This is a genomic window from Mesorhizobium sp. W016, from assembly GCF_054719485.1.
The window spans coordinates 505,433-561,944 of sequence record NZ_JBTTIF010000002.1 but is presented as its reverse complement, the minus strand read 5'-3'; the positions used below and the strand labels follow the sequence as shown (position 1 = coordinate 561,944).

General features: G+C 63.4%; 52 protein-coding genes, 1 tRNA gene and 1 pseudogene (2 of these 54 cut by a window edge). 28 read left to right on the top strand and 26 right to left on the bottom strand.

What is annotated here, in order from left to right; translation table 11 throughout:
• Window positions 1-1,856 carry the 3' portion of an acyltransferase family protein gene (locus ACYG9V_RS03110; RefSeq protein WP_081726890.1) on the top strand. 106 nt of this gene lie to the left of the window's left edge, so the window shows 1,856 of its 1,962 coding nt (coding positions 107-1,962); its start codon lies beyond the left edge, outside the window; its stop codon occupies window positions 1,854-1,856.
• 47 nt (window positions 1,857-1,903) lie between these two features.
• On the opposite strand, the gene ACYG9V_RS03105 is transcribed toward ACYG9V_RS03110, so the two are convergent.
• Window positions 1,904-1,979 (bottom strand) — tRNA-Ala (locus ACYG9V_RS03105).
• A gap of 148 nt (window positions 1,980-2,127) precedes the next feature.
• On the opposite strand from ACYG9V_RS03105, the gene ACYG9V_RS03100 reads away from it, so the two are divergent.
• Together ACYG9V_RS03100 and ACYG9V_RS03095 are read left to right on the top strand one after the other, a co-directional pair.
• The gene (locus ACYG9V_RS03100) at window positions 2,128-2,418 is read left to right on the top strand and encodes a YggT family protein (protein ID WP_023668602.1); all 291 of its coding nucleotides are present in this window, start codon (window positions 2,128-2,130) and stop codon (window positions 2,416-2,418) included.
• Window positions 2,419-2,431: 13 nt separating this feature from the next.
• Entirely contained in the window at window positions 2,432-2,743 is a 312-nt protein-coding gene (locus ACYG9V_RS03095; protein WP_352765177.1) for a DUF167 family protein, read from the top strand.
• A gap of 3 nt (window positions 2,744-2,746) precedes the next feature.
• Here the strand turns inward: ACYG9V_RS03095 and ACYG9V_RS03090 are convergent, their stop codons facing one another.
• The 3 genes from ACYG9V_RS03090 to ACYG9V_RS03080 are packed head-to-tail and all read right to left on the bottom strand — an operon-like array spanning window position 2,747 to window position 5,519.
• Window positions 2,747-3,628: a MurR/RpiR family transcriptional regulator gene (locus ACYG9V_RS03090; protein WP_023668604.1), complete on the bottom strand. Its 882-nt coding sequence runs from the start codon at window positions 3,626-3,628 to the stop codon at window positions 2,747-2,749.
• Window positions 3,629-3,678: 50 nt separating this feature from the next.
• Window positions 3,679-4,746 carry an ABC transporter ATP-binding protein gene (locus tag ACYG9V_RS03085; protein WP_023668605.1) on the bottom strand — a complete coding sequence of 356 codons (1,068 nt, stop codon included), beginning with the start codon at window positions 4,744-4,746 and terminating at the stop codon, window positions 3,679-3,681.
• 2 nt (window positions 4,747-4,748) lie between these two features.
• Entirely contained in the window at window positions 4,749-5,519 is a 771-nt protein-coding gene (locus ACYG9V_RS03080; protein WP_023668606.1) for an SDR family oxidoreductase, read from the bottom strand.
• 178 nt (window positions 5,520-5,697) lie between these two features.
• On the opposite strand from ACYG9V_RS03080, the gene ACYG9V_RS03075 reads away from it, so the two are divergent.
• The 4 genes from ACYG9V_RS03075 to ACYG9V_RS03060 all read left to right on the top strand — a co-directional run bounded on the left by ACYG9V_RS03075 (window position 5,698) and on the right by ACYG9V_RS03060 (window position 10,586).
• The gene (locus tag ACYG9V_RS03075) at window positions 5,698-6,930 is read left to right on the top strand and encodes an ABC transporter substrate-binding protein (RefSeq protein ID WP_023668607.1); all 1,233 of its coding nucleotides are present in this window, start codon (window positions 5,698-5,700) and stop codon (window positions 6,928-6,930) included.
• Window positions 6,931-7,354: 424 nt separating this feature from the next.
• The gene (locus tag ACYG9V_RS03070; RefSeq protein ID WP_023726098.1) at window positions 7,355-8,224 is read left to right on the top strand and encodes a carbohydrate ABC transporter permease; all 870 of its coding nucleotides are present in this window, start codon (window positions 7,355-7,357) and stop codon (window positions 8,222-8,224) included.
• Window positions 8,221-9,045 carry a carbohydrate ABC transporter permease gene (locus tag ACYG9V_RS03065; RefSeq protein WP_023668609.1) on the top strand — a complete coding sequence of 275 codons (825 nt, stop codon included), beginning with the start codon at window positions 8,221-8,223 and terminating at the stop codon, window positions 9,043-9,045. Before ACYG9V_RS03070 ends, ACYG9V_RS03065 begins: the two co-directional genes overlap by 4 nt.
• Window positions 9,046-9,110: 65 nt before the next feature.
• The gene (locus ACYG9V_RS03060; protein ID WP_352765179.1) at window positions 9,111-10,586 is read left to right on the top strand and encodes a M81 family metallopeptidase; all 1,476 of its coding nucleotides are present in this window, start codon (window positions 9,111-9,113) and stop codon (window positions 10,584-10,586) included.
• Between the two features lie 31 nt (window positions 10,587-10,617).
• Here ACYG9V_RS03060 and ACYG9V_RS03055 read toward each other — a convergent pair whose 3' ends face one another.
• From ACYG9V_RS03055 to ACYG9V_RS03030, 6 genes are all read right to left on the bottom strand, one after another.
• The gene (locus ACYG9V_RS03055) at window positions 10,618-12,672 is read right to left on the bottom strand and encodes a M3 family metallopeptidase (RefSeq protein ID WP_023688838.1); all 2,055 of its coding nucleotides are present in this window, start codon (window positions 12,670-12,672) and stop codon (window positions 10,618-10,620) included.
• Between the two features lie 88 nt (window positions 12,673-12,760).
• Window positions 12,761-13,174: a hypothetical protein gene (locus tag ACYG9V_RS03050; RefSeq protein WP_023688839.1), complete on the bottom strand. Its 414-nt coding sequence runs from the start codon at window positions 13,172-13,174 to the stop codon at window positions 12,761-12,763.
• A 67-nt stretch (window positions 13,175-13,241) separates the two neighbouring features.
• Entirely contained in the window at window positions 13,242-13,886 is a 645-nt protein-coding gene (locus ACYG9V_RS03045; protein ID WP_023668613.1) for a carbonic anhydrase, read from the bottom strand.
• Between the two features lie 147 nt (window positions 13,887-14,033).
• A complete protein-coding gene (locus ACYG9V_RS03040) occupies window positions 14,034-14,798 on the bottom strand; it encodes a DUF429 domain-containing protein (RefSeq protein WP_023688840.1) in 765 nt (254 codons plus the stop codon).
• Window positions 14,795-15,679 carry a pyridoxal kinase PdxY gene (gene pdxY / locus ACYG9V_RS03035; RefSeq protein WP_023668615.1) on the bottom strand — a complete coding sequence of 295 codons (885 nt, stop codon included), beginning with the start codon at window positions 15,677-15,679 and terminating at the stop codon, window positions 14,795-14,797. The genes ACYG9V_RS03040 and pdxY overlap by 4 nt, the downstream gene beginning before the upstream one ends.
• A gap of 133 nt (window positions 15,680-15,812) precedes the next feature.
• Window positions 15,813-16,064 (bottom strand): hypothetical protein, encoded by a 252-nt coding sequence (locus ACYG9V_RS03030; RefSeq protein ID WP_023668616.1) that lies wholly within the window; start codon window positions 16,062-16,064, stop codon window positions 15,813-15,815.
• 163 nt (window positions 16,065-16,227) lie between these two features.
• Between ACYG9V_RS03030 and ACYG9V_RS03025 the strand changes: the two genes are divergently transcribed.
• The 7 genes and pseudogenes from ACYG9V_RS03025 (at window position 16,228) to ppa (ending at window position 21,278) form a co-directional block, all read left to right on the top strand.
• Complete coding sequence (locus ACYG9V_RS03025; protein WP_023681434.1) at window positions 16,228-16,860, top strand: LemA family protein; 633 nt, start codon at window positions 16,228-16,230, stop codon at window positions 16,858-16,860.
• A 239-nt stretch (window positions 16,861-17,099) separates the two neighbouring features.
• Complete coding sequence (locus ACYG9V_RS03020; RefSeq protein WP_352765274.1) at window positions 17,100-17,870, top strand: TPM domain-containing protein; 771 nt, start codon at window positions 17,100-17,102, stop codon at window positions 17,868-17,870.
• A 49-nt stretch (window positions 17,871-17,919) separates the two neighbouring features.
• Window positions 17,920-18,375 (top strand): annotated as a pseudogene (locus ACYG9V_RS03015) (TPM domain-containing protein); the annotation flags it as partial.
• Window positions 18,376-18,410: 35 nt separating this feature from the next.
• Window positions 18,411-19,301, top strand: coding sequence for a TPM domain-containing protein (locus ACYG9V_RS03010; RefSeq protein ID WP_352674380.1), 891 nt, complete (start codon window positions 18,411-18,413; stop codon window positions 19,299-19,301).
• 6 nt (window positions 19,302-19,307) lie between these two features.
• Window positions 19,308-19,946 (top strand): TPM domain-containing protein, encoded by a 639-nt coding sequence (locus ACYG9V_RS03005; RefSeq protein ID WP_023755945.1) that lies wholly within the window; start codon window positions 19,308-19,310, stop codon window positions 19,944-19,946.
• A 168-nt stretch (window positions 19,947-20,114) separates the two neighbouring features.
• On the top strand, window positions 20,115-20,621 hold the full coding sequence (locus ACYG9V_RS03000; RefSeq protein ID WP_352765181.1) for a GNAT family N-acetyltransferase: 507 nt from the start codon (window positions 20,115-20,117) through the stop codon (window positions 20,619-20,621).
• A 123-nt stretch (window positions 20,622-20,744) separates the two neighbouring features.
• A complete protein-coding gene (gene ppa, locus ACYG9V_RS02995; RefSeq protein ID WP_023668623.1) occupies window positions 20,745-21,278 on the top strand; it encodes an inorganic diphosphatase in 534 nt (177 codons plus the stop codon).
• A gap of 219 nt (window positions 21,279-21,497) precedes the next feature.
• Here ppa and ACYG9V_RS02990 read toward each other — a convergent pair whose 3' ends face one another.
• A complete protein-coding gene (locus tag ACYG9V_RS02990; protein WP_023700187.1) occupies window positions 21,498-22,094 on the bottom strand; it encodes a hypothetical protein in 597 nt (198 codons plus the stop codon).
• Window positions 22,095-22,349: 255 nt separating this feature from the next.
• Window positions 22,350-22,967 (bottom strand): TetR/AcrR family transcriptional regulator, encoded by a 618-nt coding sequence (locus ACYG9V_RS02985; protein ID WP_023668625.1) that lies wholly within the window; start codon window positions 22,965-22,967, stop codon window positions 22,350-22,352.
• Between the two features lie 73 nt (window positions 22,968-23,040).
• On the opposite strand from ACYG9V_RS02985, the gene ACYG9V_RS02980 reads away from it, so the two are divergent.
• Both ACYG9V_RS02980 and ACYG9V_RS02975 read left to right on the top strand, forming a co-directional pair.
• Window positions 23,041-24,324 (top strand): MFS transporter, encoded by a 1,284-nt coding sequence (locus ACYG9V_RS02980; RefSeq protein ID WP_023835196.1) that lies wholly within the window; start codon window positions 23,041-23,043, stop codon window positions 24,322-24,324.
• 260 nt (window positions 24,325-24,584) lie between these two features.
• Window positions 24,585-26,159 carry an alkaline phosphatase D family protein gene (locus tag ACYG9V_RS02975; protein WP_352765182.1) on the top strand — a complete coding sequence of 525 codons (1,575 nt, stop codon included), beginning with the start codon at window positions 24,585-24,587 and terminating at the stop codon, window positions 26,157-26,159.
• Between the two features lie 47 nt (window positions 26,160-26,206).
• Here the strand turns inward: ACYG9V_RS02975 and ACYG9V_RS02970 are convergent, their stop codons facing one another.
• Window positions 26,207-26,485 (bottom strand): hypothetical protein, encoded by a 279-nt coding sequence (locus ACYG9V_RS02970; RefSeq protein WP_023753187.1) that lies wholly within the window; start codon window positions 26,483-26,485, stop codon window positions 26,207-26,209.
• Window positions 26,486-26,682: 197 nt separating this feature from the next.
• On the opposite strand from ACYG9V_RS02970, the gene typA reads away from it, so the two are divergent.
• The 3 genes from typA (at window position 26,683) to ACYG9V_RS02955 (ending at window position 29,761) form a co-directional block, all read left to right on the top strand.
• Window positions 26,683-28,512 carry a translational GTPase TypA gene (typA, locus tag ACYG9V_RS02965; protein WP_023681424.1) on the top strand — a complete coding sequence of 610 codons (1,830 nt, stop codon included), beginning with the start codon at window positions 26,683-26,685 and terminating at the stop codon, window positions 28,510-28,512.
• A 243-nt stretch (window positions 28,513-28,755) separates the two neighbouring features.
• The gene (locus tag ACYG9V_RS02960) at window positions 28,756-29,502 is read left to right on the top strand and encodes a M48 family metalloprotease (RefSeq protein ID WP_023704967.1); all 747 of its coding nucleotides are present in this window, start codon (window positions 28,756-28,758) and stop codon (window positions 29,500-29,502) included.
• A gap of 52 nt (window positions 29,503-29,554) precedes the next feature.
• The gene (locus ACYG9V_RS02955; RefSeq protein ID WP_023688850.1) at window positions 29,555-29,761 is read left to right on the top strand and encodes a hypothetical protein; all 207 of its coding nucleotides are present in this window, start codon (window positions 29,555-29,557) and stop codon (window positions 29,759-29,761) included.
• A 17-nt stretch (window positions 29,762-29,778) separates the two neighbouring features.
• On the opposite strand, the gene ACYG9V_RS02950 is transcribed toward ACYG9V_RS02955, so the two are convergent.
• Window positions 29,779-30,405 carry a DUF1062 domain-containing protein gene (locus ACYG9V_RS02950; RefSeq protein ID WP_352765183.1) on the bottom strand — a complete coding sequence of 209 codons (627 nt, stop codon included), beginning with the start codon at window positions 30,403-30,405 and terminating at the stop codon, window positions 29,779-29,781.
• 339 nt (window positions 30,406-30,744) lie between these two features.
• A complete protein-coding gene (locus tag ACYG9V_RS02945; RefSeq protein ID WP_352765186.1) occupies window positions 30,745-31,779 on the bottom strand; it encodes an L-idonate 5-dehydrogenase in 1,035 nt (344 codons plus the stop codon).
• Between the two features lie 141 nt (window positions 31,780-31,920).
• Between ACYG9V_RS02945 and ACYG9V_RS02940 the strand changes: the two genes are divergently transcribed.
• Together ACYG9V_RS02940 and ACYG9V_RS02935 are read left to right on the top strand one after the other, a co-directional pair.
• Window positions 31,921-32,535 carry a LysE family translocator gene (locus tag ACYG9V_RS02940; protein ID WP_023668632.1) on the top strand — a complete coding sequence of 205 codons (615 nt, stop codon included), beginning with the start codon at window positions 31,921-31,923 and terminating at the stop codon, window positions 32,533-32,535.
• A gap of 259 nt (window positions 32,536-32,794) precedes the next feature.
• Window positions 32,795-32,986, top strand: coding sequence for a hypothetical protein (locus ACYG9V_RS02935; protein WP_460221908.1), 192 nt, complete (start codon window positions 32,795-32,797; stop codon window positions 32,984-32,986).
• An 18-nt stretch (window positions 32,987-33,004) separates the two neighbouring features.
• On the opposite strand, the gene ACYG9V_RS02930 is transcribed toward ACYG9V_RS02935, so the two are convergent.
• On the bottom strand, window positions 33,005-33,568 hold the full coding sequence (locus tag ACYG9V_RS02930; protein WP_023681420.1) for a peroxidase-related enzyme: 564 nt from the start codon (window positions 33,566-33,568) through the stop codon (window positions 33,005-33,007).
• 131 nt (window positions 33,569-33,699) lie between these two features.
• On the opposite strand from ACYG9V_RS02930, the gene ACYG9V_RS02925 reads away from it, so the two are divergent.
• Both ACYG9V_RS02925 and ACYG9V_RS02920 read left to right on the top strand, forming a co-directional pair.
• Complete coding sequence (locus ACYG9V_RS02925; RefSeq protein ID WP_352765189.1) at window positions 33,700-38,490, top strand: NAD-glutamate dehydrogenase; 4,791 nt, start codon at window positions 33,700-33,702, stop codon at window positions 38,488-38,490.
• Between the two features lie 262 nt (window positions 38,491-38,752).
• Window positions 38,753-40,132 carry an MFS transporter gene (locus tag ACYG9V_RS02920; RefSeq protein ID WP_023824309.1) on the top strand — a complete coding sequence of 460 codons (1,380 nt, stop codon included), beginning with the start codon at window positions 38,753-38,755 and terminating at the stop codon, window positions 40,130-40,132.
• Between the two features lie 44 nt (window positions 40,133-40,176).
• Here ACYG9V_RS02920 and purH read toward each other — a convergent pair whose 3' ends face one another.
• From purH to ACYG9V_RS02905, 3 genes are all read right to left on the bottom strand, one after another.
• Entirely contained in the window at window positions 40,177-41,793 is a 1,617-nt protein-coding gene (gene purH / locus ACYG9V_RS02915; protein ID WP_352765191.1) for a bifunctional phosphoribosylaminoimidazolecarboxamide formyltransferase/IMP cyclohydrolase, read from the bottom strand.
• Window positions 41,794-41,899: 106 nt separating this feature from the next.
• Window positions 41,900-43,624 carry a heparinase II/III family protein gene (locus tag ACYG9V_RS02910; RefSeq protein ID WP_023732954.1) on the bottom strand — a complete coding sequence of 575 codons (1,725 nt, stop codon included), beginning with the start codon at window positions 43,622-43,624 and terminating at the stop codon, window positions 41,900-41,902.
• A 217-nt stretch (window positions 43,625-43,841) separates the two neighbouring features.
• A complete protein-coding gene (locus tag ACYG9V_RS02905; protein ID WP_460221907.1) occupies window positions 43,842-44,699 on the bottom strand; it encodes a helix-turn-helix transcriptional regulator in 858 nt (285 codons plus the stop codon).
• Window positions 44,700-44,777: 78 nt separating this feature from the next.
• Between ACYG9V_RS02905 and ACYG9V_RS02900 the strand changes: the two genes are divergently transcribed.
• On the top strand, window positions 44,778-45,710 hold the full coding sequence (locus tag ACYG9V_RS02900; RefSeq protein WP_352765193.1) for a phytanoyl-CoA dioxygenase family protein: 933 nt from the start codon (window positions 44,778-44,780) through the stop codon (window positions 45,708-45,710).
• Between the two features lie 19 nt (window positions 45,711-45,729).
• Here ACYG9V_RS02900 and ACYG9V_RS02895 read toward each other — a convergent pair whose 3' ends face one another.
• Entirely contained in the window at window positions 45,730-47,115 is a 1,386-nt protein-coding gene (locus ACYG9V_RS02895; protein ID WP_352765195.1) for an RsmB/NOP family class I SAM-dependent RNA methyltransferase, read from the bottom strand.
• Entirely contained in the window at window positions 47,106-48,131 is a 1,026-nt protein-coding gene (gene htpX / locus ACYG9V_RS02890; protein WP_352765197.1) for a zinc metalloprotease HtpX, read from the bottom strand. The genes ACYG9V_RS02895 and htpX overlap by 10 nt, the downstream gene beginning before the upstream one ends.
• A gap of 105 nt (window positions 48,132-48,236) precedes the next feature.
• Between htpX and ACYG9V_RS02885 the strand changes: the two genes are divergently transcribed.
• Window positions 48,237-48,443, top strand: coding sequence for a DUF1674 domain-containing protein (locus ACYG9V_RS02885; RefSeq protein ID WP_023688862.1), 207 nt, complete (start codon window positions 48,237-48,239; stop codon window positions 48,441-48,443).
• Window positions 48,444-48,571: 128 nt separating this feature from the next.
• On the opposite strand, the gene ACYG9V_RS02880 is transcribed toward ACYG9V_RS02885, so the two are convergent.
• A complete protein-coding gene (locus tag ACYG9V_RS02880) occupies window positions 48,572-49,237 on the bottom strand; it encodes an HAD-IA family hydrolase (protein WP_023827105.1) in 666 nt (221 codons plus the stop codon).
• Window positions 49,238-49,417: 180 nt separating this feature from the next.
• Between ACYG9V_RS02880 and ACYG9V_RS02875 the strand changes: the two genes are divergently transcribed.
• Both ACYG9V_RS02875 and ACYG9V_RS02870 read left to right on the top strand, forming a co-directional pair.
• On the top strand, window positions 49,418-50,287 hold the full coding sequence (locus ACYG9V_RS02875) for a transglutaminase-like domain-containing protein (RefSeq protein ID WP_352765199.1): 870 nt from the start codon (window positions 49,418-49,420) through the stop codon (window positions 50,285-50,287).
• A gap of 387 nt (window positions 50,288-50,674) precedes the next feature.
• Entirely contained in the window at window positions 50,675-51,943 is a 1,269-nt protein-coding gene (locus ACYG9V_RS02870; protein WP_352765201.1) for a cyclopropane-fatty-acyl-phospholipid synthase family protein, read from the top strand.
• 66 nt (window positions 51,944-52,009) lie between these two features.
• Here ACYG9V_RS02870 and ACYG9V_RS02865 read toward each other — a convergent pair whose 3' ends face one another.
• Both ACYG9V_RS02865 and acs read right to left on the bottom strand, forming a co-directional pair.
• Window positions 52,010-52,747 carry an MOSC domain-containing protein gene (locus ACYG9V_RS02865; protein ID WP_352765202.1) on the bottom strand — a complete coding sequence of 246 codons (738 nt, stop codon included), beginning with the start codon at window positions 52,745-52,747 and terminating at the stop codon, window positions 52,010-52,012.
• A gap of 9 nt (window positions 52,748-52,756) precedes the next feature.
• The gene (acs, locus tag ACYG9V_RS02860) at window positions 52,757-54,712 is read right to left on the bottom strand and encodes an acetate--CoA ligase (protein WP_023668648.1); all 1,956 of its coding nucleotides are present in this window, start codon (window positions 54,710-54,712) and stop codon (window positions 52,757-52,759) included.
• Window positions 54,713-55,016: 304 nt separating this feature from the next.
• Between acs and ACYG9V_RS02855 the strand changes: the two genes are divergently transcribed.
• Window positions 55,017-55,289, top strand: coding sequence for an usg protein (locus ACYG9V_RS02855; protein WP_023668649.1), 273 nt, complete (start codon window positions 55,017-55,019; stop codon window positions 55,287-55,289).
• Window positions 55,290-55,348: 59 nt separating this feature from the next.
• Here ACYG9V_RS02855 and ACYG9V_RS02850 read toward each other — a convergent pair whose 3' ends face one another.
• Window positions 55,349-56,383, bottom strand: coding sequence for an aldo/keto reductase (locus tag ACYG9V_RS02850; protein WP_023668650.1), 1,035 nt, complete (start codon window positions 56,381-56,383; stop codon window positions 55,349-55,351).
• Window positions 56,384-56,427: 44 nt separating this feature from the next.
• On the bottom strand, window positions 56,428-56,512 hold the end of the coding sequence (locus ACYG9V_RS02845; protein ID WP_352765277.1) for an MFS transporter. 1,097 nt of this gene lie beyond the right edge of the window; only the last 85 of its 1,182 coding nucleotides appear in the window; the start codon falls outside the window, past its right edge; it ends in the stop codon at window positions 56,428-56,430.

Genomic DNA, 56,512 nt, shown 5'->3' with positions numbered 1-56,512 from the left:
GCGGATATGTCGGCGTCGACGTCTTTTTCGTCATCTCTGGCTATCTGATCACGGGCCTGCTGGCGCAGATGGCGCTGCGCGGCGGCCGGATTTCACTGATCGAATTCTACTCGCGACGGGTGCGACGGTTGTTGCCGGCAGCAACCTTGGTGCTGCTGGTGGCATTGCTGGGCACGCTGCTTTTCATCTCAAAGGCGCGCTGGGAGGAAATGGGCAACCAGATCGTGGCGAGCGCTCTTTATGTCGAGAACTGGCGGCTGGCCTCGATTGCGGTCAGCTATCTCGAGGCCGACACCTTGCCGAGCCCGGTGCAACACTACTGGTCGCTTTCCATCGAAGAGCAGTTCTACATCGCCTGGCCGTTGGTGATGATCGGCGTGATCTGGCTGGCGCGCCGCCGTGACCTTCCGCTGAGGGCCTGCTTGATCGGGGCGTTGTCGCTCATTTTCGCGGCATCACTTGTTGCCTCTGTCGTTTTGACGGCGACGGATCCGGCCCAGGCCTATTTCGTCAGCCATACCCGCCTGTGGGAATTGGCGCTGGGTGGTCTGCTGGTGCTGACCGAACACCAGTTTCGACTGGCGGCACTCACTAGACAGTGGCTGGCGATCGCCGGCATCCTGGGCATCGTTGCGTCCGCCTTGCTGTTTTCCGCTGCAACTCCATTTCCCGGCGTCAGTGCGTTGTTGCCGACCTTGGCCACAGTGCTGGTCATCCTGGCTGGCGAGGTTGAAGTCGGCCGGTTTCGTGGGCTCGATTCGTTGCCACTTCGTTTCATCGGCGATCGCTCCTACTCGGTCTATCTATGGCATTGGCCGCTGATCACCATCTCCCAGGCGCAGGGTCATTCGCTGACCCTTGCCGGCGGTTTCGGCCTGATTGCGGCGACCCTGCTTCTATCGGATCTGTCCTATCGATATGTTGAGCAGCGCTACCGGCAAGCTCGGGGCGGCGCCTGGTGGAAGCCGCTGGGATACGGCACCGCGGCGGTTCTCACATGCGTGGCCGCATCCGGCAGCCTGCTGCTCTTTCTGAAGACCGAACGCATCGACACCGCGCTGATCGGCACGCCTTCCTACCCTGGGCCCGCCGCTCTCGTCTCCGGCGCCGTGGTCCCGGACGGTGTGAACCTTCTGCCGCCGCTGGCCCGGCTGAGGCGGGACGTGCCGGTCGTGTATGCAAGGAAGTGCCACCAGGAGGAAAGCTCGGAGCCCAAACGATGCTCTCTAGGCGATCCCACGGGTGCGAAAACAATGGTTCTGGTGGGAGATTCTCATGCAGCCCAGTGGGTGCCGGCACTGGACAAGATCGCAAAGGACCGCAACTTCAAACTGGTTACCTTTACAAAATCCGCCTGCCCATTCACCCGCGTGGCCATCACGGCGGATGGCAAACCCAACGTCTTATGCGCGCAGTGGCACGAAAAGGTGCTGGCCGAGATCCTAAAGCTGAAACCGGATCTGATCTTCACCAGCCAGTCCAATTACGGAGCGGTTCAGCAAGACGTGATGATCGAGGGGCTGCGAAGTCTCTGGGGCGGGCTGACGGACGCCGGCTCGCAAATCGTTGCCATCCGCAACACGCCCTATATGAAATTCGACCCGGGCGAATGCCTGAGTTCGACCCCAACGAAATGCGTCACCAAACTGAGCGATATTGAGCGGAGCAACGTGTTGGCGCTGGCCGCGGAAGGACAGAAAAATGTGCGCGCCATCGATATGCTCGATGCCATTTGCGGGCCGCAACTATGCCCGGCAGTTGTCGGCAACATCATCGTCTGGCGGGACAGTCATCATCTGACCGCCAGCTACTCGCTTGCCCTGGCGCCCTATCTCGCAGCGAAGGCGGGGCTTTGACGAGACGTCTCGGAACTTAGATGTGTCGACAGGCAGGAAAATTCCGCTGGTGGAGCTGAGGAGGATCGAACTCCTGACCTCGTCATTGCGAACGACGCGCTCTCCCAGCTGAGCTACAGCCCCGTCCAGCGGATGGCGCATTTATCGAAGGCTGCGGTTTCCTGTCAAGGCGGGGTTTTGCTGAAATCCCTTGTGCCCGGTGCTTGCAGGCGACCGGCCCTTGCCGGTTTCGCGCGCAATGGCTACATGTCGGCAACAATCGGAGACCGGCATGCTCGCCCTCATTCAAACAATCGTCATGGCGCTGGACCTGTACTGGTGGGTCATCATCGCCTCGGCGATCTTTTCCTGGCTCTATGCCTTCAACGTCGTCAACTCGCGCAATCAGTTCGTCGGCAGCATCGGCAACATGCTCTACCGGCTGACCGAGCCGGCGCTGCGGCCGATCCGTCGGTTCATGCCCGACCTTGGCGGCGTCGACATCTCGCCGATCATCCTGCTTCTGCTCCTGTTCTTCCTCAGGCAGCTCATTCTCACCACGATAGCGCCGCTGGTCCTGTGAGCCTGACGATGGCATGAGCGCGCCATTCCGCTTGCGCGCTGACGGCATCGACCTGTTTATCCGGCTGACGCCGAAGTCTTCGGTGGACAGGCTCGAAGGCGTCGAGACATCGGCCGACGGGCGCAGCCATTTGAAGGCGCGCGTGCGCGCCGTGCCGGAGAATGGCGCGGCCAATCAAGCACTGCAAAGGCTTGTCGCCAAGGCGCTGGGCGTTCCGGCATGGGCGGTGTCGGTTGTTGCGGGCGCTGCCGCTCGCTTGAAGACGCTGCGCGTGAATGGCGACCCGGCGGCGCTGGTAACGAGCATCAAAGCGCTCGCCGGATAAGCCTCAATCTCCCAGCGGCAACTTCGGATCGTCGACCTTCAGCGTGTTTACGCTCTGCTTGATGCGGCGCAGGTTTTCGAGAACCCTGGGTCCGCGCGTCTCGGCCACCGAGGTGACGATCATGTCGACGATCGACAGCAGCGCATAGCGCGACGAGGTCGGCTTGTAGATGTTGCCGTCTTCCAGCGACTGGAACTGGATAACGGTATCGGCGGCCTTGGCGAGCGCTGATTCCGGCGGGGTTACGGCGATGGTGCTGGCGCCATATTGCTGGGCCACCTGCACGGCGTCGATCACCGAGCGCGCATAGCCGGACACCGAGAACGCGATCAGCGTCGTCTCCGATGTGGCGACCGCGGCATACATGCGCTGCAATTGCCCGTCGATCTGCGCCAGCACCGGCACGCCCAGCCGAAACAGCCGGTTCTGCATCTCGGTCGCCATCATCGAGGAAATGCCGCCGGAGCCGATGCACAGCACATTGCCCGAACTGACGATGCGCGCGGCCACGCCCACCAGCGTCTTCATGTCGAGGTTTTCGCTGGCGCGCTGGATGGCGGCGATTGCCGCTTCGGTGATGGCCGACGCAATGCGCTGCTCGCGCGCGTCGCGGTTCAGCGGTTCGGGCGACAGATACTGGCCGCCAATGGCGATCGCCTGCGCCAGGTAGAATTTGAAATCGCGCAGACCCTCGCAGCCGAGATTGCGGCAGAAACGGGTGACCGTCGGCTCGCTGACGCCGACGCGCGCGGCAATTTCCGAGATTGCCGCCTTGGAGGCGAAGTCGAGATCGGTCAGCACGAGGCCGGCCAGGCGGCGGTCCGATTTGGTGCCGTCCTGCGACATCAGCTGCAGGCGCGTGATGATGTCGGCCGGCGTTTTCATTTCTGGGTTGTCGTCTTCATCGTGGTGTTTTCGTTTTCATGCCGGCGCTCTCATAGCGGCAGGCCTGTCGCCGTGTCGAACAGATGGATGTTTGCAGGCGCGACCGAGACCGGCAGCATCTCACCCGGCTTGACCTGTATCCGATCGCGGAACACGGCGCGCACCGTGTCAGCGCCGATGGCGCCATAGACATGGGTTTCCGAGCCGGTCGGCTCGACGACATCGACCTTGATCGCCATCGCGTCGACAGCCTCGCCGATGACGAAGTGTTCGGGCCGTATGCCGGCCTCGACCGTGCTGCCAGCCGGCACCGTCTTGCTGCCGAGCGCCAGTCGCCCTCCGCCGGCCGATTCGAACCAGCTTTTCTCGGGCGTCGTCTTCAGGGCGCCGGAGACAAAACTCATCGACGGCGAGCCGATGAAGGAGGCGACGAATTTGTTGGCGGGACGGTCGTAGAGCTCCAGCGGTGCGCCGACCTGCTGGATCTTGCCGCGGTCCATCACCACGATGCGGTCGGCCATGGTCATGGCCTCGATCTGGTCGTGGGTGACATAGACGATGGTCGATTTCAGCCGCTGGTGCAGCGCCTTGATCTCGGTGCGCATCTGCACGCGCAGTTGCGCGTCGAGATTGCTGAGCGGCTCGTCGAACAGGAACACCGAGGGTTCGCGCACGATGGCGCGGCCCATGGCGACGCGCTGGCGCTGGCCGCCCGACAGCTCCCGGGGATAGCGGTCGAGATAGGAGAACAGGTTGAGGACGCCGGAGGCCTTTTTCACCTTGTCGTCGATTGCCGTGCGGCTTTCGCCGCGGATCTTTGGGCCGAAGCCGATGTTGTCGGCCGCTTTCAGATGCGGAAACAGCGCATAGGACTGAAAGACCATCGCAACATTGCGCTGCTGTGGCGGCAAAGCGTTGGCGCGCACGCCGCCGATCAAGAGGTCGCCTGAGGTGATCGGCTCCAGCCCGGCCAGCATGCGCAGCAAGGTCGACTTGCCGCAGCCGGAAGGGCCGACCAGCACGACGAATTCGCCGCTCTTGATGTCGAGGCTGATGTTTTCGAGAATCTTATGGCGTCCGAAGGATTTCGACAGGTCGCGGAACTCAACGTCGGTCATGGCTACGCTCCCAGTATGTCGTCGATGAAGGGCAGGAAGCCGGCGGTCAGTCCGGCGTCGACCGGCACCACCGCGCCGGTTATCCCCGATGCGCGATCCGAAACAAGGAAGGCCACCGCTTCGGCCACTTCCGTGGCGTCGACGATGCGGCCGAGCGGATAGAGCCGCTTGAGCTTGCCGAGAACATCCGGGTTCTTGGCCAGGCGATGGTCCCAGGCGGCAGTGCGGATCGAGCCGGGGCAGACGACATTCGCGCGCAGCCCGCTGCGGCCGAGTTCCACAGCGATCGCTTTGGCATAGGCATTGATGCCGGCCTTGGCCGCGGCATAGGCCGGGTTGCCGAAATGGGCGATGGCGTTGACGGAAGAGATGAAGACGACGCTGCCCGAACCGCGCGCGGCCATTGCCTTGATCAGCGGATCGGCGAACAGCATCACCCCGGTCAGATTGAGGTCGAGCTCATGCGTGATCTTGTCGGGGGTCAGCGCTGCAAGAGTCTCGGCGCGCGTCCAGCCGGCATTGTTGATCAGGATGTCGGGCACGCCGTCTTTCCCGAGGATCGCCGTGATCGCGGCATCGGTGGAGATCCGGTCGAGAAGGTCGAAGACGTGGCCCGACGCCAGATGCGGACTGCCGAGCTGGTCTTGCGACTGGTCGCAGCCGACGACGCGCGCGCCTCGTTCGGCCAGCAGCGCCACAATAGCCGAGCCGAGCCCGCCGCCGGCGCCGGTCACCAGCACGGTCTTGCCTGCGAATTCGGCCTTTGAAACCACGCTGCGCGCCTCCCTGGGATCTACGATAATCGGAAAACGCTATTTTAAGAAATGTAATTAAGCAACAGGATAATCCGCTTGCACGAGGTCAAATGATGGATAATGTAGGAAAGTCACATTAAGCCTTGGTCGCCTGGAAGCCGCAAGAGCGCAGGCGCAATCAACTGGGAGAGATCGAATGAAGCTTGCAAAATGGACTGTCGGCCTGATGGCCGGAATGAGCCTGCTCGCCCTGGCCGCGCAGGCAGATGCCGGCGAGGTGCGCGTAACCGTCGCCGAATACAGCGCCAAGACCGGCCCGTATTTCGAAGCGGTGAAAAAGGAATTCGAGGCAGCCAACCCGGGTATCACCGTCAAGTTCGAAGTTGTGCCGTGGGACGTGCTGCTGCAGAAGCTGACCACCGACATCACGGCCGGTACCAATGCCGACCTGTCGATCATCGGCACCCGCTGGCTGATCGATTTCGTCCAGCAGGATGTCGCCGAGCCGCTCGACGCCTACATCAAGCCAGACTTCAAGGACCGCTTCATCGACACCTTCCTGTCGCCGTCGATCATGGAGGGCAAGACCTATGGCCTGCCGATCGCGGCTTCGGCGCGCGCCATGTACTACAACAAGGAATTGTTCGAGAAGGCCGGAATCGCCAACCCGCCGGCAACCTGGACCGAGTTGCAGGAGGATGCGCGCAAGATCAAGGCGCTGGGCACCGGCACGTTCGGCTTCGGCCTGCAGGGCAAGGAGATCGAGACCGACGTCTATTACTACTATGCGATGTGGTCGCAAGGCACCGAGATTCTCAACAAGGATGGCACGTCGGGCCTCGGCACGCCGGGCGCGCTCGAAGCCGCCAAGCTCTACAAGTCGATGATCGACGAAGGCCTGACGGAACCCGGCGTCACCTCCAACAACCGCGAGGACGTCCAGAACCTGTTCAAGCAGGGCAAGGTCGGCATGATGATCACCGCACCCTTCCTGTCCAACCAGATCAAGGACGAGGCGCCGAACCTGAAATATGGCGTGGCCGCTATCCCCGCCGGACCGACCGGCGCGCGCGGCACGTACGGCGTCACCGATTCCATCATCATGTTCAAGAATTCCAAGAACAAGGATGAGGCCTGGAAGCTGCTCGACTTCCTGTTCACCACCGAACAGCGCGCCAAGTTCACGCAAGGGGAAGGCTTCCTGCCGGTGAACAAGGAAGAGGCCAAGATGGACTATTACGTCAACAATGCCGACCTCGCCGCGTTCACCGCACTGCTGCCCGACGCTCGCTTTGCACCGGTCATCCCCGGCTGGGAAGAAGTCGCCCAGATCACCTCGGATGCCATGCAGAAAATCTATCTCGGCGGCGACCCCGAGGCAGGCTTGAAGGAAGCGGCTGCCAAGGCCAACGCCGTGATTAAGAAATAGGGCGTATCTCCCTGCGCCCGGCGCGGCCCAGAGATCGGGGCGCGCCACACTTTCCTCTCCCTCCGGAGGGGGGAGAGGTGGCTCGGCGAAGCCGAGACGGAGTGGGGGAACCACCTGGCAACCGCCGCGACGGACATAGGAAGGGCAATAGGGGCAAACATCACCTCGCCTTGCGCCCCAAGGGTCGACATCCACTCCGTCGACCCCCACTCCGTCGAGCTCCGCTCGACACCTCTCCCCCGATCGACGGGGGAGAGGAAAGGCCCCTTCCGCAACCGTTGCGGAGGATGGGCAGGCAGGTGAGGGGCAGCGCAAACGTCGCAGGAAATTCAAACCCTGAAGCGCTGCCTTAGACCGATATGCGAGATTGATCCGAGCTGGCGCGCCAGCGCCACTTATGTCCAACACGGTACGAATCCGGCCGATGCAAAATCGTTACCTGCCCTATTTATTGACCTTGCCCAGCCTGTTTCTGGCCGCAGTCGTCATCTTCTGGCCGGTCTGGGACCTGATCCAGATATCAACGCATGATGTCAGCCGTTTTGGGCAGCTGCGGGACTTCAACGATTTCGCCAATTATTCCGCCTTCCTCGCCGATCCCGATTTTCTGGCGGCACTCTGGCGCACCGGCCTGTGGACCGTGCTGGTGGTCGGCGGCGCGCTGCTGTTGTCCGTCCCCGTGGCGATGATCCTCAACACCGATTTCTACGGCCGCGGCATTGCCCGCGTCATCATCATGCTGCCCTGGGCGGTGTCGCTGACGATGACGGCAGTGGTCTGGCGCTGGGCGCTCAACGGCGAAAGCGGGATGCTGAACTCGGCGCTGATCGGGCTTGGCCTGATCCATGAAAACATCCAGTGGCTGGCGCGCGCCGAGACGGCATTCCCGATGCAGGTGCTGATCGGCATATTGGTGACGGTACCGTTCACCACGACCATCTTCCTCGGCGGCCTGTCGTCGATCCCCGACGACCTCTACGAGGCGGCGGCCCTGGAGGGGGCGACGCCGCTGCAGCAGTTCCGCGAGATCACCTTTCCGCTGCTGAAGCCGTTCATCAACATCGCCATCGTGCTCAACACCATCTACGTCTTCAATTCCTTCCCGATCATCTGGGTGATGACGCAGGGCGGGCCGGCCAACTCGACCGACATATTGGTCACCCATCTCTACAAGCTGGCCTTCCGCATCGGCAAACTGGGGGAAGCATCGGCAGTGTCGCTGCTGATGTTCGCCATCCTTTTGATCTTCACCATGATCTATGTGCGCCTCGCCATGCGGGAGCAACGCGCATGACGCCCAAGCTGAAGCGCACGATCATTGCCTGGCTGCTGCTTTCGCCGCTGCTCGTGGTGACCATCTTCCCCTTCGCGGTAATGTTTTTGACCGCGGTCAAACCGCGGCAGGAGGTGCTGTCGCCGACCTGGTGGCCAAGCGAATTCCACTGGTCGAATTTTGCCGACATGTGGGTGGCGACCGGCTTTGGCCAGGCGCTAGCCAATTCGCTCTATGTCTCTGTTATCGCCACCGTCGGCGCCATCCTGATCTCGGTGCCGGCCGCCTATGCCATGTCGCGGTTTCGCTTTGCCGGCTATGGCGCCTTCCGCCAGTTCCTGCTGATCTCGCAGATGATCTCGCCGATCGTGCTGGTGCTCGGCCTGTTCCGGCTGATGGCGGCCTGGGGTCTGATCGAATCCACGACGGCGCTCGGCGTCATCTACATGGCTTTCAACGTCGCCTTCACCGTGTGGATGCTGCAAAGCTATTTCGACACCATCCCGCGCGATCTCGAGGAAGCAGCGTGGATGGAGGGCGCCGGCCGCTGGCTGACCTTGCGAAAAGTGTTTCTGCCGCTTTGCCTGCCGGCAATCGCGGTGACCGCCATCTTCACCTTCATCAACGCATGGAATGAGTTCGTCGTTGCGCTCACAATGCTGCGCAGCCAGGAAAGTTACACGCTGCCGATCCAGGTGTTCTCGCTGGTCGCCGGCCGCTACACGATCGAATGGCACCATGTAATGGCGGCGACGCTGCTGGCGACGCTGCCGGTGGCGATCCTGTTCATCTGGCTGCAGCGCTATCTCGTCCGCGGGCTGGCGCTCGGGGCCGTAAAATAGCAATTCCAGTGTGGAGCGGTTTTCCGTCCGGGATTGCGAAAAACAAATAGCCGTACGGAGTTTTCATGCGCATCTTCACCGCCTCGCTGGCGACCGAAACCAACACCTTCTCGCCGGTGCCGACCGACCGGGCGTCGTTCGAGATGGCGTTCTATGCCGGGCCGGGCAAGCATCCTGATACACCGACCTTGTGCTCCTCGCCGATGGTCGCGCTGCGCCGGCGCGCGGCTGCCGAAGGGCTGACCGTCATCGAAGGCACCGCCACCTGGGCGGAGCCGGGCGGGCTGGTGCAGCGGCAGACCTATGAGGCGTTGCGTGACGAGATTCTCGGCCAGTTGAAGGCAGCCTTGCCGGTCGACGCCGTCATCCTCGGCCTGCACGGCGCCATGGTGGCGCAAGGCTATGACGATTGCGAAGGCGATCTGCTGGAACGGGTTCGCGCAATCGTCGGGCCCGACGTGGTGATCGCGGTGGAGCTCGACCCGCACAGCCACCTGACGCCGAAGCGCGTCGCGGCATGCAATGTCATGGCCTATTTCCTCGAATTCCCGCACACCGACTTCTATGAGCGCGGCGAACATGTCGTCGAGCTTGCATTGGCGGCGGCGCGCAGCGAGATCAAGCCGGTGATCTCGACCTTCGACTGCCGCATGATCCAGGTGCTGCCGACCAGCCGCGAGCCGATGCGCTCCTTCGTCGACCGCATCAAGGCGCTGCACGGCAAGGACGGCGTGCTGTCGGTCTCGGTCATCCACGGCTTCATGGCCGCGGACGTGCCGGAAATGGGCACGCGCATCCTGGTCGTCACTGACAATGACAAGGCCAAGGGCGATGCGCTGGCGGAGAGGCTAGGGCACGAGCTTTACGCCATCCGCGAAAGGACGGCGATGACGATGCTGAACACCGAGGACGGCATCGCGCGGGCACTGGCCGTGCGCAAGGAAAATCCCGGCAAGCCGGTTGTGATTGCCGACATCTGGGACAATCCCGGCGGTGGCGTCGCCGGCGACGGTACGGTCGTGCTGCGCGCCATGCTGGAACAGGGCGTGGACAATTTTGGCGTGGCGACGATCTGGGACCCGATCGCTGTCACCTTTTGCCAGGCGGCAGGCGAAGGCGCCGTCATCGACCTGCGCTTCGGCGGCAAGGCCGGGCCGCTGGCCGGCGAACCGATCGATGCGCGCGTCAAGGTGTTGAAAGCCGTCCCCGAGGGCTGGCAGAGCTTCGGGCCGAGCCGGGTGACGCTCGGACCGACGGCGCTGGTGCGGCTCGAAGGCACCGAAATCGACATCATCCTCAACACCAACCGCACGCAGACCTTCGAGCCGGATGTCTTCTCCAACATCGGTGTCGATCCGTTGTCGAAGGACATATTGCTGATCAAGTCAACCAACCATTTCTACGCCGGCTTTGAACCGATCGCGGCGGAGATCATCTATGTCTCGGCGCCGAGCTCGTATCCGAGCAATCCGGCGGTGACGGATTACAGGAAGCTGACGCGGCCGGTGTGGCCACGGGTGGCGGATCCTTGGCGCTGGTGATCTCCCCCTCGAGGGGGGAGATAAGGCGGCGCTATAGCAATCCCCGCTTCACCATCATCGCTTCCGGCGAAGGCATCTTGCCGCGGAACGCCGTGTACAGCTCCTCCGGATCCTTCGACCCGCCAGCGGCATAGATATTCTTCCGAAGCCGTTCCGCCAGCGCCGGGTTGAAGGGATCGCCGGTCTCCTCGAAGGCGGCGAAGGCGTCGGCGTCGAGCACTTCCGACCACATGTAGGAATAGTAGCCGGCTGAATAACCGTCGCCGGAGAAGATATGGCCGAAATGCGGGGTGCGATGACGCATGGCGATGGTGTCGGGCATATCAAGCTTTTCCAGCGTTTCGGCTTCGAAACGCAGCGGTTCCGCCGGCGCATCCGGCCGCGCGTGATACGCCATGTCGATCAGCGCCGACGCTGTGAACTCGACCGTGGCGAAACCGGCGCCGAACGTGCGGGCGGCCAGCATCTTGTCGAGCAGCGACTTCGGCATCGGCTTGCCGGTCTTAACATGCAGCGCATGCTTTTCCAGCACTGCGGGCACCGTCAGCCAGTGCTCGTAGAGCTGCGAAGGCAGTTCGACGAAATCGCGGGAAACCGAGGTGCCCGCCACCGACGGCCAGGTGACGTCGGTCAGCATGCCGTGCAAAGCATGGCCGAACTCGTGGAACAGGGTCTTGGCCTCATCGACCGACAACAGCGCTGCTTCCCCGGCCGGCGGCTTGGCGAAGTTCATGATATTGTAGATCACCGGCTTGGAGCCATCGCCAAGCTTGTAGCCCGACTTCAGCGCGCTCATCCACGCGCCGGAGCGCTTCGAGGACCGGGCGAAATAGTCGGCGAGGAACAGGCCGCGCTCGCTGCCATCGGCGTTCTTCACCACGAAGACGCGCGCGTCGGGATGCCAGGCGGCGATGCCCTTCTTCTCCTCGAAAGTGATGCCGAACAGTTTTGTGGCGACGTCGAAGCAGGCGTCGATGATGCGGTCGAGTTGCAGATAGGGTTTCAGTTCCGCCTCGTCGAAGGCGAATTTTTCGGCGCGCAATTTCTCCTGGTAGAAGCGCCAGTCCCAGGCGGCGAATTTTTCGTTGCTGCCTGCCTTGGTCGCCAGCCGCTCCAGCTCCTTCTGGTCGGCGGCGGCCTTCTCCAGCGCTTTCTCCCAGACCGGGTCGAGGAGGTCGTGCACCGCCTTCGGCGTCTTGGCCATGGTGTCGTCGAGTTTCAGCGCGGCGAACGAGGCATAGCCTAGCAGCCTGGCCTTTTCGGCGCGCAGTTTCAGCATGTCGCGCACCACTGCGGTGTTGTCGCTGGCGCCGCCATTCTGGCCGCGCATGGTGAAAGCGCGGAAGGCGCTCTCGCGCAGGTCGCGGCGTTCGGAGAAGGTCGTGAACGGCTCATAGATAGAGCGCGACAAGGTGACTGCGTAGCGGCCTTTCTGGCCGCGCGTCTCGGCGGCTTCGGCCATCGAACTCTTCACGAAGTCCGGCAGGCCCGCAAGATCAGCCTCGTCGAGGAAAAGCGCCCAGTCGCGCTCGTCGGCCAGCACGTTCTGGCCGAAGGTCGTGCCGAGCGAGGACAGCTCCTCGCTGATGTTGGCCAGCCGCTTCTTGCCGTCGGCGTCGAGTTTTGCGCCCGATCGCACAAAGCCTTTCCAGGTCTTCTCCAGCACCCGCAGCGTCTCGGCGTCGAGTTTGAGCGTCTCACGGCGCTGGTAGAGATCGTCGACGCGGGCAAACAATTTCTCGTTCATCGAGATCGCCGAGAAATGCCTCGACATTTTTGGCGAGATATCCCGCTCCAGCGCCTGGATCGCATCGTTGGTGTGGGCGCCGGCCCGGCACCAGAAGATCGACGAGACATGGTCGAGCGGCTCACCGGCGAGCTCGAGGGCTGCCAGCGTATTCTCGATGGTCGGCGCATCCTTGTTGCCGGCGATCGCATCGATTTCGGCCTCATGTGCCTTCAGCGCCGCGTCGAACACCGAGGAGAAATCGTCGTCGCCGATGCTGGCAAAATCCGGCAGGCCGAGCGGCCCTTGCCATTTGGTCAGCGGATGGGCGGCGAGATCGACGGTTTTCGTGGACGGCATGGGGGATCTTTCGATGATTGGCGGAGCTTGCTGACCGATGTAGGGCGATGACTGGCGCGGCGCAACAGCGCGGCCGTTCAAGCCCGCGTCAGAAGCCGTCGCAATTTTCCGCGATCGCCGCTTGCGAACTGGCGGTGATGCGGTTGCCGGTGACGGCGAACGTCTCCTGCATCAGCATGTCATTGTTGGGGAAATCATAGCAGGCGATGACAGTTGTGACGCCGGCCTCGCTCTTTTCGACGCGATGCCGGATTGCGGCTCCGGCGACCGCGCCCTTCCATTCGTCGATCGACGCGATGAACTCCTGCTTCGACTGTACGACGCCGAGATCGTCGAGCTTGATGCGGACATCGTCGGCGAGCAGGTCCGACAATTCGGTGCGATCGGCGACCAGCAGCGCCGAATACCAGCGGTCGATAATGGCGCCGTCATCGGAGCGGGCAGGGACGAGCGAAATCAGCAGCGCCGCTACGGCGAAAGCGATCGCAGGCCAAACCCGCATTCTTGCCTCCTCTTATTTGACCATGCCCTTATCCGAAAACCGGTTCCCACTTTTCGGGATCATGGGTCTACGTCAAATCCGGCCGCTCGAAGTCGCCGGTGTCCTTGTTCATCACCCAGAGCTCGCCGGTCGAGATGTCGAACCAGGCGCCATGCAGCGACAGCCGCCCCTTGCCTTCGAGGATGGAGACGCAAGGGAAGGTCCTGAGATTGGCGATCGAATAGCGGATGGAAATCCGCTCCAGCGCCGTCTGCCGTTCGGTTGTCGTCATGAACGTGCTGGACGAAACGGTTTCGGCCGCCGGCGCGATCAGGCTCATCCATTTGCCGATGAAGTCGCCGGGCGACAGCGGCGCCGAATTGGTGTCGAGCGCGGCGCGGATGCCGCCGCAGCGGCCATGGCCCATCACCACGATGTTTTTCACCTTCAGGCTCTGCACGGCGAATTCGAGCGCGGCCGAGGTCGAGTGGAACTCGCCGTCCGGCGCATAGGGCGGCACCAGATTGCCGACATTGCGCAGGACGAACAGTTCGCCCGGACCGGCGTCGAAGATCGCCTCGGGGGCAGAGCGGGAATCGCAGCAGGCAACGATCATGGTTTCGGGCGCCTGCCCCTCGCGGGCAAGCTCGCGATAGCGTCCGCTCTCGGTGAGATAGCGGCCATTCATGAAGTTGCGGTAGCCGGTCCAAAGATGTTCGGGGAGATGGGGCATGGGCTAGGGATGAAGCCTTTCGGGGTTAGCGACGGCAGCTCATTTCAAGTTAGAAAGGCTCTAACGGCAAATGCCCGTCGCGGGCAATGCCGAATTGCGGATGGCTTCGTCGCAAATCGCCATGCCGCACGCATGGCGCCGCTTGCCTCACGCCCAGATCGCCAGGGGAATGCCGAAACGGTCGGCAAGCGGCGGGTCGGGAAACGGCGTTGCCTCCCCGCCGGCAATGCGTCCGGCAATCAGCATCATCGCTGCGGCGTCGAGGAAATCGTCGGCGGCAGCACCGCGTTGCGGCGGCTGGTCAAGGAAAGCTCTGGTATAGCCGTGCCGGCAGAGCAGTGCCTTGCGTTCTTCCATCCCGGCCGGATTGACGGCGCCCTTGATCTTCTTCGGCAGTGTCATCGGTTTTTCGCCGTTCAGCCGGCAGAAGGCCACTTCGGGATGCGATTCGAAGACGCGGCGGCGCAGTTGCGGACGTGCGATCAGCAGCGCGTCGATCTCGCGTATCTTGGCAAAGATGCCGAAGGCCTGGATCGAGACGCCGCGTGGCGGATCGGAGGTCGCCTTGGCCACCTCGCTGGCGCGCCGATGTGCCTCATACCAGGCCTCGACCGTGGTGAAGCCGCTGGTGTCGGCGTAGAGGGCCGGGCGGGACGGGATAGAGAAGACGCTGGATTGCCGTGCTCCGAGCATTGGCCGTACCAAGGTCTCCGGCCCGCGCCCGCCTCTTTGCGAGACGTCCGGCAGGCCGATCGGCATGTCGACGACCACTGTCGCATCGGCGGGCAAGGCGTCGAGCAGGGTCGCAAAGCTGGGAAAGACGCGGACTGACGGCGCGGCATCCAGATCGCGGCGGACGGCGATCCAGCCGGCCTTGCAGCCGTCGACGCCGACGACCACGGTCGAGGTCACGCCCGGCGGTCCCGCCCCGGATGCGTGAGGTGGCGCAGTTGCACCATCGCCATCGGATGCGACAGGCTCTGGGCATCGGTTTCAAGCTGCAACTCGTCGCCGCCACGCTTGGCGGTTCGCGCCAGGATTTCGTAGACGGCGGCGGTGGTCGATTGCAGCGCCTTGATCGGCGGCTGCCCCGACAGGATGCGGGCGAGGTAGACGGCCGCAGTCAGGTCACCGAGGCCATTCGGCGGCTTGTCGATGAGGCGGTGTTCGGCCAGCAGCGCCTGGGTGCCGTCAAGCAGCAGATTGCCGGTGCCGCCGGTCATCATCGACTGTGCCGACGTCACCAGCATTGTTGACGGTCCGGCATGGAGGGCGGCCGAGATCACCGATTTCAGATCGGGCAAAGGCGCGCCGGCCATCCACTCCAGCTCATAGCGGTTGGGGGTGGCGATGTCGGCGATCGGCATCAGCCGGTCGCGCATCGCGGCGGCCGTCGGCTCGGGCACATAGAGCCCGCCGGAATCGCCCATCACCGGATCGCATATATAAATCGCGTCCGGCGTCTTGGCCTTGACCGCCGCAACCAGCGAGGCGACGGCCTCGGCCTGGCCGGCCTCGCCAAGATAGCCCGACAGCACCGCGCCGACCTCACCCAGCCAGGGCGCGCGCTCGAGATCGGCCATCAGCGCCTTGAACTGGTCGAGCGGCGGCACGATGCGCGTGGCGCGGCCATGGCCCGGATGCCAGGGCAAGATGACCGTCGGTACCGCCCACACGGGAAAGCCCAGCGTCTCCAGCGCAAACACGGCGGCGCGGTTGCCGACCGAGCCGCGGGCGACATGGCTGGAAATGACGATGACCGCGCGCGGCGCGTCGGCTTTTTCGCTGTTCATGGAAAATCCTAGATACGGATAATTTTTCGTTGAATCGTCATCCTGATCTATCTCTTTGGTTGGAGCATGATCTCCGGACAAAACGGTTCCCGCTTGTCCGAGAAAACCGGTTCCCACTTTTCAGGATCATGCTCTAGCTGCCCCGGGAGACGTGGTACACGAGCCAGATCAAAAGGCCGAGGGCGACGATGAGCCCAAGTGCGCGACCGATGCGGGTGCCCCAGACCTCGATCGGATCGGATCGGTCGGCCTCCGCTGCGGTAACATGATCGCGCGCGCCTTTCGCTGCCCGTGACACCAGCGATGCGCCGCCAAGGCCGCCCTCGTTCGCCACGCGCTCGATAATGCGGCGCGATTCGCTGTCATCGTCGTGGCGTTCCGCCATGATCCTGTCCTGTTTGCCGGCAACCATACCGTGTTCGCGCGATCAATCACAGGGCCTCGCCGGCGCATGAATGCGCGCCAGGAATGCGCGCCAGCGGCAGACATTTTCTTGAGCGCGGATTGTGCTAATGCTTCGCATGCAACTTCTGTCGAGGGACCTCACCATGTTTGCCCAGCGCCTTGCCTTCCCTTTTCGCAGTCTGCCGGCCGTGCTGATGATGGCCGTCGTGCTGCCTCTGCTCGCCGGCTGCGGCTTCAACACCATCCCGACGGCGGAGGAAAACGCTAAGGCGGCATGGAGCGAGGTGCTGAACCAGTATCAGCGTCGGTCCGACCTCATTCCCAATTTGGTCGAGACGGTGAAGGGCTATGCCTCGCATGAAAAGGACACGCTCGATGCGGTGGTCGAGGCGCGCGCCAAGGCGACGCAGATCACGGTGACGCCGGAAACGCTGAAGGACCCCGAAGCGCTCAAGAAGTTCCAGGATGCGCAATCAGGGCTGACCAGCGCGCTATCGCGGCTGATCGCGGTGTCGGAGGCCTATCCCGACCTCAAGGCCAACCAGAATTTCCTGGCGCTGCAGGCGCAACTCGAAGGCACCGAGAACCGTATCGCCGTGGCGCGGCGCGACTACATCCTGGCGGTCAAGGATTACAATCTGACGCTGAGGACCTTTCCGTCGGTGCTATGGGCAACCTTCTGGTTCCGCAGCAACGAGCCCTTCGCCAACTTCACCGTCGAAGAAGACAAGATGCAGCCGCCGAAGGTCGATTTCGGCACGAAGCAGGGCGGGTGATGACGTCTGGGTGAGCTTGGCCTTTGCCAGCCTTGCGTTCCTTCACACCCCCCTCTGTCCTGCCGGACATCTCCCCCTCAAGGGGGGAGATCAGCTGTCTTCTGTCCTTGCGCCAAATATCAGCGTTGCCGGCTGAGCGTCGGCAGCGAGATTGCCAATCTCCCCCCTCGAGGGGGAGATGTCCGGCAGGACAGAGGGGGACGCGAAGGAACGCCAACCTTGGTGTTCTTCTCGCCTTTCTGGCCGTCTTCCTGCCCCTCACCGCCTTCGCCGCCGACCTCCCCGCGCTGACCGGCCGCGTCGTCGATAACGCCGGGATCATCGATGCAGGCACCAAAGCCGCGCTCACCCAGAAACTCGCCGACTTCGAGACAAAAGGCTCCGGCCAGATCGTCGTCGCCACCATCCCCAGCCTCGACGGCGAGGAGATCGAGCCTTACGCCAACCGGCTGTTTCGCTTCTGGAAGCTTGGCCAGGCCAAGGAAAATAACGGCGTGCTGCTGCTGGTGGCGCCGAACGACCGCAAGATGCGCATCGAGGTCGGCTATGGGCTGGAAGGCACGCTGACCGATTTGCACACCAAGCTGATCATCGAAAACGACATGGTGCCGGCGTTCCGCGCCGGCGATTTCTCCGGGGGCATTTCCAAGGCCGTCGGCGACATGGTGATGGTGCTGGAAGGCAATCCGGAGGAATTGGAGGCGCGCGGCGAGCGCAACCAGAAGCCGCCCATCAATACCGACAATCTGTTCTTCGGCGTCTTCATCAGCATCTGGGCAATCATCTTCTTCGGCAGCATGGCCGCCTCCATCCTGCCGCCGATCTTCGGCCAAAAACTCGGTCCCGGCCGCTATCGCTGGCTCGGCATGACATTCGAGCCGGGCCGGCGGTCGTCCAGCGGCGGCTGGTCTTCGGGCGGGGGCGGCTGGTCGTCGGGTTCAAGCGGTGGTGGCGGCTTTTCCGGCGGCGGCGGTTCGTCCGGCGGCGGCGGCTCCTCGGGAAGCTGGTGACGAGATGACAACACGCATCGCCAATCCCTGGCATGGCCGCTTCGCCACGATGACCGGCGCTGCCTTGCTGGTCTTGCTCGTCAGCTTCGCGGCGCTGGCGGCGGAACTGCCCGCCCTCACCGGTCGTGTCGTCGACAATGCAGGCATCATCGATGCCGCGACCGAGGCGGCGCTCACCCAAAGACTGGCCGATTTCGAGACCAAAGGCTCCGACCAGATCGTCGTCGCGACGGTTCCCAGCCTCGACGGCGAGGAGATCGAGCCTTACGCCACCCGGCTGTTCAACGCCTGGAAGCTCGGCCAGAAGGCCAAGAACAATGGCGTGCTTCTGCTGGTGGCCGTGAACGACCGCAAGATGCGCATCGAGGTCGGCTACGGGCTGGAAGCCACGCTCACCAACCAGCACGCCACACGGATCATTGAAGGCATGGTGCCGGCCTTCCGCGCCGGGGATTTCTCCGGCGGTATTTCCAAAGCGGTCGACGACATGATCATGGTGATTGAGGACAGTCATGGTGGTTGAGGGGAACTGGTGACGGCATGACAGTACGCGTCTTCAATCCGCCAAGACCTGGCCGCGCAGCCGCGACGATCGGCATCGCCCTGTTGACGATGCTCACCATGCTGTTTGTAGCCTTGGCGGCAGACCTGCCGGCACTCACCGGGCGGGTGGTCGACAATGCCGGTATTATCGACGCCGCGACCAAGGCGGCACTGACGCAGAAGCTCGCGGATTTCGAGACCAAAGGCTCCGACCAGATCGTCGTCGCCACGATCAACAGCCTCGACGGCGAGGAGATCGAACCCTACGCCAACCGGCTGTTCCGCTTCTGGAAGCTCGGCCAGGCCGGCGAGAACAATGGCGTGCTGCTTCTGGTGGCGCCGAACGACCGCAAGATGCGCATCGAGGTCGGCTACGGGCTGGAAGGCACGCTCACCGACCTGCACACCAAACTGATCATCGAAAACGACATGGTGCCGGCGTTCCGCGCCGGTGATTTCTCCGGCGGCATTTCCAAGGCCGTCGACGACATGGTCATGGTGCTGGAAGGCAACCCGGAAGAGCTGGAGGCGCGCGGCAAGCGCAACCCGGCCGACCGCAGCACGCCCATCGATCCCGTCGTCGCGGTCTTCCTGATCCTGTGGGCGGCGATGTTCTTCGGCGGCCTGGCGATGGCCTTCCTGCCGCCGATCTTCGGCACCAAGCTGTCGCCGGGCGTGTATAAATGGCTGGGCATGACCTTTCGCTACGGCCAGGGGCCGAGCGGATCGTCCTCGGGCTCCAGCAGCTGGACAACAAGTTCGTCGTCGGGCAGCGGATGGTCATCGGGAAGTTCGGGCAGCAGCTGGTCTTCGGGCTCAAGCAGCGGCGGCGGGTTTTCAGGCGGCGGCGGTTCGTCTGGCGGTGGCGGGTCTTCAGGGAGCTGGTGAGAGAAGATGGCAACACGACCGATCAGCCCACAGGACCATGAGCGCATCGCCACCGCGATCCGCGCGGCCGAGGCCAAAACCGACGGCGAGATCTACTGCGTCGTTGCGCATGCCAGCGACGGCTATTTCTTTCCCGCCGCCTTCATGGCGACATCAGGCATGCTGATTGCCAGCCTCGCCGTCGCCTATGGGCTGGAAGCCTGGTGGCTGTCGATCCGGCTGCCGCATTTCGTCATTGTCCAACTGCTGGCACTGGCCTCGGTGTTGGTGCTTTTGTGGGCGCTGCCGGGCTTGCGCATCCATCTGGTGCCGCGCCGGCAGCGTTATCAGGCGGCACATGACAATGCGCTCAGGCAGTTCCTCGCCCGCAATGTCCACCGCACCACGGCGCGCACCGGCGTGTTGGTCTTCGTGTCGATCGCCGAGCGTTATGCCGAAGTGGTCGCCGATTCGGGCATCGACAGCAAGGTCGGCCAGCATGTCTGGGACGGCGTGGTGCGCGATCTCCTGCAGCATGCCGGTCACGACCGGCTCGCCGACGGCTTCGTCAAGGCGATCGGGCAGGTCGGCGCGGTGCTGGCCGAGCATTTCCCGGTGACGTTGGGCGATGCCAATGAACTGGACGATCATCTCGTCGAGATCTGAAAAGCCAGCACGCGCTACCCGGACGGACGCCTGACCGCGCCGGCTGGGTGCGTTTTCCAGGCAGGCTTTGCCCATTGTCAGCAGTGTCGCGATCGGCTGTGAGAAAGCGGTCGGCGGGCTGACCTCGACTCTTGCAAATGGCCGATGCGGGTTTATGGTTAACAAATCATGAATACGCTGAGCATCGACATCAGGAAAGCCGAACCGCGCGACGCTGGCGCCATTGCGGACGTGCACCAGCAGGCTTGGGAGGGCGCCTATTCCGGCATCATCCCGCAGCGCTCGCTGACCTCGATGATCAACCGCCGCGGCGCCGACTGGTGGGCCAACGCCATCCGCCGCGCCGCCACCGTTCTGGTGGTCGAGATCGGCGGCACCATCGCCGGCTATGCCACGATCGGCAAGAACCGCGCCCGCGAGCTGAAGCAACAGGGCGAAATCTACGAACTTTACCTGCGTCCGGAATATCAAGGCATCGGGCTCGGCAGCCGGCTGTTCAAGGCGGCGCGGGCGCGGCTTGCCGACCACGGGCTGAAGGGAATGGTGGTGTGGGCGCTGGAAGACAACCAGAACGCACTTTCCTTCTATGCCGGCGCGGGTGGCCGTGACGTCGCCGAAGGCGTCGAGATTTTCGAGCAGAGGGCGCTCAAGAAGGTCGCCTTCGTCTGGGAATGACCGGCCTCGGTTACAAATCATCATAAACCGTGCGCTTCCGTTAGCGCTTCGCACCAATCGCCGCATTGCACCATGCCGCGCCGCCCGCTATCGATCTTGGACATCGAGAGAGGGATTTAAGCCATGCGAATCGAAGCCATTGCCATCGGAAAGAACCCGCCCGAGGACATCAACGTCATCATCGAGGTGCCGATCGGCGGCGAGCCGATCAAGTACGAGATGGACAAGGAGGCCGGCACGCTGTTCGTCGACCGTTTCCTGCACACCTCGATGCGCTACCCCGGCAATTACGGTTTCGTGCCGCACACGCTCTCGGGCGACGGCGACCCGATTGACGTTCTGGTCTGCAACACCCGCGCGCTGGTGCCGGGCTGCGTCATCAATGTGCGGCCGATCGGCGTGCTGGTGATGGAAGACAATGCCGGCCAGGACGAGAAGGTCATTGCCGTGCCGTCGCCGAAGCTGACGCTGCGCTACGAAAACGTCACCGAATACACGCAGCTGCCCGAGATCACCCGCGACCAGGTCCAGCACTTCTTCGAGCACTACAAGGATCTCGAGCCCGGCAAATGGGTCAAGATCGAAGGCTGGCACGATTCCAAATACGCCAAGAAGATGATCGTCGACGCGATCGCACGGGCGAAGGCGGCAAAGTAGCGCCGAGAGAGGCCTGCGTCTCGTTCAAGTAAGCGGCAAACGCCAGCGCGAGGCACCCCCCTCTGGCCTGCCGGCCATCTCCCCCTCAAGGGGGGAGTCGCAACGGCTTTCGTCAATTTTCAGCGCCGAAAGAAAAGCGCCGCCAGCGAAGCTGCCAATCTCCCCCCTTGAGGGGGAGATGCCCGGCAGGGCAGAGGGGGGTGCCTTGCACCCACGTGACTAGTTATCCACCCGACCAAACGCCGGCACGTTGCCGATGACGGTGTGCTTGTCCTTGCCACAGGCGAAACTCTTCGCCTTTTCGTCGGCCAACTTGCGCGCCTGGTCATTGGCCTGCGGGTTGCCGGTGGCCAGCACGAGGCCGATGGTGCAGCCGTCGCGGGCTTCCATCTGGGCGACCTTGGCGACGAGCAGCACTTCGGTCGGCTTGTTCTCGTCCTCGGGATTGCTGATCGAGCGGCGGTGGATGACGGCAAAGGGAACGGCAACGTCGCCCTTGGTCTCGATGCGCCACTCGACCTTGGCGCCGGACGAGTTGAAGCCGGAAAAGCTCTCCCAGACCGAGGTCATGTCGCCGCCGGGCGGAAATCCGTAGAACAGCGATTCACGGGCGTCGTCATAGGCGATCAGCACGGGATAGCCACGATAGCCGGAGCAGGCGAGTTCGGCCCATTCGCCGTCGCCTTCCTGCGCCTGCGCATAGGTGACGCAGTCCTTTTGCGAGTCGAGGTCGGTGTAGACGCTGGATATTCCGTCGGCATGGGCGGTTTGGGATAGGGCGGCGAGGGCGAATGGAACAAGCAGCAGGGTTCGCATGCGGACGTCTCCCGTGAAGTTCGCCCCAGCCTATCGCCAAATCTGCGGCCGGCCTAGCGTGCCAATCTCAACGTTGGCGCCGCCCAAATCGCCCTGCCGGGCAATTCTCCCCCTGAACGGGAGAAAGTGGCCGGCTGCGCCGCTGGCGACAACCTTGCAACGCTGGCAATTGGCGAAATCGTGATGAGAGCGTTCCTCGCCCCATTTCCGGGAAAGGATGCCGGCAGGTGAGGGGCGGCGCCAACGTTCGAAATGTTATTTCTTCAAGCTCGCCTCGATCAGCAGGTCGGCGTTGTGGGCGACCGCTGCCGCCGGGCCTCCGAGGCCGAAGAGCTGGCCACTGATATAGGCGCCTTCGATCAACAGCAGCAGGCCGTCGCCGAGCGTGTCAGGGTCTTTAGCGCCCATCGCTGCGGCCATCGCGCGCAGGCGGTGGCGCAACTCCTGCTTGTTGGCCTCGCTGACGACGCGCGCCGGATGGCCATGTTCGGGATATTCCACCGCCGCGTTGGTCATGCCGCAGCCGCGATAGTCCGGCCTTTGCGTGCGCTTGCCGACGCGAGTCAGGAAAGCCCTGAGCTGTGCCCGCGGGTCGCCGGGATGGGCAGCCACGGCTTCGTCGAAACGCTCCCAATACTCACGGTCATATTGCCTGAGATAGGAAGCGGCGAGCTCGTCCTTGGAGGGAAAGCTGCGGTAGAGGCTGGGCTTGGTGACGCCGGCGCGCTTGACGATCTCGTCGACGCCGATCGCCCGGATGCCGCGGCGGTAGAACAGGTCGTACGCCACGTCGAGGATTTTCTTGGCAGCCTTGGGCGGTGCGGCTGCATGACCGTCCTTGATGGTCAGTTCAATATTTTTGTCCGTTGGCATGGTATGACTCGATTGACGTGTTACCGATCGGTACGTATACATGTCCTCACCCTGCAACGTACCGGTCAGTAACATGATAGCTCAATCCCGTCCCTTTGGCCAGCGCTACGCTTTCGTCGTGGTTGGCGTCATCTTCCTCTGCTTGTTGATCGCGGCCGGGCTTCGTTCCGCACCCTCGGTGATGATGCTGCCGTTGGATAAAAGCTTCGGCTGGGGGCGCGATACGGTTTCGATTGCCGCCGCGATCGGCATCTTCCTTTACGGCCTGACCGGGCCGTTTGCCGCCGCATTGATGGAGCGTATCGGCTTGCGCCGCACGCTGCTTGCCTCGCTTGTGATCATGTCGGGCTCGACCGCGCTCAGCCTGCTGATGACCGAGCCATGGCATCTGTTCCTCACCTGGGGCGTGTTTTCAGGTATCGGCTCCGGCGCGGTCGCCACCGTGCTCGGCGCCACCATCGTCAACCGCTGGTTCAAGACCAATCGCGGCTTGGTGATGGGGCTGATGTCGGCCTCCAGCGCCACCGGCCTCTTGGTGTTCCTGCCGCTGCTGGCATCGCTCGCCCAGTCGGGCGGCTGGCAGCCCGTCGCTACCGCCGTCTCGATCGCCACCGCCTGTCTTCTGCCGCTGGTCTGGCTGTTGGTTCCGGAGCGTCCCGCTTCGATCGGCATGGTGCGCTATGGCGCCGGGGCGGATGACGTGCCGCCGGTATCGCCGGCATCGCAAGGCAATTTCCTGGCGCATACGCTCAACACGCTGCGCCGCGCCGCCGGCACCCGCGTCTTCTGGTATCTGTTCGCCACGTTCTTCATCTGCGGCTTCACCACCAACGGGCTGGTCGGCACGCATCTGATCTCCTTCTGCGGCGACATGGGCATCCCCGAGGTACAGGCCGCAGGCCTGCTGTCACTGATGGGTATTTTCGACCTGATCGGCACGACGCTCTCGGGCTGGCTCACCGACCGTTTCGACCCGCGCAAGCTGCTCGGCGTCTACTACGGCATTCGCGGCCTGGCGCTGATCTATCTGCCCTATTCCGGCTTCTCGGCGACCAGCCTGATCATCTTCGCCGTGCTCTACGGTCTCGACTGGATCGCCACCGTGCCGCCGACGCTCAGGCTCGCCAACGAGGCCTTCGGTGACCGCAGCGGCCCGATCGTGTTCGGCTGGATCGTAGCCGGCCACCAAGTCGGCGCCGCCACCGCCGCCGCCTTCGGCGGCACCATGCGCGAACTGCAGGGCAATTACGAACTGGCTTTCCTGATCGCCGGCATGACGGCGATCGTGGCTGCGTGTCTGTCGCTGCTGATCAATACGAGCAGGCCGGCTTTCGATCCGGAGCCGCAAGCGGCGTAAGGCGCGGTACTAATCTCCCCCCTCAGGGGGGAGATGGCCGCGAAGCGGCCAGAGGGGGTCCGTGCGACCGGACTCAGCCTCTTGCGCAGAGGTCGGCGCTCCAAGCGAGGCGACCCCCTTCTGTCGCCTTCGGCGACATCTCCCCCCTCAAGGGCGGAGATCACCTGTCGATTGTTATCAAAGTTTCATCTTCCCGAGATGTGGCTGAAACATTGAAGCTGGAGCTTGCTGGCACCGTTCGAAGCCATCAGGAGACAGCCATGAACAAGATCTCGTTGACCCGCCGCGCTTTCGTCACCTCTGCCAGCGCCGCCGGTCTGCTCGGCGCATCGGGGCTCGCTTTGCCCTATTATTCGCGCGCCAGCCAGCGCCCGGCCTTCACCCATGGCGTCCAGTCCGGCGATGTCGATGCCTCGTGCGGCATGGTGTGGACGCGCACCGACCGGCCTTCGCGCGTCATGTTCGAAGTGTCGTCGACGGAAAACTTCGCCAATGCGACGCGGCTGGCGCCGCTCGATACCTCGCCGGCCAGCGACTTCACGGTCAAGCGCCTGCTTACCGACCTCGCCTCCGACCAGGATATCTTCTACCGGATGACTGCCGCCGACCTGTCGGATATCAACGCCGTTTCCGAACCGATCGTCGGCCGTTTCCGCACAGCACCCGCCTCGAAGCGCGACATAAAATTCGCCTGGTCGGGCGACACGGCCGGCCAGGGCTGGGGAATCGATGAGACCGGCATGAAAACCTACGCCACCATCGCCAGGCACACGCCGGATTTCTTCCTGCATTCCGGCGACACCATCTATGCCGATGGCGCCATGAAGGACGAGGTAGACCTGCCTGGCGGCGGCAAGTGGAAAAACGTCGTCCTGATCGACGGCAAGCGCAAGGTGGCCGAGACGCTGGATGAGTACCGCGACCAGTGGAAATACAACATGATGGACAAAAACGTTCTGACCTTGAGCGCCATCTGCCCGACCTTCTACCAGTGGGACGATCACGAGGTGCTGAACAACTGGTCGGATTCGAAGAATCTCGGCGCCGACAGCCGCTACACCGAAAAATCCATCCATGTGCTGGCGGCGCGTGCGGCGCGCGCCTTCCATGAGATGACGACGATCCGCTACGAGCCGTCCGAGCCCGGCCGCGTCTACCGCAAGATCGCGCATGGGCCGCTGCTCGACGTGTTCTTCCTCGACATGCGCTCCTATCGCGGCCCGAACGGCCCCGACATGCAGGAGGACATGACGCCGCAGTCACGCATGCTGGGCGAACAGCAGACGAAATGGCTGAAGCGCGAGCTGACGAATTCCAGGGCGACCTGGAAGATCATTGCCGCCGACATGCCGCTCGGCCTCGTCGTCTGGGACGACGGCGCCAAGAAGGTCGGCGCGGAAGCCATCAGCAATGGCGACAATGGCCTGCCCAAAGGCCGCGAGCTCGAGATCGCCGACCTGTTGCGCTACATCAAGACTGCCGGCATCACCAACACGGTCTGGTTGACCGCCGATGTCCACTACACGGCGGCGCACTATTACAACCCCGACAAGGCGCGGTTCCAGGATTTCAATCCTTTCTGGGAATTCGTCTCGGGCCCGATCCACGCCGGTACCTTCGGTCCCAATGATTTCGACATGACCTTCGGCCCGGAGCTGAAATTCATCAAGGCGCCGACCACCGAACAGGGCCAGAACCTGCCACCCTCGGCCGGCCTGCAGTTCTTTGGCCTGGTGGACATTTCAGGGGCGACAGAGCAGCTGACCGTGCGGCTGATGGATCGCGACGACATCGAGCTTTACAAGGTGACGCTCGATCCGGTGCGGTCGGCGTAAGCCTTTGGGTCGGCGCGAAGGATCGGTACGCTTGGAATGGGCAACCATCAGTCCGGGTAGCAAACCGTCGGAATCTTCGGCCACACCGCGCTGTCGCAGCCGGCAACCTGCTGCCTCTGCTTGAAAGAGGCGCTGACCGGGCCGGTGACCACGGGGTCGACGCCATCAGGGGCGTCGGCAAACATCTGCTCGGCCGTCCGGTCGGACGACGAAGCCGGATTGGCTTCCTTCACCGTGGCGGCCGATTGAGCGGCATTGGCCGCCAGCACGGCAGCGAATGCGACCGAAGCGATGAGGGGCCAAAATCGGTTGAGTTTGTCGGTCATGAATTTCGAACTACCCGGGCCCAGAAAGGTTCCCGCCTTGGTTAACAAAACCATCTCACACCGAGATGCTTAAGATTTGATGAGTATTTGGTGGTGCGCCTCCTCTTTCGCAATTGCGAAAAACCCTGTATGAGCCGCGCAACCGAAAGAGGCGGCGCCTTTTGGCCTGCTGCCTGCAACGCTCCCGAGACCACAAAATGAAAATTCGTAATATCGCGATCATCGCGCACGTCGACCATGGAAAAACCACCCTCGTCGACCAATTGCTGCGGCAATCCGGTTCCTTCCGCGACAATCAGCGCGTCGCCGAGCGCGCCATGGATTCCAACGACCTCGAAAAGGAACGCGGCATCACCATCCTGGCCAAGGCGACCTCGGTCGACTGGAAGGACACCCGCATTAACATCGTCGACACACCCGGCCACGCCGATTTCGGCGGTGAGGTCGAGCGCATCCTGTCGATGGTGGATTCGGCGATCGTGCTGGTCGACGCCGCCGAAGGCCCCATGCCGCAGACCAAGTTCGTCGTCGGCAAGGCGCTCAAGGTCGGCCTGAAGCCGATCGTCGTCATCAACAAGATCGACCGTCCGGACGCCCGCCACGTCGAGGTGGTCAACGAGGTGTTCGACCTGTTTGCAGCGCTTGACGCCACCGACGAGCAGCTCGACTTCCCGATCCTCTACGGTTCTGGCCGCGATGGCTGGGTCTCGGAAAATCCGGAAGGCCCGAAGGACCAGGGCCTGGCGCCGCTGTTCGACCTCGTCATCAAGCATGTGCCGGAGCCGACCGTTCATCCCGGCCCGTTCCGCATGATCGGCACCATCCTGGAAGCCAATCCGTTCCTCGGCCGCATCATTACCGGCCGTATCGAGAGCGGCACGCTGAAGTCCAACCAGGCGGTCAAGGTGCTCCACCATGACGGCACGCAGATCGAAACCGGGCGCATCTCCAAGATCCTCGCGTTCCGTGGCCTCGAGCGCCAGCCGATCGAAGAAGCGCAGGCGGGTGACATCGTGGCAATTGCCGGCCTGTCGAAGGGCACTGTCGCCGACACGTTCTGCGACCTGGCGGTGACCGAGGCGTTGCATGCGCAACCGATCGATCCGCCGACCGTGACCATGTCTTTCCTGGTCAATGATTCGCCGCTCGCCGGCACCGAAGGCGACAAGGTGACCAGCCGCGTCATCCGCGACCGCCTGCTGCGAGAAGCCGAAGGCAATGTCGCGCTCAAGATCGAGGAATCGCCCGACAAGGATTCGTTCTTCGTTTCCGGCCGCGGCGAATTGCAGCTGGCCGTGCTGATCGAGACGATGCGCCGCGAAGGCTTTGAAATCGCCGTGTCGCGTCCGCGCGTCGTCATGCAGAAGGGCGAGAACGGTGAATTGCTGGAGCCGGTCGAGGAAGTCGTCATCGACGTCGACGAGGAGCACGCCGGCATCGTCGTGCAGAAGATGTCGGAGCGCAAGGCCGAGATGGTCGAGCTGCGGCCTTCGGGCGGCAACCGTCAGCGCATCGTCTTCCACGCGCCGACGCGCGGACTGATCGGCTACCAGTCGGAACTGTTGACCGACACGCGCGGCACCGCCGTGATGAACCGGCTGTTCCACGCCTACCAGCCCTACAAGGGCGAACTGCCGGGCCGCACCAACGGCGTGCTGATCTCCAACGAACAGGGCGAGGCAGTGGCCTATGCCATGTGGAACCTCGAAGACCGCGGCCCGATGGTCATCGACCCGGGCGTCAAGGTCTATCAGGGCATGATCATCGGCATCCATAGCCGTGACAACGACCTCGAAGTGAACGTGCTGAAGGGCAAGAAGCTGACCAACATCCGCGCCGCCGGCAAGGACGAGGCGGTGAAGCTGACGCCGCCGATCCGCATGACGCTGGAGCGCGCGCTGGCCTGGATCCAGGACGACGAGCTGGTCGAGGTGACGCCGAAGACCATCCGCCTGCGCAAGCTCTATCTCGACCCGAACGAGCGCAAGCGCTTCGAGAAGTCGGCCAAAGTGGTCGGCGCGGCGTAACGGTTTTTGTTTTGGCGAGATGGGGACGACCCAACCCATCGTCTCGCCGAATGGGACAGGCTTCCCACTGGGAGCAGCCTGGCGCCCAGCCAGCCCAGCGGTGTCTCTTCAAAGGACCACAGCGGAAGCTCATAGTGTCATGATATTCTCGTTCCTCTCACTCCTCCGCACGGTATGCTAGCTGTGGGTGGAGGCGAGGAAACGGGTGTGCGAAATGCCGTTCGGGATTTCGTGCGGAGTCTTATGCAAGACGACACGCGGCGAAGGCTCGCAGCCCACAAAAAGCTTGTTGGATTTGGCAACGCGGCACTGCCGGCGATCGAGTATGAGCTGGCAAAGATCGATCTGGGTAAGGTTTCCCATCGCGAAGTTTCAACGGTTGTGGCGGGCCTCGCTACTGCCCTGCACGATATTAACGAAGATGCATCTCGACGATATATTTCGGATTCGCTTGCAGGACCGATAACTCCCCTTATGCGCGCTGCGCTCCGCAGCATCGTTCGCTTTGCGATGGACGACTGGCTGCGGTCTTCAGTTGGCGACATCACTGTTCTGGAGCATGGCAAGCTCGACAGTGGTTTGGAGGCGGCGCGGCACATTGGCCACTGGCTTGCAAATGTACCTGCAGCCGATCTGATTGGCATTTCGCGAATCTATATAATCCCGGAAATCCCCGAACCCGAGTTCGCCGGCACTTACCTCCAGACAGTATCGGTCATCGAGATTGTCTGGCGACGCCCATCCAAACATTGGATTGGCAACGCATTTCGCAGATTCATGATCGAGAAAACGCTCTATCACGAAATAGGCCACCATGCGCTGCAGCATGTCGAAATGGGACAAGACCCCGATCAGGAAAAGCAGGCAGACCGCTACGCATGGAAAATGATGCGCAGGGCACATCCCAATCTATGGATGCTTACTTTTCCTCTGCGGTTCCTTGGCGCGTCTGAACGACGGAAAAATGCCAAGGAGTTGGAAGCCGTATAGGATGCGTTTCGAAAGGTCGGCCAAGGTGGTCGGTGCAGCTTAAGGGCGCGCAATGAGCGACAAACTGGTCACGGCTGCGGTATTCGACAATCGGCCCGAGGCCGCGGTCTGCATATCGATGCTTCAAGCCTACGGGATTTATGCATTTTCGGCGCATCTCGATACGAGCGGGCAAAGCCTGACCCATGTGCAGGTCGCCGACAGCGATCTCGAAGCGGCCAAGGGTTTGATCGCTTCGACCTCTGAAGAGAGCGATTAACCCCTGGCCGCAGCGGCTCATCCTCCGGCCGCCGAGATGATGACTTCGCGATCCGCTTCGCCGGCTAGGTCGATGCGGATGGTCGTCCCCTCGCGAGCCGGCTTGCGCAAAGCCTTGGCTCCCTCCGGAAAGACGGTCAACACCAGCTTCTCCTCCAGTGCCTGAAGCCGCGACCGCGAGATGCCGAGTTCGCCGGCGAGCAGACGGTCGAGCCGCAGCGATGTCGGCATTTCCAGCCCAAGCCTGATTTCAAGCGCGGCTGCGGGTCGGCCTTCGCCGCCGAGCCGGTGTTTGTGAACGGCGACATCGGGAAACTCCTCGACGCGGCCGACCCGGTTTCGCAAAGCCACGACATCGAAGGCATGGCGGCGGGCGAGGGCCGGATCGTTGCTTTCGAGCGCTGCCAGCAGCGCGGGTTCGATGTCGCGGCGGTTGCAGCGTTCGAAAATGCCGAAATTCCACGAATTGTCGCAGTCGATGCAGCGATAGATCAGCCAGACATCAATGCGTTTGCCATTGGCGTTGACGCGGAATTTGTCGCTGCAGCGATAGGCTTTCACGGCGCCGCAGCGGTTGCAGTGGATCAGGGGTCGAGGTGCGATTTCGGGCGCGATTGCCCAGCGGATAGCGAGATGTTGGGACAAGCCGGAAGACCTTCCAGTGTGGAAGTTCTTCAGGTCGGCAATGGCGAGATGCCCATGCGGGCACGGCGTGGCGAGAGCTAGCTATGTCGGAAATCAGCTGTCACGGGCGGCAAAGCGCGCGACAACGGTTCAGCAGTGCCAAACCGGTCTCGAACCGCCGCCTGAGGAACACGTGAAATGGAGCAGGCACCGCTTAATGCGGCGCCCTGCCAAGTGTGATCAGGGAGTTGGCGAGACCGGCGGTTACTGAGGCAAAATGAAGCTCGAAATGAATGTCGGGACGGTTCTTCTAGCGGCAAGATGCCGAGCGGGCAAGGTTCATAGGGTGTCTCGCCCTGCTCAGGCGAAGGCGATCTGTACCTTCATCGATTTGTTGCGGTCGCCGGCGATCTCGAAAGCCGCAACCGCCTCGTCCATCGGATAGATGCCGGTCAGCAGCGGCTTGACGTCGACGCGACGGTTGTTGATCAGATCGACGGCCAGCGCGAACTCGTCGTGGAAACGGAAGGAGCCGCGCATTTCGATCTCCTTGGCGACGATGAGATTCTGAGGCAGCGACATGTCGCCGCCTAGGCCGAGCTGCACGAGCACCCCGCGCGGCTTCAGCACATCGAGCCCGGCTCGCACCGCGCGCTCATTGCCGGAGCATTCGAACATGACGTCGAAACTGCCCTTCTCGACATTGTAGCCAGCGAGCTTGTCGGCATCTGTGGCGACATTGATGGTGCGGTCGGCGCCGATCTCGTTGGCCTTGGCCAGAACCGCGTCCATGACATCGGTGACGACGATCTCGCGCGCGCCGTGGACGCGCGCGGCCAGGATGCACAGCGCGCCGATCGGCCCGCTGCCGGTGACCAGAACCCGCTTGCCGAGCAGCGAACCGGCGCGGTTCACGGCATGCAGCGTTACCGCGAACGGCTCGGCAAAGGCGGCTTCGTTGATGGAGACATGGTCGGCGATTTTGTGGCACTGCCAGGCCTCCGCGACGAGGCGCTGGCGGAAGGCGCCCTGTATATGCGGCATCGGCATGGCGCTGCCGTAGAAGCGCATGTTGAGGCACTGGTTCTGCACGCCCTGCAGGCAGTACCGGCACGCATTGCAGGGCCGGCTGGGCGAAATCGCAACGCGGTCGCCGACGGCAAGGCTGGAAACGCCGGCGCCAAGTGCCTTCACCGTGCCAGCGACCTCATGTCCGAGGATCATCGGCTCGCGCAGGCGCACCACGCCGAAGCCGCCATGATTGTAGTAGTGCAGGTCCGAGCCGCAGATGCCGCCGGCCTCGACCGATATTTCGACCTGTCCGGCGCCAGGCGCGCCCGAATCGGTCTCTTCGATGCGCAGGTCTTTTGCGGCGTGGATGACGATTGATTTCACGGCCGCGATCCTTTCTCAAACCGCTGGCACGGGCAAGTCCGATCTCCGAAATGTGTCGCGTTCGTTGGCCCATCAGGCCGAGGGGTGCCAAATTGACGCCGATCGGATATTCTTCGCCATCCAACGCTCGAAGGCTCCGCCATGCACCTCACCTCGCTGCTGATCTTCGCCGCCGCTCTCTTCGTTGCCGCCGGCTCGCCCGGCCCATCGATCGCGGCACTGGTTGCCCGCGTCATCTCGAAGGGCTTTCGTGACGTGTTTCCGTTCCTGCTCGCCATGTGGATCGGCGAGGCCATCTGGCTGTCGCTGGCGGTGTTCGGGCTGGCGGTCGTGGCGCAGACCTTCCATTTAGCCTTCGTCGTCGTGAAATGGATCGGCGTCGCTTACCTCGCCTACCTCGCCTTCAAGATGTGGACCGCACCTGTCGACGCAAAAGAAGGCGAGATGCCGCGCGAGGATTCGGCGACAAAGCTGTTCTTTGCCGGCATGGCGGTGACGCTCGGCAATCCCAAGATCATGATGTTCTATCTGGCGCTGCTGCCGACGATCATCGACCTCGCTTCGGTGAGTGTCATCGGCTGGGTCGAACTGACGGCGACGATGGCGGTGGTTCTGATCGCCATCGATCTCGCCTGGGTCGTCGCGGCCTCACAGGCGCGCAAACTGTTGAAGAGCAAGCGTGCGATGAAGATCGCCAACCGCATCAGCGCCACGACGATGGCCGGCGCCGCCGCGGCCATCGCGGCGCGATCCTGACCGCCTTTCTATGGGAACCTCAAAGCTAGACTTTGTCCAATAGACCCATGCTATCAGACGTGCCAACTTTCCAGCCGGCGAAGCATCCCAAAACGCCACAGGCCGCGCATCGTACGCCAACATAAAGCCAGCGAACGCCGTCACGTTCCGGGTAGATGGAAAACCCGACGCCGATGTTTGCAGCTTCGGAGCCGCACTCGGTGCACGCCCATCGTTCCGGCTGGGCTTCGTCCCAAAATTCCGCACTGTCGCAGATAAGATGCTCGGATCCGCAGACCGTGCACGTTCGTCGCGCCACACCCTCGTCATCGTCGGCATCGAGGAGAAACGAGATGGAACCGCACTTGCAGCGGGCGAGCCTGAAGTCATGAACCTCGGCGTTGTCGGCGCCATAGGCTTCCAAGTATTCTCCGATGTCAGTGGGCTCGCTGCCAACCCACCACTTGCCTGACGTATCTATCGTCATTGGTCACCTCGCCATGGCGTGGTATTCGTCGTTCGGGCGCATGTCGATGGCCGCCGCCACGCGGTTCGACATGTTGAAGAAGGCGGCGGTCGAGGCGATGTCCCAGATGTCTCGGTTGGTGAAGCCGGCGTTGCGCAGTGCTTCCCTGTCCGCCTCGACGATCTTTGCCGGCTCTTCCGTCAGCTTGACGGCGAATTCGAGCATCGCCGTCTGTTTCGGTGAAAGATTGGCAGCGCGGAAGTTCATCACCATCATCTCGCCGAGAGCCGGATCGCCGGAGAGCTGGCGCACCGCCGCGCCATGCGCGGTCAGGCAATAATAGCAGTGATTGATCGAGGAAACGACGACCGCGATCATCTCCCGTTCCAGCTTCGACAGGCCGGATTCACCCAGCATCAGATCATTGTAGGTGTCGGTAAAGGCGCGCAGCTTCTTCTCGTCGAAGGCATAGGCAAGAAGCACGTTGGGAACCAGGCCGAGCTTTTCCTCGCATTTGGCGAAATAGGCTTTTGTCGCCTCGCTCAGTTCCGCGATACCGAGGTCAAGTGCGCTGATTTTGCCGGACATGGGGTCTCCCTCTTCGTTCACCGCCGCCTGACCGTCGAATTCCTGTAATTCTTATCGAGCCGTCAAACCTTTGTCGCCAAACAGCGGTCATCTGCTACCATAGTCGTAAAAGCATGTGACGGGAGGACAACATGGCGAGCGTGAAATCCGCAGCTAAGCCGAAGAAAACAGCCAATGCCGGGGTGAAACCCGACGGGAAGCCGGCCAGGCTCGCCGACTATCTGCTGGCCCGCGCGCCGGCCGAAGACATTGCCGCCTATGACGCCGCCGACCTGGAGCGCGCCGCCGACCTGGCAGGACGTGCGGTCGCCGCCCACAAGAAGGGCCAAAGTGTCGTCGCCGTCGATGCCGGGTCGGGCGTCTCCCACGAGGGCCGCCCGATGACGATCATCACCGTCGTCAACGACAACATGCCGTTCCTGTTCGATTCGATCCTCGGCGAGATCACAGAAACTGCCGGCGAACCGACTTTGGTCACCCATCCGGTCATCGTCGTGCGTCACGGCAAGGCCGGCGTCGACGAGATCCTCGGCGACGGCAGCGCCCTCAAGGACGATGGCAATCACGACCGCCTGAGCGTCGTCCATGTCCATATTCCGCGCCTGACGGCGGAGCAGGCCGACGCGCTGGCCGACCGCCTGCGCAAGATGCTCAACCAGGTGCGCGCCGCCGTCAGCGACTGGAAGCCGATGCTCGCCCGTCTCGACCAGGCGATTTCCGAATTCCGCTATTCCGCCGTGCCGCTCGACAAGAAGAGCGTTGCCGAGGCCATCGCCTTCCTTGAATGGCTGCGCGACGACAATTTCACTTTCCTTGGCATGCGCGAGTTCAAATATTCCGGCGGCGCGGAGAGCGGCAATCTGGAGCGCGCCGACAAACCCGGTCTCGGCATCCTCGCCGACCCGGATGTGCTGGTGCTCCGGCGCGGCACCGAGGCGGTGACGACGACGCCCGAAATCCGCGCCTTCCTGCATGGGCCGGAGCCGCTGATCGTCACCAAGGCCAACGCCAAGTCGCTGGTGCACCGCCGCATTTATCTCGATTATATCGGCGTCAAAACCTACACCGCCAAGGGCACGCTTGCCGGCGAGTTGCGCATGGTCGGCCTGTTCACCTCGACTGCCTACACGCGCTCGGTGATGAAAATCCCGTATCTGAGGTCAAAGGCCGAGACCATCATCGCCAAGTCCGGCTTCGACCGGCACGACCATTCCGGCAAGGCGCTGATCAACGTTCTGGAGAGCTATCCGCGCGACGAACTGTTCCAGGTGCCGGTGCCGATCCTGAAGAAGCACGCCTCGGCCATTCTCGGCCTGGTCGAGCGGCCGCGGGTGCGGGCGCTGGTGCGCGCCGACCAGTTCGACCGCTTCGTCTCGATCCTCGTCTTCGTGCCGCGCGACCGCTATGACAGCGTCGTGCGCGAGAAGATCGGCACCTATCTCAAGACCGTCTTCGAGGGCCGTTTGTCGGCTTACTATCCGGCTTTCCCCGAGGGCGGGCTGGCGCGTGTGCATTTCATCATCGGCCGCTCCGGCGGCAAGACGCCGAAGGTCGAGCAGGCTGTGATCGAAGCGGCGATCCGCGACATCGTGCGAACCTGGGACGACGCGCTGGCCGAAGCCGCGGAAGCCGTCGGCGGCGATCCATCGCTGAAGGCGATCGCCGCGCGTCTGCCTGAGAGCTATCGCGATTCCTTCAGCGCGGCCGTCGCGCTGAAGGATGCGGGGCGCATCGCCGGCATCAGCACCGCCAACCCGATCGCCATCGACTATTACCGCCATGCCGAGCAGAAACCGCATCAGGCAGCGCTGAAGATCTACCACCACGGCAGCCCGGTAGCGCTGTCGCGTCGCGTGCCGGTGCTGGAAAACATCGGCTTCCGCGTCATCAGCGAGCGCACCTTCGAAGTTGGCGAGGACGGCGGCGACACCGTCTTCGTCCACGACATGGAACTGGAGAACAGCTACGGCAAGCCGATCGACCTCAGCGATGGCGGCGCGCTGTTCGAGGACGCGTTCCTGTCGGTCTGGCGCGGCGACATCGACAATGACAGCTATAACGGGCTTGCCCAGACCGCCGGCCTGTGGTCGGGCGAAGTCAGCATTCTGCGCGCCTATGGCCGCTACCTGCAGCAAGCCGGTATCCCGCAGAGCCAGGATTTCATCGCGGCCGCGCTCAATCGCTATCCCGACATTGCGCGCGGCCTGCATGCACTGTTCGTCGCTCGTCTCGGCCCGACCGCCGAGACGGAAGGCGTGATCGCCGCCAAGCACCTCAAGGCCAAGATCAAGGACGCGCTGGAGGAAGTCCCTAACATTGATGACGACACGATCATCCGCCGCTATCTCAACCTGATCGAAGCCTCGTTGCGCACCAACCATTTCGTTGCGGGAACGAAGGCGCGGGGCCAGTCGCTGGCGATCAAGCTCGATTCGCAAGCGGTCGAAGGATTGCCAGCGCCGCGGCCGTGGCGCGAGATCTTCGTCTATGGTTCCGAGGTCGAAGGCGTGCATCTGCGCTTCGGCCCGGTTGCGCGCGGCGGCCTGCGCTGGTCGGACCGCGCCCAGGATTACCGCACCGAGGTGCTCGGCCTGGTCAAGGCGCAGCAGGTCAAGAACGCCGTCATCGTGCCGGTCGGCGCCAAGGGCGGCTTCTATCCGAAGAAGCTGCCGATGAGCGCCGGCCGCGACGCCATCTTCGAGGCCGGCACCTCGGCCTACAAGAATTTCGTTTCCAGCCTGCTGTCGATCACCGACAATATCGGCCTCGATGGCGTCATACCCCCAGCCGGCGTCGTCAGGCGCGATCCTGACGATCCCTACTTTGTCGTCGCCGCCGACAAGGGCACGGCAACCTTCTCCGACACCGCCAATGCCATTTCGGAGAAACACGGTTTCTGGCTCGACGATGCCTTCGCCAGCGGCGGCTCGGCCGGTTACGACCACAAGAAGATGGGCATCACCGCCAAAGGCGCCTGGGAAGCGGTCAAGCGGCATTTCCGCGAGATCAACCGCGACATCCAGGCCACCCCCTTCACCGTCGTCGGCGTCGGCGACATGTCGGGCGACGTGTTCGGCAACGGCATGCTGCTGTCGCCGCAGACCAGGCTGATCGCCGCCTTCGACCATCGCGACATCTTCATCGATCCCGATCCAGACAGAGTGGCGTCGATGGCCGAGCGCGAGCGCATGTTCGCGCTGCCGCGTTCGTCTTGGCAGGACTATGACGAGACCAAACTGTCGGAAGGCGGCGTCATCGTCTCGCGCAGCCAGAAGTCGATCACGCTGCCTGCGGCAGCGGCGGCGGCGATTGGCCTCGCCAAGACCACCGCGACACCGGCCGAGATCATGACCGCCATCCTCAAGGCGAACGTCGACCTTCTGTGGTTCGGCGGCATCGGCACGTATTTACGGGCCTCGGGCGAAACCAATGCCGAAGTCGGCGACCGCGCCAATGACGCCATCCGCATCACCGCGCTCGATGTCCGGGCCAAAGTGATCGGCGAGGGCGCCAATCTCGGCGTCACGCAGCGTGCCCGCATCGAATTCGGCATGAATGGCGGTCGCTGCAACTCCGATGCCATCGACAATTCCGGCGGCGTCAACTGCTCCGACGTCGAGGTCAACATCAAGATCGCGCTGGCGTCCGCCATGCGCAAGGGATCGCTGACCCGGCCGGCGCGCAACAAGCTGCTGGCCGAGATGACCGACGAGGTCGCCGGCCTCGTGCTGTCCAACAATTACGAACAGACGCTGGCGCTTTCCATCGCCCGCAAGCGCGGCCTTGCCGACATCGCGCACCAGAGCCGGTTCATGGCGGCGCTGGAGGCTCGGGGCCTGCTCGACCGCGCTGTCGAGACGCTGCCGTCGCCGGCCGCCCTTGCCGAGCGCGAGGCGCGTGGCGAGCCGCTGACCCGGGCGGAGCTTGGCGTGCTGCTCGCCTATGCCAAGATCGTGCTGTTTTCCGACATCGTCGCCAGCGACGTGCCTGACGACGCGCATTTCGACCGCGATCTGATGGGCTATTTCCCTGACCGGATGGCGAAGAAATATGCGGCCGAGATCCATGGCCACCGGCTGCGCCGCGAAATCATCGCCCGCGTCGTCGCCAACGATCTCGTCAATCGCGGCGGACCGTCATTCGTCAACCGGCTGCAGGAAGCCACGGGGCGCAGCGCGGCCGACGTGGTGCGCACCTTCGCCGTGGTGCGCGACGGCTTCGCGTTGCCGGCGCTCTATCGGGAGATCGATGCGCTGGACAGCCACATCGACGGCCAGGCGCAGCTCGATCTCTACCAGTCCGTCAGCCGGCTTATCTTCGTGACCAGCGGCTGGTACCTGAAGAACGATGCCGGCACCGCAGCGCTCGGCCAGCGCATTGCCGAACTGCAAGAGGCGCGCATGGCGCTGGAGCCGAAGCTGCTCTCGCTGCTACCGGCCTTCTCGCGCGAGCGGGTCGAGGAGAGGCGGTATGGCCTGTTCAAGGCCGGCGCCCCGGAAAAGCTCGCCGGGCAGCTGGCAATGGCCGATGTGGCGGGACTGATCCCCGACATCGCACTGACGGCGCGCACGGCCAATGCCGACGTCGTCGCCTCGGCCAAGGCGTTCTTCGCCGTCAGCGATGCCTTCCGCATTCCGCGCGTCGAAGAGGCGGCGCGTTCAATCACGCCGTCGGACTATTACGACCAGCTGGCGCTGTCGCGCGCCACCGACACGATCGGCGCGGCGCGGCGCGGCATTGCGGTGGCGGCTCTCGCCGGCCATGCCGGGACGGCGGATCCTGTGGCGGCCTGGCTGGAAGCCGGAGGCGAGCGCGTGGCGCGCATCCGCGAGCGGCTGCAGGCGCTGACCGAAGGCGGGGATATCACCGTGTCCAGGCTGTCGGTGGCTTCGGGGCTGATGAGCGATCTGACGGGGATGTGAGGCTCGGGACTTTACCCTCCCCCTTGTGGGGAGGGTCGCTGCGAAGCAGCGGGGTGGGGGTGCGGCACCGACCCCCACCCGGACCTTCGGTCCGACCTCCCCACAAGGGGAGGTTGGGGCGCGGCGCCTTTCTTCGCGTCTCTATGCAGGTAGACAGCGGCGACATCCAGGTGAGGGGCAGCGCGAATCTTTGGCGGTTTGCATGAGCATTCGAAACATGCAGACATGGCGTCCGACAAGCGCGGTGTCCGGGGGAATCATCATGGCGGCGGTAGATGCAGTGCAGCGGGCATCCGGGCGTGGCATCTGGGGATGGATGTTCTTCGACTGGGCGGCGCAGCCGTTTTTCACCGTCGTCACCACCTTCATCTTCGGGCCTTATTTCGTCTCGCGCATGGCGAGCGATCCGGTCTCAGGCCAGGCGGCCTGGGGCTACGGCATCGCTGTTGCGGGCCTGGTCATTGCCGTGCTGTCTCCCATCCTCGGCTCGATTGCCGACCAGACCGGGCCGCGCAAGCCGTGGATTGCGTTCTTCGCCTCGATCAAGATCATCAGCCTTTGCCTGCTATGGTTCGCCGCTCCCGGCTCGAACCTTTTCCTGGTGGTGCTGTTCTTTTCTCTCGCTTCGGTCGCGGCGGAATTCTCGACCGTGTTCAACGATTCGATGATGCCGCGCCTGGTGCCGAAGAGCGAGATCGGCCACGTCTCCAACATTGCCTGGGGACTTGGTTATCTCGGCGGCATGATCGCGCTGATCTTTGTCGTCGCCTGTCTGGCGGGTTCGTCGGAGACCGGCAAGACGATCATCGGCATCGACCCGCTCTTTGGGCTCGACCCGAAACTCGGCGAGGACGCGCGCGCCACCGGGCCGCTGTCGGCTGGCTGGTATTTCCTGTTCATCCTGCCGATGTTCTTCTTCACGCCGGACGCCATCAAAGGCATTCCGATCGGACCGGCGGTGCGCGAGGGGCTGTCGGAACTGAAGTCGACGCTGACTGAAGTGCGCCGGCGCAAAGGCATCTTCCGCTTCCTTGTCGCCCGCATGATTTATCAGGACGGCGTCAATGCGCTGCTCGCTTTGGGCGGCACCTTTGCGGCAGCGATGTTCCATTGGTCGATCACCGAGATCGGCATGTTCGGCATTATTCTCAACGTCGTCGCCATCGTCGGCTGCCTGGTTGCCGCATGGCTGGACACCGCGCTTGGCTCCAAGACCATCGTGATGATTTCGCTCGTCCTGCTCAGCATCGCCACCATCGGCATCGTTTCCACCGGGCCAGGCTACACGCTGTTCGGCGCCTGGATGATGCCGGGAGCCGATAGTGGCGGCCTGTTCGGCACGGCGGCGGAAAAGGCCTACATTTTCTATGGCCTGTTGATCGGGCTGGCGTTCGGACCGGTGCAGGCGTCGTCACGCTCCTACATGGCGCGCAGCGTGACCGCGGCCGAATCCGGCCGCTATTTCGGCATCTATGCGCTGGCCGGAAGGGCGACGAGTTTCCTGGCGCCGTTCATGGTGGCGTCGATCACGCTCGCCAGCGGCTCGGCGCGGCTCGGCATGGCGGCCATCGTGCTGTTCCTGGGCGTTGGGATCGCGATATTGATCTGGACGCCGTACCCGGCGGATCAGCCGGTAGAATAGCGCCGCACTTTTCCTTCTCGCCTTGTGGGAAAAGGCAGAGGCGCTCAATGCCTGAAATGCCTCACGCCGGTAAACACCATGGCGATGCCATGCGCGTCGGCAGCGGCGATAACGTCGTCGTCGCGCATCGAGCCGCCGGGCTGGATCACCGCCGTGGCGCCGGCTTCGATCGCGGATATGAGCCCGTCGGCGAAAGGGAAGAAAGCGTCGGAGGCGACCACCGAGCCCTTGGTCAACGGCTCCGCGAGGCCAGCTGCTTCCGCCGCGTCGAGCGCCTTGCGTGCGGCGATGCGCGAGGAATCGACGCGGCTCATCTGGCCGGCGCCGATGCCGACCGTGGCGCCGTCCTTGGCGTAAACGATGGCGTTCGACTTGACGTGCTTGGCGATGCGGAAAGCGAATTTGAGGTCGGCCATCTCGGCCGCCGTCGGCGCGCGCCTGGTCACCACCTTCAGTTCGAAATCGTCGACCACCGCGTTGTCGCGGCCTTGGACGAGCATGCCGCCAGCGACGGATTTCACAGTGATGCCGCCGGCGTGCGGATCGGGCAGACCGCCGGTGACCAGCAGTCGCAAATTCTTTTTGGCGGCGATGATGCGGACAGCGTCCTCCGACGCGTCCGGCGCAATGATCACCTCGGTGAAGGTTTTTACGATCTCCTGAGCCGCTTCGGCATCGAGGATGCGGTTCATGGCGACGATACCGCCAAAGGCCGAAACCGGGTCGCAGGCCAGCGCTCTCGCATAGGCAGCAGCCAGCGAAGCGCCCTCGGCGACGCCGCATGGATTGGCGTGCTTGATGATGGCGACCGCTGCACAGCGGTTGGGATCGAACTCGCCGACCAGCTCGAAGGCGGCATCGGTGTCGTTGATGTTGTTGTAGGACAGCTGCTTGCCCTGCAACTGGCGAGCCGTGGCGACCCCGGGCCGCTTGTCGCCATTGACGTAGAAGCCGGCGCTCTGATGCGGGTTCTCGCCATAGCGCATGACGCTTTCCAGCCTGCCGCCGAAGGCGCGCCAGGTCGGATGCTCGATCTCCAGCGTTTCGGCGAACCAGCCGGAGATCGCCGCATCGTAGCTGGCGGTGCGGGCAAAGGCCTTTGCCGCCAGCTTCTGGCGGAAATCCAGCGACAGCGAGCCGATGTTCATCTCCAGCGCGTTCAGCACCGAGGCATAATCGCCGGGATCGGTGACGATGGCGACATAGGCATGGTTCTTGGCCGAGGCGCGGATCATCGCCGGGCCGCCAATGTCGATGTTCTCGACAACAGCGGCATAGTCGGCGCCGGAGCGGCGGACCTCCTCGAACGGGTAGAGATTGGAGACGAGCAGATCGATCGGCTCGATACCGTGATCGTGCATCGCCTTGGCGTGTTCGGGATCGTCGCGCACGCCGAGCAGCGCGCCGTGCACCGACGGGTGCAGCGTCTTGACGCGGCCGTCCATGATCTCGGGAAAGCCGGTCAGTTCGGAAACGTCGCGCACGGCAAGGCCAGCTTCGGCGATCGCCTTTGCCGTGCCTCCGGTCGACACCAGCTCGACGCCGGCCGCGACCAGCCCTTTGGCGAAGTCGATCAGGCCGGTCTTGTCGAAGACGGAAAGCAGGGCGCGGCGGACCGGAACGAGGTCGGGTGCCGGAATGTTCTTAGCGGCGACGGCCATGGGCTGGCGGCCTTTCAGGGCTGATTGGAGAGCGTTGCCGGGCCGTAGCACATGAGGTCAGGAAATCAAGCCGGAAGCTCGATCAAGCCGGCGCCGGCAACGACGCTCAGCTGTTCTCGGGATAGCCGGCGATGCCGGTGCGCGTGAGCTGCCAATGCACCTCGGCGATCTCCGAGGCCTTGAAGGCGAGCACGATCTGGCGGCTGCGGCGCGGGCCGCCAAGGCCGGCGAAATAGATCGATTCCTCGACCTCCGGCACCACTTCGGTGCAGGTGAACACCCATGTGTCGGCCTGGTCGGCGGTCAGCACCAGGCGGTCATGCTCGTCCTGCAAAAGGTTGATATCAGGGTGGATGTGGAAGCGCACCACGACGAAGTCGCGGCCATTGTTGCGGATCGCCGCACCGCCCGGGCGGAGGAAGCGATCCCTGCCGGCGAGCACATTGCCCTCGCTCGACAGTTTCAGCTCGCGCTCATGCAGGAAGCCAAAGCGCTGCATATAGCCGTCATGGCGGGCGATGAAGCCTTGCGTGCCCTTCTGGTCGATGCGCTTGCAAGGCACATGCTGCGGGCCGCCGAGCAAGGGTGAGCCGAGCAGGTCGTTGACGCGCAGCGAATGGGAAAACCGCGCCGACGAGGTGTCGTTGATGGTGGCGGTCGAATGCGCCGCGGTGGCACGGGCCAGCGGCCGGAACTCGGCAGCGCCATAGGTGTCGATGCCGGCATTGACGATATAATGCTGGCGACCGGACGAGAGTTCGAAGGCCAGGCACCCGGCATGCGCGGCGTTGGACACATCGACGGCCGGCGACGGGCCGGTATCGGCAATCACCGTAACGCCGCCCATACACAGCCGCTCATAGCCGGAATGCGGCGCGTGCAGCAGCGGCGCGCCGGCGGTGTCGTCGTGGCGCAAGATGGTGGCTATACGGTCGTGGATGGTGGCGCCCATGCCGTTGAAGCGGGCCAGGCTGCCATCCTGATGGCGGAAGAAACGGAGCGCCGGCAGCATGCGGTCGATGGCGCCCATCAGGGCTGCCGGTGGCGTTTCGGCCTGATTGGCATAGGTCTGACGCAGCGGCAGGAGATCGGCGAGCAGTTCGAGAACCGCCATCGGGTTGCGCGAAATATGGCCGCCGTCGGGAAGGATCTGGCGGTCGAGTTCTTCCGCCAGGTTGCGGGTGGCGCCGCGCAGTGCCGAGGCCGGCGCCGGCAGCGACAGCGCGGCGAAGGCAAGCGCGATGCGAGCGCGCAGCCTGTCCTTGCCGTCCGGCATTTCGCGCGCCATCGAGCGGAGATAGCGGATCTGCACGGCGAGCGATTTCAGGAAGGCGCGATAGAACGGAAATTCGGCCCCTTGTAGGACAACCGAGGAGTGTTGCAACCAGGCAATGACTCGCTTGGCGGTGGTGCCGGGCTCCCAGGCTATGCCGGAAATCTGGTTGCCATGCATGGCGATCCAGTCGGAGACAAGCGCGCGTGCATTGGCGGCGGCCAGCTCGGTGCCGGCGGCGCGCATATGGCGCAGCCAACGAAAGCCGTGCAGCGTCTTCACCCAGCCGCGATTGGCGACATCGATCTGGAATGGCGATTTGCCGCCGGTCTCGACGAGGTGTCCCGACAGCGGATAGCGGCCATAGTAGATCTCGAGCGCGATCTGCGGATCGGCGAGCCTGAGGTCGGGCGGTGCAATCAGGACGCGTTCGGGCGTGCGCCCGGAATAGCGCCAGCGATAAACTGGCCCCGCGCGAAGGCGCCGGCGCGTCTTGCGCCAAAACTCCTTAGCGACAAGCGTCCACAGACGTGTCGTGCTGCCGGCAGCCAGTGCCAAAACCCCTCCTCGTCGCCTGGAGATAGAGCATGCTGTCGCCCGAAAACCGCGTCACACTTTTCGGCATCATGTTCCGGTACCCCAGCACAAGCTTATATGATTCAAGAACTTATGCGAAGTCGAATTCCGCCGACGTGAAGCGCCTCACGCTGCCGGCCACCGACCCACCCCGAAAAAAGTCAAGCGCTTCGCGGGTTTAAGCCCGGCAATCCTGCACTCACTTGCGGTTGTGGCGAGACCGAAATTCGCTGGGCGAACAGTTTTCGCGGTCGCGAAACAGACGGGAGAAATAGAAGGCGTCGTGGATGCCGACGGCGGCCGCAATGGACTCGATGGGCGAATCGGAGGCGGCCAGCATCTGTTTGGCGCGGTCGAGCCTCGTGCGCAGTTGGAAGGCCTTGGGCGACATGCCGGCTGCCCGCGCAAATCTGCGCCGCAAGGTTGCCGGCGACATCGAGAATTTCGCGGCGAAGGCATCGAGATCGACCGGGTCGCACGCGCAGCGGCGCAATTCGTCGACGATGGGCTGCATGTCGGCGGCATCCTGGAGGCTGGGGTTTCGTTGACGGTTGTTCCAATCCATTGCCTGGCGGGCGGCACGCACGACGATGCGATGCATCGTGGCGGCGGCTTCTGCCTGGCTCAGCATCGTATCGAGCGACAGCTCACCATGCAGCCTGTCGAACAGCCGCTGCATTTTGCCGAGGTCGCGCAAGGGGACGACAGGGGCGTCCTCGGCAATCAGCCGCAGCCGGGTGAAATCGCGTATCAAGGCGCCGTCGAAGAGCGCCCAGCGTTCGAGCCAGCCCGATGCGTCCGGCCCGTAGGAATGCATCCTCCCGGGAAGCAGCCAGAACAGGGCCGGCGCTTGGATCGTCTGCATGCCGGCAGTCCTGGTTTCAAGCCAGCCTTGACCGTTCTCAATCAGCACCACGGCGAATTCCGGCAATTTGCGCGCTTGGATCGCCTGCGTGACGCGATGCCGACCAATCCCTGTAACCGACAGGCCGCCGGCCGCGGCCGGTGCGGATCTGTAGAGCGCGTAAGGGTGATCGTTCATGAGCGAAAAGTCCATGGCTTCGTTCCGTCCATGGGCGAGTGTGCAAACAGTATGGCATTTCCAGCTAAGGATGGAAAATCGCAGGTGGCTGAAATGTCAAGCTCAACAGGTGGCATGCAACGACGGAGTCCTGTTGCGTCAATCGATCTGAACGCCAACGGCAAGACATTATCAACGGCGCCGAACCGGTTGGGTCATCTCGTGCCAACCGACGCCGGGATCGGCATCGATGCCATTCGAGGCCTCCTTGCCGAGCAAGGCTATGTCTGGCTGAAAGGTATGCTGCCGCGCCGCGACGTCATAGATTTTCGCGGCTGGGTGTTTTCGTATCTGGCCGACACCGGCTTGCTGCAGCCCGGGTCCGATCCCGCGCTTGGCCTGGCGGCCGGCACGTTCGACCGTCAGCTCGCCGATCGCCGTTTGATGGCGCTGGTTCGCTCCACCGCCTATGAAGGGTTCTGCGCACAGCCCCGGATGGCCCGGCTGATGGATGCGTTCGTCGGCGGGCTGTCCTATTTGCACAAGCGCAAGATCATGCGCTTCACCCAACCGGGCACCACCGTGGCGACGCCGGCGCATTACGATCTCGTCTATCTTCGCGGCGGCACCAGCCGCATCGTCACGGCCTGGATCCCGATCGGCGACGTTCCCGTCGACATGGGCGGCCTGGTTTATCTCGAGGGATCGCACGCCATCGGCCTCGACATGGAGGCCCGGTTCGCCAGGGACAATGCTGGGCTGAGCCCGCAGGAGCGCATCAGCGCCTACAACAGGAACATGAGCGAGGGCGGCTGGGTGTCGAAGGACCTGCCCGACATGGCGGAGCGGTTCGATACACGCTGGCTGATCGCGGATTTCGAGGCCGGCGATGTCGTCCTCCACTCGCCCTACATGATCCACGCCTCGACGACCAACCAGAGCGCGGAGGGGCGTATCCGGCTCTCCACCGATATCCGCTACCAGAATGTCGATGATGAGATCGATGCAAGGTGGGGGAAGCACTGGTCCTTGGACGACATGCTTTAGGCATGTCGTCGCGTCGGAGTCAGGCCAGTCGTCGCATGCGGGCGGCGAAGAAGCCGTCCAGGCCGGAAACCCCTGGCGAACCAAGGTCAAGATCGGCGGGTGTGGTGCGCAGCGTGCCTTGCGGGGTCAGGAAGGCGTCGATGCCAGCGATTTCGCCGGGCTGCAGCGGATCGTCGGCGACGGTCTTGTTGCCGGCCAGAAAGGCGCGATACAGATCCTCGCCTTCGATCGGGTCCAGCGAACAGTTGGAAAAAACAATCCGGCCGCCCGGTTTGACCAAAGTGACGGCGCGGGCGAGCAGCTTTGCTTGCAGATCGGCTAGCTTTTCGACGTCGGCTACCGTCTTGGTCCATGGCACGTCGGGGTGGCGCCGAACCGTGCCGGTGGAAGAGCAGGGCGCGTCGAGCAGGACGGCGTCGAAAAGCTCCGCCGGCTGGTATTTCAGCAGATCGGCCTGCACGATCTCGGCGGACAGCCCAAGCCGTTCGAGGTTCTGCGTCAGCCGCGCTAGCCGGTTCTTCGAGGTGTCCAAGGCGGTGACTTTGGCGCCGGCAAGGATAAGCTGAGCGGTCTTGCCGCCGGGGGCGGCGCAGAGGTCGGCGACGCGTAATCCTTTGACATCGCCGAACAGCCGCGCCGGAAAACTGGCGGCGGCGTCCTGGACCCACCATGCGCCTTCGCTGAAGCCCGGCAGTTCGGTGACGGAGGCGCTGAGCTTTTCCACTCGCACCGTGCCGGTCGGCAGCACGATGCCGCCGAGCTTTTCGGCCCACAATTCGGGATCGGCCTTGACCGTGAAATCCACCGGCGCCTCAACGCGATGCGCCGCCAGGATCTGTCTGGTCATCTCGGCGCCATAGGCAGCCTTCAGCCGGTCGGAGAACCATTTTGGCGCCTCATCGGTGGCGGCAAGAGCGGCAGGCAGTTCGGTCTCCTTGGCGCGCGCCAAAGTGCGCAGCACGCCGTTGACGAGGCCGGAAAAGCGCTGCGTGCGTGGGTCCGACTTGGCGTGGGTCACAGCCAAATCGACGGCGGCGCTGTCGGGGATGTCGAGGAACAGGATCTGCGCCGCCGCAACATGCAGGATGTGCAACAAAGCTGTGGCGTTGGGCGGCAGCGGCTTTTCAAGGCGGCGGGCGAGGAGCCCGGCAATGGTCATGCGGTAGCGCAGCGCGGTCACCAGTATGGCGCGCACCAGGCCGCGGTCGCGCAGGTCGAGCACTTTGTATTGCGGATGGCCGTTCTCGTGGTCGGTCAGCCCGTCGAGCGGCGTCTTGGCGTCGATAACGGCGGCCAGCAGCCGCGCCGCGGCCTTGCGCGCGGCGAGGCCGGCGACGAATTCGTCCGAGCTGTTTTCGCGATCGCCTGAATGTGCGGGCCGGGATCTGGCGCCGCTCACGACCACGGACCTTTGGGTCCGGTCGGATTGCGGCCCCACGGATTGGCTTTCGGCTTGGCCGGTTTGGTCGGCTGCGTGGGGCGTGCTGCCTTACCCCACGGACCTTGCTCGGCATCGGCCGGCAATTCTTCGATCGGCTCTGGCGTCGGCGCCTGGCGCGGCGCCGGCTGGAGGCCTGCCATGTCGCGCGCCATCGCCTGCAGCGCGGCGATGCGGTTGTCGGTGTTCGGGTGGGTCGAAAACAGGCTGTCCATTCGCTCGCCGTGAAGAGGATTGATGATGAAGAGATGCGCGGTCGCGGGATTGCGTTCGGCATCCGGGTTGCGGATGCGTTCGGCGCCGCGGGCGATCTTGTCAAGCGCTGATGCCAGCCAAAGCGGATTTCCAACGATTTCGGCGCCGCGCCGGTCGGCCTCGTATTCGCGGGTGCGGCTGACCGCCATCTGCACGATCATGGCGGCGAAGGGCGCGACAAGCATCGCCACCAGCACGCCGACAAAGCCGAACGGGTTGTTGTTGTCGCGGCTGCCGCCGAAGAAGAAGGCGAAATTACCGAGCATCGAGATGGCGCCGGCGAGTGTCGCGACAATGGTCATGGTCAGCGTGTCGCGATGCTGGATGTGGGCCAGCTCATGCGCCATGACTGCCGCCACCTCCTCATGCGAAAGGCGCTCCAGCAGCCCGGTCGAGGCCGCGACCGCGGCGTTCTCGGGATTGCGGCCGGTGGCGAAGGCGTTCGGCTGCGGATTGTCGATCAGATAGGTCTTGGGCATCGGCAGGCCGGCCTGCTTGGCCAGCGCCTCGACGATGGCGTGGAATTCGGGCGCGTTCTTCGCGTTGACCTCGACGGCGTGGTTCATCGACAGCACCATCTTGTCGGCATTCCAGTAGCTGAACAGATTGGTGCCCGCGGCGACCAGGAAGGCGATCATCATGCCGCCGGTGCCGCCGATCAGAAAGCCGACGCCCATGAACAGCGCCGTCATCGCGGCCAGAAGCATGGTGGTGCGTAGCGTGCTCATTGTCTGCTCCCTGTGCGGCCGTGGCAAAAAAAGGTCGATCGGGGTGAACTCATGGCTATATGATGGGAAACGCCGCCCTTCGTTTCAATCCGCCCGGAATATCGCATGACCGACCAACCCAGCAAAGCCGATGCCGACCGGGAGAAGGACCTGACGCCGGCGGCCAGCCGGGCGCTGGCTGAAGCCGAGGCGCGCCGTGAAGCGTATCGCCAGAAGGAAGCTGCGCTGCCGAAGGAAATCGGCGGCCGCGGCGGCAAGGAACCCGGCCGCTACGGCGACTGGGAAGTGAAGGGACTGGCTAGCGATTTCTAGGGGTTCAGGAACGGAAGAACTGGGGAACTGGTGAACTGAAGAGTTGAAGAAAAAGGCGCATTGCAGTCCTCCAGTCCTCCAGTCCTCCAGTCCTCCAGTTCCTCCAGTTCCTCCAGTCCTCCAGTTCCTCAGGCCGCGCTGCGCTGTGCTCCCAGCGTCATCCAGCCGCTGTCATCGATGGCGATGGAGACGGTTTCGTAGCCGCTAATCGAGTTGTGCTGAGTCGTCATAGGATGCTGGTGAGTGGCGCTGATCACCATCACCGACGCGCCCGCTGCTTCCGCCGCCGCGATACCGGCCGGTGCGTCCTCGAAGACCAGACAGTCGCCGATATCGACGCCGAGCCGTTTTGCCGCCAGCAGGAAACAGTCGGGCGCCGGCTTGCCGTGCGACACATCCTCGGCCGCGACCACCAAGGCGGGAACCGGGATGCCGGCGGCCCGCATGCGCAGCAGCGCCAACGGGCGCGGCGCCGAGGTGACGATCGCCCAGCGCTCTGGCGGCAAAGCGTTGAGGAACGGCACGGCGCCGGCGATCGGCAGCACGCCTTCGACATCGTCCGACTCGGCCTGCAACAGCACAAACGCCTCATGAACAGGGTCGAGGCCGGGAAGCGCCAGCCTGGTGATGGTCTCGACCGCCCGCACGCCATGGATCGTCGGCAGGAAGGCTTCGACGTCGAGACCGTGCTTAAGCGCCCACGCCGCCCAGACGCGCTCGGCCGAGGCGATCGAATTCAGCACCGTGCCATCCATATCGAACAGGAACGCGGCGAATTTTCTGCCTGCAAACATCAGATTTTCCACGGGGTTAGGGATCGTTTCGGGAGGGTCGAAACATGTCGTGCGACCGTAACGTCGCCACGCCTGCCTGGGAAGCCGCGGGAGAGCCTTTTCGATAGTTCCAGGGAACCATGGTCCCGCCTCTGGCGTTTTGAGCATACTGTTTTCCACGGGATCGAAGGGGCAATCATTGTGCTGATCCGGCTCGGCTACGAAATCGCCATTGAATGCGTCGGCGCCACGCCGGTCATCTCGCTGCTTGATATCCACAGGGATCGTCAGGCCGACATCAAACGGCAGACGCGCGTGCTGACGTCGCCTTCAGTGCCGAGCAAGGTCTATCACGATCTGTTCGGCAATACCTGCCGCCGCTTCACCGCACCCGCCGGCAGTTTCCGCATTCTCTATGACGCAGCCGTCGAGGACAGCGGGGAGCCTGACGAGGTCAACACGCTGGCCAGGGAAGTGCCGGTGGCGGAACTGCCGGACGATGTGCTCGGCTACCTCCTCGGCAGCCGCTATTGCGAGACCGATCATCTGAGCAGTCTGGCCTGGCAGCTTTTCGGCCATGTTCCCTCCGGCTGGGCGCGGGTGCAGGCGATCGTCGACTATGTCCACAACCGGCTGTCCTTCGGCTATGGCTATGCGCGGTCGACGCGCACCGCAGCCCAAGCGCATGAGGAGCAGGTTGGTGTATGCCGCGACTTCGCCCATCTGGCGATCACGCTCTGCCGCTGCATGAACATCCCGGCCCGCTATGTGAACGGTTATCTCGGCGACATCGGCGTACCGGCCGACCCGGCGCCGATGGATTTTTCGGCCTGGATGGAAGTGTTCCTCGACGGCAAATGGTACACGTTCGACCCGCGTCATAATCGTCCGAGGATAGGCCGCGTCATCATCGCGCGCGGTCGTGATGCCACGGATGTCCCGCTGCTGCACAGCTTCGGCCCGCACCAACTTTCGCTGTTCAAGGTCTGGACCTACGAGCAGGAAGGCAATCTGTTCAACCCGCCCTATCACGGCGTCGACAAGACGGTGAGCGCGCGGATGCTGGCGTGACCGGATTCTGATCCGCTTCGACACACAATCCGGAAATGGAAAAGGCCGCCGCTCCTTGACGAAGCCGGCGGCCTTCCGTGTTTCCGTCCGTGGCGCGGCCAATGGCGGCGACCGAGGTCACCCGCCGCGCTTATCGCGCCTTAACGGGAAGACTGCTTCCCGAAAGTGCAATCCGCTGAGGCCACGTTCTGGAAAACGAAATCACTCGACATCGGATCACCTCCTTTCGATTTGTTGAACACGTACAGATGATGGGGTGCGTTGCAGCAAAAAACAAGATGCCGATTTGAAATAGCTGGCGAGCCGCCTTTTGCGCCGGGTTGCGAAGAGCCGCCAGGGCGGGCAAAATCCATGCAAGGTGGATTGTCAGGACTCGGGAGGATGGCCATGGAGGCAGCCGAGAAGGCCGCGCGCATCGTGCGAACGGTGATCGAAACGCTGAAGCCGGGTTTTGCGGTCAAGCTGTGGACCGGCGAGCGGATCGGTCCCGCCACCGGGCCCGTGCTCACCATCAACGACCAGGACATCGTCTGGCAGGTGGTGAAGCGGCCATCGTTGTCGACGCTGATCGAGATGTGGATTTCCAAGACGATAGACATCGAAGACGGGACGATTTTCGATTTCTACGCACTGCCGTCGCAAGGCAAGCTCAGGACCAAGCTCAAGTCACTGCCGAAGCTGGCGATCCTGCGCGACCTGCCGGCGGTGCTCCTGTCACGCAAGCAGATGAGTGCACGCACCGATCTGTCGGGTCGCAACCCCTATGTCAGCGGGTCGAGCCAGGAGGCGATCCAGCATCACTACGACATTTCGAATGCCTTTTACCGGCTCTTCCTCGACGAGCGCATGGTCTACAGCTGCGGCTACTTTACGGATTTCGCCAATGGCATCGACCAGGCGCAGGCCGACAAGCTCGACCATATCTGCCGCAAGCTCAGGCTGAAATCGGGCGAAAAGCTGCTCGACATCGGCTGCGGCTGGGGCGCCATGCTGATCCATGCGGCCAAAAATTACGGCGTCGTCGGCCATGGCGTGTCGCTGTCGCAGGCGCAGACCGATCTCGCCCGCGAGCGCATCCGCGCCGAAGGGCTGCAGGACCGCATCACCATCGAGATCAAATCCTATGCGGAACTCAAAGGCTCCTTCGACAAGATATCGTCGATCGGCATGTTCGAGCATCTCGGCCTCGCCAACCACGCCAGCTATTTCAAGACCATCCATCGCTTGCTGAAGCCCGGCGGCATCTATCTGCACCACGCCATCACCAGGCGAAGCAAGGGCGACTTGAAGAAAACCTTGCGCAAGGGGCCGGAGTTCAAGGCGCTGCTCAAATACATTTTCCCAGGCGGCGAACTCGACACGATCGGCATGACGCTGGGCAATCTGGAGGCGCATGGCTTCCTGGTCTACGACGTCGAGAATCTGCGCGAGCACTATGCGCGCACCTGCCGGCTGTGGGCCGAGCGGCTGCAGGCTCGCTTCGACGAGGCGGTCGCCGAAGTCGGCGAGGCCAAGGCACGGCTGTGGCTGCTTTATCTCACCGGCTGCTCGATCACCTTCGAGCGCGCCTCGGCGCAGATTTTTCAGACCGTCGTCACCAAACGCGCACGCGGCCCGAGCGGGCTGCCGCCGACACGGGCGGATCTGTATCGGTAGAGATAGGATTCGGGGCCGAACCCCACGCTTTCCAAGGTCTGCGATTCGCTGCCTCGCGGTAGAGGCCTACACGAACCGCATCGGCGCGCCGATCTCGACGCGGGCAGGCCTGTCCACAGTGCAATAGACGCCGAGATTATGGGCGTTGTGGCGGACCAGATTGCGCAGGATGCCGGGATCGTGGTCGAAGCCGTCCTGGCTGATGATGGTGAAGCCGCAGCGGCGGCACGGCTCCGAGACGGTCACCAGCAGGTCGCCGATGGCAAGCTTGCGGCCAATCCATTCGGTCTCGGGAAACGAGCTTTCGACCGCCGCCATGTCGATAACGATGTTGGGGCGGAAGCGGCGCGGATCGGGAATGCCTTCGGGGTGCAGCGCCTTGAGCCGCGCCAGCGATGCGGTGGTCAAGAGATGGATCGGCGCTTTGCGGTAGCGCGCCGCGGTGAGCGGGCCGGTGTAGCCGGGGGCGTTGTCCTGGCTGAACGGCCGGATCGAGGCGGCGAAGCCGAGATAGGCCGAGATGGCTTGGTCGCATTCCGCACCCGGCACTGCCAGCCAGTCGCCGTCGGGAACGGCGATCTCCAGTTCGCGACCGTTGGTGAGCCGGGTGCGGATGCGCGGCACCTTGTGCCACTTGGCGTCGCGGTCGGGCCGCGCGATCTCATTGTCCGAGACATCGACAAGGCCGAACAGCCGGTCGCCGTCGATGGTTTCAAGGCCGACCGAAATGGCGTCCTGGCGTTCGCCGGCAAACGAACTTGCGGGGTAACGCCAGAGCTCCGTGACTGCGCCCAGTGCAGCCATCAAATCCCCTCAGCCCTTCTTGTTCTGGCGGTTGGCGATCAGATCATCGACCACGGCCGGATCGGCCAGTGTCGAGGTATCGCCGAGCGCGGAAAAATCGTCCTCGGCGATCTTGCGCAGGATACGGCGCATGATCTTGCCGGAGCGGGTTTTCGGCAGTCCGGGCGCGAACTGCAGCTTGTCGGGCGAGGCGATGGCGCCGATCTCCTTGCGGACATGGGCCACGAGCTCCTTGCGCAGTTCCTCGCTCGGCTCCACGCCTTTCATCAAGGTAACGTAGCTGTAGATGCCCTGGCCCTTGATGTCGTGGGGATAGCCGACGACAGCTGCTTCCGACACTTTCTCGTGGCTGACGAGCGCCGATTCGACCTCGGCCGTTCCCATGCGGTGGCCGGAAACGTTGATGACGTCGTCGACGCGGCCGGTGATCCAGTAATAGCCGTCGGCGTCGCGGCGACAGCCGTCTCCGGTGAAGTATTTGCCCTTGTAGGTGGAGAAATAGGTCTGCACGAAGCGGTCGTGATCGCCATAGACCGTGCGCATCTGGCCGGGCCAGGAATCGGCGATGCAGAGATTGCCGTCGGCCGCCCCTTCCAGCACCCTACCTTCGCCGTCGACCAGCTGCGGCCTGATGCCGAAGAAGGGCCGCGTCGCCGAACCAGCCTTGAGGTCGGTGGCGCCGGGCAGCGGCGTGATCAGGATGCCGCCGGTCTCGGTCTGCCACCATGTGTCGACGATCGGCACCTTGCCGTTGCCGACGATGTTGAAATACCACTCCCAGGCTTCCGGATTGATCGGTTCGCCGACTGAGCCCAGCACGCGCAGCGACTTGCGCGAGGTCTTCTTCACCGGTTCGTCGCCGGCGCCCATCAGCGCGCGCAGTGCCGTCGGCGCAGTGTAGAAGATGTTGACCTTGTGCTTGTCGATGACTTCCCAGAAGCGCGACTGCGAGGGGTAATTCGGCACGCCCTCGAACATCAGCGTGGTGGCGCCGTTGGCGAGCGGGCCATAGACGATGTAGCTGTGGCCGGTGACCCAACCGACATCGGCGGTGCACCAGTAGATATCGCCATCATGGTAGTCGAAGACATATTGGTGGGTCATCGAGACATAGACGAGATAGCCGGCGGTGGTGTGCAGCACGCCCTTCGGCTTGCCGGTCGAGCCTGAGGTATAGAGGATGAACAGCGGATCCTCGGCCTTCATCTTCTCCGGCTTGCAGTCGCCTTTCACCGTGGCGATCTCGTCATGGTACCAGATGTCGCGTCCCTGAACCCAGCCGGTCTTGCCGCCGGTGCGGCGCACGACGACCACCTTATCGACCTTGGTGCCGGCCTTGGCGGCGATTTCGATCGCTCTGTCGGTGTTTTCCTTCAGCGGGATCGGCTTGCCGCCGCGCAGGCCCTCGTCGGCCGTGATGACGAAGGTCGACTTGCAGTCATCGATGCGGCCGGCCAGCGCGTCCGGTGAAAAGCCGCCGAAGACGATCGAGTGGATGGCGCCGATGCGGGTGCAAGCCAGCATCGCGTAGGCCGCTTCCGGGATCATCGGCATGTAGATGGTGACGCGGTCGCCCTTCCTGACGCCGTGCTTCTTCATCACATTGGCGAGCCGGCAGACATGCTCGTAGAGCTCGTTATAGGTGATCTTCTTGTCGTCGTAGGGATTGTCGCCTTCCCAGATGATGGCTGTCTGGTTGCCGCGCTTCTTCAAATGGCGGTCGATGCAGTTGTAGGAGACGTTGGTTTCGCCGTCCTCAAACCATTTGATCGAGACCTTGCCCTCGAAGGAGGTGTTCTTGACCTTGCTGAACGGCTTGAACCAGTCGATGCGCTTGCCGTGCTTGCCCCAGAACTTGTCCGGATTCTTCACGCTGTCGGCATACCATTTGAGGTAGGTGTCGTTGTCGATCAGCGCCTTCTTCTTCCACGCCGGCTGGACGCGGTGGATCTTCACCTCGGACATGTCTTCACTTCCTCCCAAACCAGGCCACCGGCTTGACCACAGCCAGTATCACGGCGACGCAGCCGCGAATTCGGCGGCATTATTAACAGTTCCGCGCTGACGGCAACATTAGACGTTGGATTCGCGTGGCGGGATGCCGCAGCTCCCGTTTCGGTTGTATCAGCACTCGGCAGCGGTCGCTGCTAACTGCATGTTTTCGTGCATAAAACCCGACTGGGATCAGGAAAATCATAGACAGTTAAGGAACGGCGCGCACAATTCGGTGTTGGGAGGAATGGAGAATCAACTAGGCCAAGGGGCTGTCATGCGCGATCATTCCGAAATGGACCTGATGCTCAAGGGGTATGGCCTGACCACGGCCAAGATTCTGTACCATTTTCCCGACCACCCGCATCTGCTGCAGAGCTTCATCTGGCAGGATTACGATCTGGCGCCGAAGTTTCCGGTGCTGATCAAGTTCATCGAGTTCTGGAAGGCCAGGCTCGACGGGCCGCTGCATTCGATCAGCTACACGCACCAGAAGCTGATCGCGCCGAACGAATGGCGGAAGGTGGATGGGGAGTTCGTGCTGCACTGAGCGGCAGTATAGCTGATCTCCCCCGCGAGGGGGGAGATTGGCAGCTTCAACGTCGGCGATCACACCGCAGGCGGGTTCAGCCGGGCGAAACCTTCCTGGCGGTGATAGGGGAAGTACGGGTAGGGCGCGGTCACTTCGCTTGCCTTGTCGAGCTTTTTGACCTGCTCCGGCGTCAATGCCCAGCCGACGGCGCCGAGGTTCTGGCGCAGCTGTTCCTCGTTGCGGGCGCCGATGATGACGGAGGACACGGTCGGGCGCCGCAACAGCCAGTTGATGGCGATCTGCGGCACGGTCTTGCCGGTCTCTTCAGCCATCGCATCAAGCGCATCCATGACCCGGTAGAGATGTTCGTCCGCGACCGGCGGGCCGAAATCGGCGGTGTCGTGCAGCCGGCTCTTTTCCGGCAGGGGCTGGCCGCGGCGGATCTTGCCGGTCAGGCGGCCCCAGCCGAGCGGGCTCCACACCAGCGCGCCGATGCCCTGGTCGAGGCCGAGCGGCATCAGCTCCCACTCATAGTCGCGGCCGACCAGCGAATAGTAGACCTGGTGTACGGCATAACGCGGGTAGCCATGCTTGTCGGCCTCGGCCAGCGACTTCATCAGTTGCCAGCCGGAGAAGTTGGAGACGCCGACATAGCGCAGCTTGCCGGCGCGCACGAGATCGTCCAGCGTCGACAACACCTCCTCGATCGGCGTGCCGGCATCAAACGCGTGCAGCTGCAGCAGGTCGATGTAATCGGTGCCCATGCGCTTCAGGGACGCGTCCACGGCCTTGATCAGCCGCGAGCGCGACGAGCCGTATTCGGCCGGTCTGTCGCCCATCGGCAGCGAGGTCTTGGTCGAGATCAGCACCGCGTCGCGGCGGCCTTTGATGGCTTCGCCAAGCACTTCCTCGGAGGCGCCATTCGAATAGACATCGGCGGTGTCGAACAAATTGACGCCGGCCTCGAGGCAGATGTCGATCAGCCGCCGCGCTTCCTTGGCGTCGCTGCTGCCCCAGGCCCCGAACAGCGGCCCGGAGCCGCCGAAAGTGCCGGCGCCGAAAGAGAGTGCAGGCACTTTCAGGCCCGATGCGCCGAGACGTCGATAATCCATTTTATGCTCCTTGATGATGTCGAAGAAGGATTTGCGCGTGATGCTCATGACTGGGCGCAGACCGGCGCCCCGATTGTGGGGGCGCGATCGAGGCGCAGCGCCAGGGCAGCGACGCCAAGAGCCGCGACC

Coding starts and splice junctions, on each gene's coding strand:
- ACYG9V_RS03100 (WP_023668602.1), top strand. CDS start 2,128: ATGCTCGCCCTCATTCAAACAATCGTCATGGCGCTGGACCTGTACTGG.
- ACYG9V_RS03095 (WP_352765177.1), top strand. CDS start 2,432: ATGAGCGCGCCATTCCGCTTGCGCGCTGACGGCATCGACCTGTTTATC.
- ACYG9V_RS03090 (WP_023668604.1), bottom strand. CDS start 3,628: ATGAAAACGCCGGCCGACATCATCACGCGCCTGCAGCTGATGTCGCAG.
- ACYG9V_RS03085 (WP_023668605.1), bottom strand. CDS start 4,746: ATGACCGACGTTGAGTTCCGCGACCTGTCGAAATCCTTCGGACGCCAT.
- ACYG9V_RS03075 (WP_023668607.1), top strand. CDS start 5,698: ATGAAGCTTGCAAAATGGACTGTCGGCCTGATGGCCGGAATGAGCCTG.
- ACYG9V_RS03070 (WP_023726098.1), top strand. CDS start 7,355: ATGCAAAATCGTTACCTGCCCTATTTATTGACCTTGCCCAGCCTGTTT.
- ACYG9V_RS03065 (WP_023668609.1), top strand. CDS start 8,221: ATGACGCCCAAGCTGAAGCGCACGATCATTGCCTGGCTGCTGCTTTCG.
- ACYG9V_RS03060 (WP_352765179.1), top strand. CDS start 9,111: ATGCGCATCTTCACCGCCTCGCTGGCGACCGAAACCAACACCTTCTCG.
- ACYG9V_RS03055 (WP_023688838.1), bottom strand. CDS start 12,672: ATGCCGTCCACGAAAACCGTCGATCTCGCCGCCCATCCGCTGACCAAA.
- ACYG9V_RS03050 (WP_023688839.1), bottom strand. CDS start 13,174: ATGCGGGTTTGGCCTGCGATCGCTTTCGCCGTAGCGGCGCTGCTGATT.
- ACYG9V_RS03045 (WP_023668613.1), bottom strand. CDS start 13,886: ATGCCCCATCTCCCCGAACATCTTTGGACCGGCTACCGCAACTTCATG.
- pdxY (WP_023668615.1), bottom strand. CDS start 15,679: ATGAACAGCGAAAAAGCCGACGCGCCGCGCGCGGTCATCGTCATTTCC.
- ACYG9V_RS03030 (WP_023668616.1), bottom strand. CDS start 16,064: ATGGCGGAACGCCACGACGATGACAGCGAATCGCGCCGCATTATCGAG.
- ACYG9V_RS03025 (WP_023681434.1), top strand. CDS start 16,228: ATGTTTGCCCAGCGCCTTGCCTTCCCTTTTCGCAGTCTGCCGGCCGTG.
- ACYG9V_RS03010 (WP_352674380.1), top strand. CDS start 18,411: ATGACAGTACGCGTCTTCAATCCGCCAAGACCTGGCCGCGCAGCCGCG.
- ACYG9V_RS03005 (WP_023755945.1), top strand. CDS start 19,308: ATGGCAACACGACCGATCAGCCCACAGGACCATGAGCGCATCGCCACC.
- ACYG9V_RS03000 (WP_352765181.1), top strand. CDS start 20,115: ATGAATACGCTGAGCATCGACATCAGGAAAGCCGAACCGCGCGACGCT.
- ppa (WP_023668623.1), top strand. CDS start 20,745: ATGCGAATCGAAGCCATTGCCATCGGAAAGAACCCGCCCGAGGACATC.
- ACYG9V_RS02990 (WP_023700187.1), bottom strand. CDS start 22,094: ATGCGAACCCTGCTGCTTGTTCCATTCGCCCTCGCCGCCCTATCCCAA.
- ACYG9V_RS02985 (WP_023668625.1), bottom strand. CDS start 22,967: ATGCCAACGGACAAAAATATTGAACTGACCATCAAGGACGGTCATGCA.
- ACYG9V_RS02980 (WP_023835196.1), top strand. CDS start 23,041: ATGATAGCTCAATCCCGTCCCTTTGGCCAGCGCTACGCTTTCGTCGTG.
- ACYG9V_RS02975 (WP_352765182.1), top strand. CDS start 24,585: ATGAACAAGATCTCGTTGACCCGCCGCGCTTTCGTCACCTCTGCCAGC.
- ACYG9V_RS02970 (WP_023753187.1), bottom strand. CDS start 26,485: ATGACCGACAAACTCAACCGATTTTGGCCCCTCATCGCTTCGGTCGCA.
- typA (WP_023681424.1), top strand. CDS start 26,683: ATGAAAATTCGTAATATCGCGATCATCGCGCACGTCGACCATGGAAAA.
- ACYG9V_RS02960 (WP_023704967.1), top strand. CDS start 28,756: ATGCAAGACGACACGCGGCGAAGGCTCGCAGCCCACAAAAAGCTTGTT.
- ACYG9V_RS02955 (WP_023688850.1), top strand. CDS start 29,555: ATGAGCGACAAACTGGTCACGGCTGCGGTATTCGACAATCGGCCCGAG.
- ACYG9V_RS02940 (WP_023668632.1), top strand. CDS start 31,921: ATGCACCTCACCTCGCTGCTGATCTTCGCCGCCGCTCTCTTCGTTGCC.
- ACYG9V_RS02935 (WP_460221908.1), top strand. CDS start 32,795: ATGCTCGGATCCGCAGACCGTGCACGTTCGTCGCGCCACACCCTCGTC.
- ACYG9V_RS02930 (WP_023681420.1), bottom strand. CDS start 33,568: ATGTCCGGCAAAATCAGCGCACTTGACCTCGGTATCGCGGAACTGAGC.
- ACYG9V_RS02925 (WP_352765189.1), top strand. CDS start 33,700: ATGGCGAGCGTGAAATCCGCAGCTAAGCCGAAGAAAACAGCCAATGCC.
- ACYG9V_RS02920 (WP_023824309.1), top strand. CDS start 38,753: ATGGCGGCGGTAGATGCAGTGCAGCGGGCATCCGGGCGTGGCATCTGG.
- purH (WP_352765191.1), bottom strand. CDS start 41,793: ATGGCCGTCGCCGCTAAGAACATTCCGGCACCCGACCTCGTTCCGGTC.
- ACYG9V_RS02905 (WP_460221907.1), bottom strand. CDS start 44,699: ATGGACTTTTCGCTCATGAACGATCACCCTTACGCGCTCTACAGATCC.
- ACYG9V_RS02900 (WP_352765193.1), top strand. CDS start 44,778: ATGTCAAGCTCAACAGGTGGCATGCAACGACGGAGTCCTGTTGCGTCA.
- htpX (WP_352765197.1), bottom strand. CDS start 48,131: ATGAGCACGCTACGCACCACCATGCTTCTGGCCGCGATGACGGCGCTG.
- ACYG9V_RS02885 (WP_023688862.1), top strand. CDS start 48,237: ATGACCGACCAACCCAGCAAAGCCGATGCCGACCGGGAGAAGGACCTG.
- ACYG9V_RS02880 (WP_023827105.1), bottom strand. CDS start 49,237: ATGTTTGCAGGCAGAAAATTCGCCGCGTTCCTGTTCGATATGGATGGC.
- ACYG9V_RS02870 (WP_352765201.1), top strand. CDS start 50,675: ATGGAGGCAGCCGAGAAGGCCGCGCGCATCGTGCGAACGGTGATCGAA.
- ACYG9V_RS02865 (WP_352765202.1), bottom strand. CDS start 52,747: ATGGCTGCACTGGGCGCAGTCACGGAGCTCTGGCGTTACCCCGCAAGT.
- acs (WP_023668648.1), bottom strand. CDS start 54,712: ATGTCCGAGGTGAAGATCCACCGCGTCCAGCCGGCGTGGAAGAAGAAG.
- ACYG9V_RS02855 (WP_023668649.1), top strand. CDS start 55,017: ATGCGCGATCATTCCGAAATGGACCTGATGCTCAAGGGGTATGGCCTG.
- ACYG9V_RS02850 (WP_023668650.1), bottom strand. CDS start 56,383: ATGGATTATCGACGTCTCGGCGCATCGGGCCTGAAAGTGCCTGCACTC.